Source organism: Paenirhodobacter hankyongi (assembly GCF_003664585.1).
GTDB lineage: Bacteria > Pseudomonadota > Alphaproteobacteria > Rhodobacterales > Rhodobacteraceae > Rhodobacter > Rhodobacter hankyongi.
The window spans coordinates 1-54,733 of sequence record NZ_RCHI01000020.1 but is presented as its reverse complement, the minus strand read 5'-3'; the positions used below and the strand labels follow the sequence as shown (position 1 = coordinate 54,733).

54 protein-coding genes and 1 pseudogene (1 of these 55 cut by a window edge) are annotated in these 54,733 nt (G+C 68.0%); 27 read left to right on the top strand and 28 right to left on the bottom strand.

Annotation, left to right across the window (positions count from 1 at the left end; all coding sequences use genetic code 11):
* On the bottom strand, positions 1-197 hold the 5' portion of the coding sequence (locus DYS74_RS16480) for an FAD-binding oxidoreductase (protein ID WP_121534780.1). The gene continues 1,189 nt to the left of window position 1, outside the view; 197 of the gene's 1,386 nt are visible here — the first part of the coding sequence; its start codon is at positions 195-197; its stop codon lies off the left edge, out of view.
* 230 nt (positions 198-427) lie between these two features.
* Between DYS74_RS16480 and DYS74_RS16475 the strand changes: the two genes are divergently transcribed.
* Both DYS74_RS16475 and DYS74_RS16470 read left to right on the top strand, forming a co-directional pair.
* Positions 428-1,816: a bifunctional enoyl-CoA hydratase/phosphate acetyltransferase gene (locus DYS74_RS16475; protein WP_121534766.1), complete on the top strand. Its 1,389-nt coding sequence runs from the start codon at positions 428-430 to the stop codon at positions 1,814-1,816.
* Positions 1,813-2,988, top strand: a complete 1,176-nt coding sequence (locus DYS74_RS16470) for an acetate/propionate family kinase (RefSeq protein WP_121534765.1) — start codon at positions 1,813-1,815, stop codon at positions 2,986-2,988. The genes DYS74_RS16475 and DYS74_RS16470 overlap by 4 nt, the downstream gene beginning before the upstream one ends.
* Positions 2,989-3,054: 66 nt before the next feature.
* Here the strand turns inward: DYS74_RS16470 and DYS74_RS16465 are convergent, their stop codons facing one another.
* A complete protein-coding gene (locus DYS74_RS16465; RefSeq protein WP_121534764.1) occupies positions 3,055-4,854 on the bottom strand; it encodes an aminopeptidase P family protein in 1,800 nt (599 codons plus the stop codon).
* Complete coding sequence (gene cobT, locus DYS74_RS16460) at positions 4,854-6,728, bottom strand: cobaltochelatase subunit CobT (RefSeq protein WP_121534763.1); 1,875 nt, start codon at positions 6,726-6,728, stop codon at positions 4,854-4,856. The genes DYS74_RS16465 and cobT overlap by 1 nt, the downstream gene beginning before the upstream one ends.
* Before the next feature lie 199 nt (positions 6,729-6,927).
* On the opposite strand from cobT, the gene DYS74_RS16455 reads away from it, so the two are divergent.
* Positions 6,928-7,512, top strand: a complete 585-nt coding sequence (locus DYS74_RS16455; protein WP_121534762.1) for an NADPH-dependent FMN reductase — start codon at positions 6,928-6,930, stop codon at positions 7,510-7,512.
* Positions 7,513-7,589: 77 nt separating this feature from the next.
* Here the strand turns inward: DYS74_RS16455 and DYS74_RS16450 are convergent, their stop codons facing one another.
* On the bottom strand, positions 7,590-7,967 hold the full coding sequence (locus DYS74_RS16450) for a hypothetical protein (protein ID WP_121534761.1): 378 nt from the start codon (positions 7,965-7,967) through the stop codon (positions 7,590-7,592).
* A 47-nt stretch (positions 7,968-8,014) separates the two neighbouring features.
* Positions 8,015-8,989, bottom strand: coding sequence for a cobaltochelatase subunit CobS (gene cobS, locus DYS74_RS16445; protein WP_121534760.1), 975 nt, complete (start codon positions 8,987-8,989; stop codon positions 8,015-8,017).
* Between the two features lie 224 nt (positions 8,990-9,213).
* Here cobS and DYS74_RS18725 point away from each other — a divergent pair, with 224 nt between their 5' ends.
* Entirely contained in the window at positions 9,214-9,375 is a 162-nt protein-coding gene (locus tag DYS74_RS18725) for a hypothetical protein (RefSeq protein WP_183077572.1), read from the top strand.
* A gap of 84 nt (positions 9,376-9,459) precedes the next feature.
* A complete protein-coding gene (locus DYS74_RS16440) occupies positions 9,460-10,428 on the top strand; it encodes a DUF808 domain-containing protein (RefSeq protein WP_121534759.1) in 969 nt (322 codons plus the stop codon).
* Positions 10,429-10,483: 55 nt separating this feature from the next.
* Here the strand turns inward: DYS74_RS16440 and DYS74_RS16435 are convergent, their stop codons facing one another.
* Positions 10,484-11,488 (bottom strand): Hint domain-containing protein, encoded by a 1,005-nt coding sequence (locus DYS74_RS16435; RefSeq protein ID WP_121534758.1) that lies wholly within the window; start codon positions 11,486-11,488, stop codon positions 10,484-10,486.
* Between the two features lie 165 nt (positions 11,489-11,653).
* Here DYS74_RS16435 and DYS74_RS16430 point away from each other — a divergent pair, with 165 nt between their 5' ends.
* Complete coding sequence (locus DYS74_RS16430; protein ID WP_121534757.1) at positions 11,654-12,433, top strand: SDR family oxidoreductase; 780 nt, start codon at positions 11,654-11,656, stop codon at positions 12,431-12,433.
* Between the two features lie 61 nt (positions 12,434-12,494).
* Positions 12,495-13,583 carry an ABC transporter ATP-binding protein gene (locus DYS74_RS16425; protein ID WP_121534756.1) on the top strand — a complete coding sequence of 363 codons (1,089 nt, stop codon included), beginning with the start codon at positions 12,495-12,497 and terminating at the stop codon, positions 13,581-13,583.
* Between the two features lie 166 nt (positions 13,584-13,749).
* Here the strand turns inward: DYS74_RS16425 and DYS74_RS16420 are convergent, their stop codons facing one another.
* The 7 genes from DYS74_RS16420 to gltX all read right to left on the bottom strand — a co-directional run bounded on the left by DYS74_RS16420 (position 13,750) and on the right by gltX (position 20,847).
* Positions 13,750-15,036 carry a M23 family metallopeptidase gene (locus tag DYS74_RS16420; protein WP_245965318.1) on the bottom strand — a complete coding sequence of 429 codons (1,287 nt, stop codon included), beginning with the start codon at positions 15,034-15,036 and terminating at the stop codon, positions 13,750-13,752.
* Positions 15,037-15,085: 49 nt separating this feature from the next.
* A complete protein-coding gene (locus DYS74_RS16415) occupies positions 15,086-15,754 on the bottom strand; it encodes a protein-L-isoaspartate(D-aspartate) O-methyltransferase (RefSeq protein ID WP_121534754.1) in 669 nt (222 codons plus the stop codon).
* Complete coding sequence (gene surE, locus DYS74_RS16410) at positions 15,751-16,539, bottom strand: 5'/3'-nucleotidase SurE (RefSeq protein ID WP_121534753.1); 789 nt, start codon at positions 16,537-16,539, stop codon at positions 15,751-15,753. The genes DYS74_RS16415 and surE overlap by 4 nt, the downstream gene beginning before the upstream one ends.
* A 307-nt stretch (positions 16,540-16,846) precedes the next feature.
* Positions 16,847-17,506: an SDR family NAD(P)-dependent oxidoreductase gene (locus tag DYS74_RS16405; RefSeq protein ID WP_121534752.1), complete on the bottom strand. Its 660-nt coding sequence runs from the start codon at positions 17,504-17,506 to the stop codon at positions 16,847-16,849.
* A 75-nt stretch (positions 17,507-17,581) separates the two neighbouring features.
* Positions 17,582-18,001 carry a DUF1284 domain-containing protein gene (locus tag DYS74_RS16400; protein WP_121534751.1) on the bottom strand — a complete coding sequence of 140 codons (420 nt, stop codon included), beginning with the start codon at positions 17,999-18,001 and terminating at the stop codon, positions 17,582-17,584.
* Positions 18,002-18,075: 74 nt separating this feature from the next.
* A complete protein-coding gene (gene gltA, locus DYS74_RS16395) occupies positions 18,076-19,371 on the bottom strand; it encodes a citrate synthase (RefSeq protein ID WP_121534750.1) in 1,296 nt (431 codons plus the stop codon).
* 75 nt (positions 19,372-19,446) lie between these two features.
* Entirely contained in the window at positions 19,447-20,847 is a 1,401-nt protein-coding gene (gltX, locus tag DYS74_RS16390) for a glutamate--tRNA ligase (protein WP_121534749.1), read from the bottom strand.
* A gap of 121 nt (positions 20,848-20,968) precedes the next feature.
* Between gltX and DYS74_RS16385 the strand changes: the two genes are divergently transcribed.
* Positions 20,969-23,092 carry a ComEC/Rec2 family competence protein gene (locus DYS74_RS16385; protein WP_183077571.1) on the top strand — a complete coding sequence of 708 codons (2,124 nt, stop codon included), beginning with the start codon at positions 20,969-20,971 and terminating at the stop codon, positions 23,090-23,092.
* On the opposite strand, the gene lexA is transcribed toward DYS74_RS16385, so the two are convergent.
* A complete protein-coding gene (gene lexA / locus DYS74_RS16380) occupies positions 23,086-23,778 on the bottom strand; it encodes a transcriptional repressor LexA (protein ID WP_121534748.1) in 693 nt (230 codons plus the stop codon). The genes DYS74_RS16385 and lexA overlap by 7 nt on opposite strands.
* A 135-nt stretch (positions 23,779-23,913) precedes the next feature.
* On the opposite strand from lexA, the gene trmB reads away from it, so the two are divergent.
* The 10 genes from trmB to DYS74_RS16330 all read left to right on the top strand — a co-directional run bounded on the left by trmB (position 23,914) and on the right by DYS74_RS16330 (position 32,666).
* Positions 23,914-24,642, top strand: coding sequence for a tRNA (guanine(46)-N(7))-methyltransferase TrmB (gene trmB, locus DYS74_RS16375; RefSeq protein WP_121534747.1), 729 nt, complete (start codon positions 23,914-23,916; stop codon positions 24,640-24,642).
* A 108-nt stretch (positions 24,643-24,750) separates the two neighbouring features.
* A complete protein-coding gene (gene aroA, locus DYS74_RS16370) occupies positions 24,751-26,097 on the top strand; it encodes a 3-phosphoshikimate 1-carboxyvinyltransferase (RefSeq protein WP_121534746.1) in 1,347 nt (448 codons plus the stop codon).
* A 121-nt stretch (positions 26,098-26,218) separates the two neighbouring features.
* The gene (locus tag DYS74_RS16365) at positions 26,219-26,803 is read left to right on the top strand and encodes a (d)CMP kinase (protein ID WP_121534745.1); all 585 of its coding nucleotides are present in this window, start codon (positions 26,219-26,221) and stop codon (positions 26,801-26,803) included.
* Positions 26,804-26,839: 36 nt separating this feature from the next.
* Complete coding sequence (locus tag DYS74_RS16360) at positions 26,840-27,427, top strand: hypothetical protein (RefSeq protein ID WP_121534744.1); 588 nt, start codon at positions 26,840-26,842, stop codon at positions 27,425-27,427.
* 62 nt (positions 27,428-27,489) lie between these two features.
* Positions 27,490-27,984, top strand: a complete 495-nt coding sequence (locus DYS74_RS16355) for a BLUF domain-containing protein (RefSeq protein ID WP_121534743.1) — start codon at positions 27,490-27,492, stop codon at positions 27,982-27,984.
* A 157-nt stretch (positions 27,985-28,141) separates the two neighbouring features.
* A complete protein-coding gene (gene rpsA, locus DYS74_RS16350; protein WP_121534742.1) occupies positions 28,142-29,821 on the top strand; it encodes a 30S ribosomal protein S1 in 1,680 nt (559 codons plus the stop codon).
* A gap of 210 nt (positions 29,822-30,031) precedes the next feature.
* Complete coding sequence (locus tag DYS74_RS16345; protein WP_121534741.1) at positions 30,032-31,051, top strand: LLM class flavin-dependent oxidoreductase; 1,020 nt, start codon at positions 30,032-30,034, stop codon at positions 31,049-31,051.
* Positions 31,052-31,347: 296 nt separating this feature from the next.
* The gene (ihfB, locus tag DYS74_RS16340) at positions 31,348-31,635 is read left to right on the top strand and encodes an integration host factor subunit beta (RefSeq protein ID WP_113899323.1); all 288 of its coding nucleotides are present in this window, start codon (positions 31,348-31,350) and stop codon (positions 31,633-31,635) included.
* A 1-nt stretch (position 31,636) separates the two neighbouring features.
* On the top strand, positions 31,637-31,993 hold the full coding sequence (locus tag DYS74_RS16335; RefSeq protein WP_245965317.1) for a lipopolysaccharide assembly protein LapA domain-containing protein: 357 nt from the start codon (positions 31,637-31,639) through the stop codon (positions 31,991-31,993).
* Between the two features lies 1 nt (position 31,994).
* On the top strand, positions 31,995-32,666 hold the full coding sequence (locus tag DYS74_RS16330; protein WP_121534740.1) for a phosphoribosylanthranilate isomerase: 672 nt from the start codon (positions 31,995-31,997) through the stop codon (positions 32,664-32,666).
* 22 nt (positions 32,667-32,688) lie between these two features.
* Here the strand turns inward: DYS74_RS16330 and DYS74_RS16325 are convergent, their stop codons facing one another.
* A complete protein-coding gene (locus tag DYS74_RS16325; RefSeq protein ID WP_121534739.1) occupies positions 32,689-33,039 on the bottom strand; it encodes a hypothetical protein in 351 nt (116 codons plus the stop codon).
* Between the two features lie 228 nt (positions 33,040-33,267).
* On the opposite strand from DYS74_RS16325, the gene trpB reads away from it, so the two are divergent.
* The gene (gene trpB, locus DYS74_RS16320; RefSeq protein WP_121534738.1) at positions 33,268-34,500 is read left to right on the top strand and encodes a tryptophan synthase subunit beta; all 1,233 of its coding nucleotides are present in this window, start codon (positions 33,268-33,270) and stop codon (positions 34,498-34,500) included.
* A gap of 57 nt (positions 34,501-34,557) precedes the next feature.
* Here the strand turns inward: trpB and DYS74_RS16315 are convergent, their stop codons facing one another.
* Positions 34,558-35,061, bottom strand: coding sequence for a GbsR/MarR family transcriptional regulator (locus tag DYS74_RS16315; protein WP_121534737.1), 504 nt, complete (start codon positions 35,059-35,061; stop codon positions 34,558-34,560).
* A gap of 83 nt (positions 35,062-35,144) precedes the next feature.
* Complete coding sequence (locus tag DYS74_RS16310; RefSeq protein ID WP_121534736.1) at positions 35,145-36,119, bottom strand: zinc ABC transporter substrate-binding protein; 975 nt, start codon at positions 36,117-36,119, stop codon at positions 35,145-35,147.
* Positions 36,120-36,203: 84 nt separating this feature from the next.
* On the opposite strand from DYS74_RS16310, the gene DYS74_RS16305 reads away from it, so the two are divergent.
* The 4 genes from DYS74_RS16305 to DYS74_RS16290 all read left to right on the top strand — a co-directional run bounded on the left by DYS74_RS16305 (position 36,204) and on the right by DYS74_RS16290 (position 38,711).
* A complete protein-coding gene (locus tag DYS74_RS16305) occupies positions 36,204-36,707 on the top strand; it encodes a Fur family transcriptional regulator (RefSeq protein ID WP_121534735.1) in 504 nt (167 codons plus the stop codon).
* Positions 36,704-37,492: a metal ABC transporter ATP-binding protein gene (locus DYS74_RS16300; protein ID WP_121534734.1), complete on the top strand. Its 789-nt coding sequence runs from the start codon at positions 36,704-36,706 to the stop codon at positions 37,490-37,492. The genes DYS74_RS16305 and DYS74_RS16300 overlap by 4 nt, the downstream gene beginning before the upstream one ends.
* The gene (locus tag DYS74_RS16295) at positions 37,485-38,270 is read left to right on the top strand and encodes a metal ABC transporter permease (protein ID WP_121534733.1); all 786 of its coding nucleotides are present in this window, start codon (positions 37,485-37,487) and stop codon (positions 38,268-38,270) included. Before DYS74_RS16300 ends, DYS74_RS16295 begins: the two co-directional genes overlap by 8 nt.
* 252 nt (positions 38,271-38,522) lie before the next feature.
* Positions 38,523-38,711: a hypothetical protein gene (locus DYS74_RS16290; RefSeq protein ID WP_164879952.1), complete on the top strand. Its 189-nt coding sequence runs from the start codon at positions 38,523-38,525 to the stop codon at positions 38,709-38,711.
* A 170-nt stretch (positions 38,712-38,881) separates the two neighbouring features.
* On the opposite strand, the gene DYS74_RS16285 is transcribed toward DYS74_RS16290, so the two are convergent.
* From DYS74_RS16285 to DYS74_RS16265, 5 genes are all read right to left on the bottom strand, one after another.
* Complete coding sequence (locus tag DYS74_RS16285) at positions 38,882-39,577, bottom strand: YjbF family lipoprotein (protein WP_121534732.1); 696 nt, start codon at positions 39,575-39,577, stop codon at positions 38,882-38,884.
* Positions 39,574-41,742 carry a YjbH domain-containing protein gene (locus DYS74_RS16280; protein WP_394342975.1) on the bottom strand — a complete coding sequence of 723 codons (2,169 nt, stop codon included), beginning with the start codon at positions 41,740-41,742 and terminating at the stop codon, positions 39,574-39,576. The genes DYS74_RS16285 and DYS74_RS16280 overlap by 4 nt, the downstream gene beginning before the upstream one ends.
* Positions 41,743-42,102: 360 nt before the next feature.
* Positions 42,103-43,143, bottom strand: coding sequence for a TRAP transporter substrate-binding protein (locus DYS74_RS16275; RefSeq protein ID WP_121534730.1), 1,041 nt, complete (start codon positions 43,141-43,143; stop codon positions 42,103-42,105).
* 57 nt (positions 43,144-43,200) lie between these two features.
* Positions 43,201-44,526, bottom strand: coding sequence for a TRAP transporter large permease (locus DYS74_RS16270; RefSeq protein WP_121534729.1), 1,326 nt, complete (start codon positions 44,524-44,526; stop codon positions 43,201-43,203).
* Positions 44,526-45,032, bottom strand: coding sequence for a TRAP transporter small permease subunit (locus tag DYS74_RS16265; RefSeq protein ID WP_121534777.1), 507 nt, complete (start codon positions 45,030-45,032; stop codon positions 44,526-44,528). Before DYS74_RS16265 ends, DYS74_RS16270 begins: the two co-directional genes overlap by 1 nt.
* 371 nt (positions 45,033-45,403) lie before the next feature.
* Between DYS74_RS16265 and DYS74_RS16260 the strand changes: the two genes are divergently transcribed.
* Complete coding sequence (locus tag DYS74_RS16260; protein ID WP_121534728.1) at positions 45,404-45,610, top strand: cold-shock protein; 207 nt, start codon at positions 45,404-45,406, stop codon at positions 45,608-45,610.
* A 252-nt stretch (positions 45,611-45,862) separates the two neighbouring features.
* Here DYS74_RS16260 and DYS74_RS16255 read toward each other — a convergent pair whose 3' ends face one another.
* The 4 genes from DYS74_RS16255 to DYS74_RS16240 form a co-directional block, all read right to left on the bottom strand.
* Entirely contained in the window at positions 45,863-46,909 is a 1,047-nt protein-coding gene (locus tag DYS74_RS16255; RefSeq protein WP_121534727.1) for an ABC transporter ATP-binding protein, read from the bottom strand.
* Positions 46,906-47,688: an ABC transporter permease gene (locus tag DYS74_RS16250; RefSeq protein ID WP_121534726.1), complete on the bottom strand. Its 783-nt coding sequence runs from the start codon at positions 47,686-47,688 to the stop codon at positions 46,906-46,908. The genes DYS74_RS16255 and DYS74_RS16250 overlap by 4 nt, the downstream gene beginning before the upstream one ends.
* Positions 47,685-48,557 carry an ABC transporter permease gene (locus tag DYS74_RS16245; protein ID WP_121534725.1) on the bottom strand — a complete coding sequence of 291 codons (873 nt, stop codon included), beginning with the start codon at positions 48,555-48,557 and terminating at the stop codon, positions 47,685-47,687. Before DYS74_RS16245 ends, DYS74_RS16250 begins: the two co-directional genes overlap by 4 nt.
* Before the next feature lie 73 nt (positions 48,558-48,630).
* Positions 48,631-49,734, bottom strand: coding sequence for an ABC transporter substrate-binding protein (locus tag DYS74_RS16240; protein WP_220668869.1), 1,104 nt, complete (start codon positions 49,732-49,734; stop codon positions 48,631-48,633).
* A gap of 273 nt (positions 49,735-50,007) precedes the next feature.
* Here DYS74_RS16240 and DYS74_RS16235 point away from each other — a divergent pair, with 273 nt between their 5' ends.
* Complete coding sequence (locus DYS74_RS16235; RefSeq protein WP_121534724.1) at positions 50,008-50,325, top strand: antibiotic biosynthesis monooxygenase; 318 nt, start codon at positions 50,008-50,010, stop codon at positions 50,323-50,325.
* Positions 50,326-50,432: 107 nt separating this feature from the next.
* On the top strand, positions 50,433-51,062 hold the full coding sequence (gene parA, locus DYS74_RS16230; protein WP_121534723.1) for a ParA family partition ATPase: 630 nt from the start codon (positions 50,433-50,435) through the stop codon (positions 51,060-51,062).
* Between the two features lie 3 nt (positions 51,063-51,065).
* On the opposite strand, the gene uvrB is transcribed toward parA, so the two are convergent.
* On the bottom strand, positions 51,066-53,249 hold the full coding sequence (gene uvrB, locus DYS74_RS16225; protein WP_121534722.1) for an excinuclease ABC subunit UvrB: 2,184 nt from the start codon (positions 53,247-53,249) through the stop codon (positions 51,066-51,068).
* 362 nt (positions 53,250-53,611) lie between these two features.
* On the opposite strand from uvrB, the gene DYS74_RS16220 reads away from it, so the two are divergent.
* Complete coding sequence (locus DYS74_RS16220) at positions 53,612-53,923, top strand: ETC complex I subunit (protein WP_121534721.1); 312 nt, start codon at positions 53,612-53,614, stop codon at positions 53,921-53,923.
* Positions 53,924-54,204: 281 nt separating this feature from the next.
* Here the strand turns inward: DYS74_RS16220 and DYS74_RS16215 are convergent.
* Positions 54,205-54,545 (bottom strand): annotated as a pseudogene (locus tag DYS74_RS16215) (transposase); the annotation flags it as partial.
* Positions 54,546-54,733 lie beyond the last annotated feature (188 nt).

Sequence of the window (54,733 nt, the reverse complement as noted above, 5' to 3'; positions counted from 1 at the left end):
ACCGGCACGCCCTCGGCCGCGCAGATCTTCATCAGCGCCGCGACCTCTTCGGTCGTCTCGGGATAGACCACTGCGTCGGGCGGGGTCAGCGGGAACCAGGCCTCGGAATGGCCATGCGCCTCGCGCTCGGGCCGGGTCTGCGTGAACCGCGTGCCAAACAGCGCCTCAAGCGCCGTGATCGCCGCTGCGAGTGCCATCTTCACCTCCGCGAAATCCAAATCCGGCTCCGTCTTATGACGTTGCGACGCCCGAAGAAAGAGGCGGGGAAAAATCATGCGCGGCAGACCGCTCTTTGTCCCCGATCAAGGTTTGTGTCACCTTCCCGCGCTAGAAGCGGGCGAAAATGCCGCGGCGCAGCGTTGCGGTTGCAGAAACTCCGGTCTCCGCACACAGTCGGGACTGGCGAACAGATCGAAAGGAATGCGCGATGATTCTGGAAAGCCGGATGTGGGACGAGCTGCAACCGGGCACGAGCGCCGAGCTGCGCCGCCTGTGCACCGCCGATGACTTCTATGTCTTTGCTGCCGCCTCGGGCAATTACAACCCGCTGCACCTGGCGGGAGAGGATGGCGACGGCGACGGCAAGCGCGAGGCGGTGGCGCCCGGCATGTTCGTGGCCTCGCTGATCTCGGCGGTTCTGGGCAATTTCCTGCCCGGCCCCGGCACGCTCTACAAGACCCAGACCCTGACCTTCCATTCCCGGGTGATGGAGGGCGAGGAACTGATCTCGCGCGTCACTGTCACCGCGAAGGACCCCGACGGCAGCATCACGCTGCGCACCGAGGTGCGCCGGGTCGGCGATGACGCGCTGGTGGTCGAGGGCGAGGCGACGGTGCAGGCGCCGCCCGCCAAGCTGCGCTTCGAGGAGATCGAGGTGCCCGGCCTGATCGTGCAGCGCCACCGCCATTTCCAGGCGCTGCTCGAGGTCGCCGAGGGGCTGCCCGAGCTTGACACGGCCGTCGTCTGCCCGGTCGAGGAACATGCCCTTGATGGCGCGCTGATCTCGGCCGAGCGCAAGCTGATCCGGCCGATCCTGATCGGCAATGGCGCCAAGATGGCGCGCGCGGCGGCCAGCCTTGGCAAGTCGCTCGACGCCTACGAGGTGATCGACGTGCCGACCGATGCGGCGGCGGCGCGGCTCGCTGTCGATCTGGTGAACCAGGGCCGGGCGAATGCGATCATGAAGGGGCATCTGCACACCGACGACCTGTTGCACCCGATGCTCGACAAGGCGACGGGGCTGCGCATCGGGCGCCGCTTCACCCATGTCTTCGTGATGGACGTCCCCGGCGTGGCCCATCCGCTGCTGGTCACCGATGCGGCGATCAACATCGCGCCCGACCTCGCGACCAAGGTCGACATCGTGCAGAACGCCATCGACCTGGCGATCTCGCTGGGCATCGAGGTGCCGAAGGTCGGCGTACTGTCGGCGGTCGAGACGGTGAACCCGGCGATCCCCTCCTCGATCGATGCGGCGCTGCTGTCGAAGATGGCCGAGCGCGGCCAGATCAAGGGCGGCGTCGTGGACGGGCCGCTCGCCATGGACAATGCCGTCGACATCGGCGCGGCGCGCACCAAGGGGCTGCGCGGCGCGGTTGCGGGCCATGCCGAGGTGCTGGTGGTGCCGGGCATCGACTCGGGCAACATGCTGGCCAAGCAGCTCGCCTATATCAGCCATGCCGAAGGGGCGGGGCTGGTGCTGGGCGCCAAGGTGCCGGTGATCCTGAACTCGCGCTCGGACAGCGCGATGGCGCGGCTGGCCTCGGCGGCGGTCGCGGCCATTCACCACAACCGGGTGAAGGGGGCGGCGAAATGACCACGCGCGCGATCCTGACCGTCAACTCGGGCTCCTCCTCGCTCAAGCTTGGGCTCTTCACCGAGGAGCTCGAGACCCTCGCCATGTGCCACGTCGACCGCATCGGCCGGCGCGAGGCGGCGATGAAGATCCGCGACGCGGCGGGGCGCAATCTGCCGATGCCGGAGCACGCACCGACCGCTTTCCGCACCAACGGCGCCGCGCTGCGCACCGCGCTCGAGGTGTTCCAGGCCGACTTCCCGGGGCTCGAGGTGATCGCCGTCGGCCACCGCGTGGTGCATGGCGGGGTGAAGCACGCCGAGCCGCTGCGCCTGACCGAGGCGACGATGAAGGAGCTGGCCCGTCTGGCCCCCTTCGCACCGCTGCATCAGCCGCACAACCTTGCCGGTGTGCGTGCCGCCGTCGACACCTTCCCCGGCGTGCCGAACATCGCCTGTTTCGACACCGCCTTCCACCGCGAGCATCCCTTCGTCAACGACACCTACGCGCTGCCGCGGCGGTATTACGAGAAGGGCGTGCGGCGCTATGGCTTCCACGGGCTGAGCTATGACTACATCGCCGGCGAGCTGGCCCGGACCGAGCCTGCGCTGCACAAGGGCCGGGTCGTGGTGGCGCATCTGGGCTCCGGTGCCTCGATGTGCGGGATGAAGGGCGGCCATCCGATCGACTCCACGATGGGGTTCTCGGCGCTTGACGGGCTGCCGATGGGCACCCGCACCGGGCAGATCGACCCGGGCGTGCTGCTCTATCTGATGGACACCGACGGGCTCGACAGCCACGGGCTGTCCGAGCTGCTTTACAAGGAATCCGGCCTGCAGGGGCTGTCGGGGGTGTCGAACGACATGCGCACGCTCGAAAGCTCGGACGATCCGCATGCGCAGGAGGCGATCGACTATTTCTGCTTCCGCATCCGGCGTGAACTCGGCGGCATCGCGGCGGCGCTTGGCGGCATCGACGGGCTCGTGTTCTGCGGCGGCATCGGCGAGAATTCGGCCAATGTCCGCGCCCAGGTCTGCGAGGGGATGGAGTGGCTGGGCATCACCCTCGATGCCGAGAAGAACGTCACCCATGCGCGCGAGATCTCGACCGGCAAGACCCGGGTTCTGGTGATCCCGACGAACGAGGAAATCGTCATCGCCCGCGCCGCGGCGCATGTGCTGGAAACGCTCTGAGCTTACGGGCCCGGAAACCGGAAAGGGCGGGTCTCCCCGCCCTTTTTCACATCTTGCTGCCGCGGGTCACAGTGGCGCGCAGGCCGCCTCGAGCCAGGCACGGGTGGGGGCGCTCACCAGCGGTGCGACGCGGGCCAGCACCTCGGCATGATAGCCGTCGAGCCAGGCGCGTTCCTCCGTGCTCAGCATCTCGGCGACGATCAGCCGGCGATCGATCGGAACCCAGGTCAGGGTGCGGAAGCACAGATGGTCGCGCCCGTCGCCAAGCTTCGGCGCCTCCTCGATCAGCAGCAGGTTCTCGATCCGGATGCCGAAGGCGCCCTCGCGGTAATAGCCGGGCTCGTCCGACAGGATCATGCCGGGCGCAAGCGCCACGTCCGAGATCCGCGAGATCCGCGCCGGGCCCTCGTGCACGCAGAGCGCCGCGCCGACGCCATGGCCGGTGCCGTGGTCGTAATCGAGCCCCGCCTCCCACAGCGGTGCCCGCGCCAGCGCATCGAGATCGCGCCCGGCAAGGCCCCGCGGCCAGCGCGCGCGCGCCACCGCGATCATCCCGCGCAGCACGCGGGTGAAGGGGGCGCGGGCGTCGTCACGCACCGGGCCCACGGCCAGGGTGCGGGTGATGTCGGTGGTGCCATCGGGATATTGCGCCCCGGAATCGACCAGCAGCAGCTCGCCCGGGGTGACGGCGCGGTTCGTGCCCTCGGTCACCCGGTAATGCACGATCGCGCCGTTGGGGCCCGCGCCGCAGATCGTGTCGAAGCTGATGTCGAGCAGCACGCCGGTTGCGCGCCGGCAGTCCTCGAGCCGCGTCACCACGTCGATCTCGGTCAGCCCGCCCGTCGGCGCCTCGGCATCGACCCAGGCGAGGAACTCGGTCAGCGCCGCGGCATCGCGCAGATGCGCGGCCTCCATCCCGGCGACCTCGGCCGGGTTCTTGCGCGCCTTCGCGGCGATGCAGGGGTCTTCGCCCGCGATCGCCGGAATGCCCGCGGCCTCGAGCTGTCGCCACACCGCCAGCGGTGCCGTGGCCGGATCCACCTGCACCGGACCCGCCAGATCGGTCAGCGCCTCGCCGAAGGCGTCGAAGGGGGCCAGCCGCACTTCGGGGCCGAGATGGGCCAGAAGGGCCGCGTCGAACTTGTCGGGGTCGGCGAACAGCGCCAGGCCGCCTGTGCTGTCGAGCAGCGCGAAGGCCTGCACCACCGGGTTGCGGGGGATGTCGGCGCCGCGGATGTTCAACAGCCAGGCAATCGAGTCGGGCAGCGTCAGCACCGCGGTGCGTGCGCCGCCGGAGGCGATCGCGGCGCCAAGGCGGCGACGCTTGGTGGCGCTGTCCTCGCCCGCGAATTCGGCCGGGTGGATGCGTGCGGGGGCGCGCGGCGGGGCAGGGCGGTCGGTCCAGATCGCGTTGACGAGGTTGCGGCTCTCGACCAGCGTGATGCCAGATCCGGCCAGCGCCTTCGCCAGCTCCTCGATCTCGCGGCGGGTGTGCAACCAGGGATCGAAGCCGACGGCGCCGCCCTGCGGCATCTGCTCGCGCAGCCAGGGGCCGGGTTTCACCTCGGGCCAGGGCACCGGGGTGAAGGCGCCAAGATCGACCTCGGCGCGGACCTGCACGCGGTAGCGGCCGTCGATGAACACCCCGGCGCGATCGGCCAGCGCGATGCAGAAGCCCGCCGAGCCGGTGAAGCCCGTCAGCCAGCCGAGCCGCGCGTCGCTTTCGGCGACATATTCGCCCTGAAACGCATCGGCGCGCGGCACGATGAAGCCGTCAAGTCCCGCGCGCCCGATCTCGCGGCGCAGCGCGGCCAGACGCACGGGCCCGTTCGCGGGCGAGGATTTCGCGGAAAATTCCTGAAACATCAGCGTGCTGCCCGAGCCATGCCGAAGACGCGGGCGCGCGCCCGCGGGTCGCTGTCGAACAGGCTTGCCAGCTGTTCGGTCATCGCGCCGGCCAGCTGCTCGACATCGGTGATCGTCACCGCGCGCTGGTAATAGCGGGTCACGTCATGGCCGATGCCGATCGCGATCAGCTCGACCGCGCGGCGCTTCTCGACCATCGCGATCACGTCGCGCAGATGCTTCTCGAGGAAGACCGCGGGGTTGACCGAGAGCGTCGAATCGTCGACCGGCGCGCCGTCCGAGATCACCATCAGGATCTTGCGCGCCTCGGGGCGGGCGAGCATCCGCTTGTGCGCCCATTCGAGCGCCTCGCCGTCGATGTTCTCCTTCAGCAGGCCTTCCTTCATCATCAGCCCGAGGTTCGAGCGCACCCGCCGCCAGGGCGCATCGGCCGATTTGTAGATGATGTGGCGCAGGTCGTTCAGGCGGCCGGGCTGCTGCGGGCGGCCCTCGGCCAGCCACTGCTCGCGGCTCTGCCCGCCCTTCCAGGCGCGGGTGGTGAAGCCGAGGATCTCGACCTTGACCGAGCAGCGTTCGAGCGTGCGCGCCAGCACATCGGCGCAGATCGCCGCGATCGAGATCGGCCGGCCGCGCATCGAGCCCGAATTGTCGAGCAGCAGCGTCACCACCGTGTCGCGGAATTCGGTGTCCTTCTCGACCTTGAAGCTGAGCGGCATCGTCGGGTTCGCCACCACGCGGGCCAGCCGGCCGGCGTCGAGGATGCCTTCCTCGCGGTCGAATTCCCAGCTGCGGTTCTGCTGCGCCTGCAGTCGCCGCTGCAGCTTGTTCGCCAGCCGCGACACCGCGCCCTTCAGCGGTTCGAGCTGCTGGTCGAGATAGGCGCGCAGCCGCTCGAGCTCGACCGGCTCGGCCAGATCCTCGGCGCGGATCTCCTCGTCGAAGGCGGTGGTGAAGACGCGATAGTTCGGATCGGCCTGCGAAGCCGCGGGCGGCGCCGGCGGCTCGGGCGGGGCATCGGCGGGCATGTCGATTTCCTCGCCCAGCTCGTCTTCCGAGACCGAGTCGCTGCTCACCGCGCTTTGCTGCTGGTCCTGCGTCTGCTCCTGCGAGCTTTCGGCGCTGGCCTCGCTGTCGTCCTGCTCGCTCTGCTCCTGATCCTGGCTTTCGCCGTTCTCGTTCTCCTCGGCCTCCTCCTCGGGTTCGGCCTCGTCGTTCATCTCCTCGTCGGGATCTTCGCCAAGCTGATCGCCATAGCCGAGATCGGCGATCACCTGGCGGGCAAGCTTCGCGAAGGCCGCCTGATCGGCCAGCAGGTCGCTGGTCTGGGAAAGCGCGTCGCCCGCCGCCTCCTCCATGAACGGCCGCCACAGGTCGAGCACATGCTCGGCCGCCGCCGGCAGCTTGCGCCCGGTCGCCATCTCGCGCACGAGGTATCCCGCCGCCACCGCCAGCGGCGCCTCGGCGCGCGAGCGGATCTGCGCATAGCCCTTGCGCTCGGCCTCATGCGCGATCTTCGCGTCGATATTGGTCAGCGTGCCCGGCATCTCGCGCGCGCCAAGCGCCTCGCAGCGCGCCCCCTCCATTGCCTCGTAAAGCGCCCGCGCCATGTCGCCCGTGGGCAGGTAGCGCGCGCCGAGCGCGTCGTCGTGGTGACGCCGGCGCAGCGCCAGCGCATCGCCGGTGCCGCGTGCCAGCATGATCTCGTCGCGCGTCATCCGCCGGCTGACCTGCGGCAGGCGCATCTGGTCGCCCGAGACCCCCGAAGGGTCGACGGAATAGCTCACCGTCAGCTCGGGCGCGTCGGCGAGCGTCTTGGTCGCCTCGGCGAGGGCTTTCTTGAAGGGATCGGCGGGGTTGTCGATGGGCTTGCTCATGGCTCAGGTAAAGCACCCCGCCGCCCCCTCGGCAAGGGATTTGCGGAGCCGCGGCACACCGCTGCCGGCGGGTTTTCCGCGCTGCACCGGATCGGTGCGGATCTGAACAGAACTATGTCTTTGAGCCTTTGCTCTCTGCGATCATAGTGATCTTGCAAACGGGGCCGGAAAGCGCCCCGTCGGACCACCGGAGACAGACATGAGCACCCCGAAGATTGCCATCATCATCGGCTCGACGCGCGCCACGCGCTTTGCCGACAAGCCCGCCAACTGGTTCCTCGACTTCGCGACGAAGGAACGTCCCGACCTGAGCTTCGAGCTGGTCGACCTGCGCGATTTCAACCTGCCGCTGTTCAACGAGGCGGCCTCGAACGCCTGGATGCCCTCGGCCGCGCCCGAGGCGCAGGCCTGGCAGAAGAAGATCGCCGAATTCGACGGCTACATCTTCGTCACCGCCGAATACAACCACTCGCTGACCGGCTCGCTGAAGAACGCGCTCGATCAGGCCTATGTCGAATGGGGCAAGAAGCCGATGGGCGCCGTGGGCTATGGCGGCGTGGGCGCGGCCCGCGCGATCGAGCATCTGCGCGCGATCGCGGTCGAGCTGCAGATGGTGCCGGTGCGCAACGCCGTGCATATCGGCGGCGGCGACTTCTTCGCGGTCTCGCCGCTCGGCCAGAACGGCGAGATGGCCTCGATCGAGGGTCATATCGCCGGCTCGGCGAAGGCGCTGCTCGAGGATATCGCCTGGTGGGCGAAGGCCACCAAGGCCGCCCGCGGCTGAGCCCGGGCCGTCCGGCCCCCACTCCCGAAACACCACTCGCGAAACGAAACGGCGCGCCCTTGGGCGCGCCGTTTGCATTATCGCAGCATTTTCAGCAGGGGCGCACAGGTCGCCTTGTCGCGCGCGTAGATCGCCGCCTTTGGTTCCGGGGTGCGCGCGTCGATCGGGCTGAAGGCATCTAAATAGATCTGGCCGAATCCGTCGTCTTCGCCGCGAGGGACGGCCAGCGGAAAGCTCGCCTCCCCATCGACCCTGGTGGCCCATTCGAAGGCCGCACCCGCAGCGGCATTGCGCCCGGTCACCGGATTGCTTTCGGCGATCATTTTCAGCGCTTGCACCACGGTCACGAAATCGCGGCAGCGGCTTTGCAGGTAGACAGGATCGGCTGCCTGCGGATCGGCATCCAGCGGGATCAGCGCGGTGCTGATCTCTTCCGCCGCATTGGCCCAAACCATGTGCGGTGCGCAAAGGAGCACCGCACAGATGATAGCCGCGCCGCGCCTCACCGCGTCGCGATCACCGCGGCCGACTCCGGCAGTTCCTCGTCGAAGAGGCGCTGGAAGAACTCGGCCACGGTCGAGCGCTCGAGCTCGTCGCACTTGTTGAGGAAGGTCAGCCGGAACGCATAGCCGACGTTGCGGAAGATCTCGGCGTTCTGCGCCCAGGCGATCACCGTGCGCGGGCTCATCACCGTCGAGAGGTCGCCGTTCATGAAGGCGGTGCGGGTCAGGTTCGCCACATGCACCATCTGCGAGATGATCTTGCGGCCCTTCTCGGTGTTGTAATGCGGCGCCTTCGACAGCACGATCGCGGTTTCCGCGTCATGGCTGAGATAGTTCAGCGTGGCGACCAGCGACCAGCGGTCCATCTGGCCCTGGTTGATCTGCTGGGTGCCGTGGTAAAGGCCCGTGGTGTCGCCCAGACCCACCGTGTTCGCCGTGGCGAAAAGACGGAAATACGGGTTCGGCGTGATCACCTCGTTCTGGTCGAGCAGCGTCAGCTTGCCGTCGGTTTCCAGCACGCGCTGGATCACGAACATCACGTCGGCGCGGCCGGCATCGTATTCGTCGAAGACGATCGCGGTCGGGTTGCGCAGCGCCCAGGGCAGGATGCCCTCGTGGAACACCGTGACCTGCTTGCCGTCGACGAGCTTGATCGCGTCCTTGCCGATCAGGTCGATGCGGCTGACGTGGCTGTCGAGGTTGACGCGCACGCAAGGCCAGTTCAGCCGCGCCGCGACCTGCTCGATATGGGTCGATTTGCCGGTGCCGTGATAGCCCTGGATCATCACGCGGCGGTTGTAGGCAAAGCCCGCCAGGATCGCCATCGTGGTGTCGGGATCGAACTTGTAGGTCGGGTCGAGGTCGGGCACGCGCTCGGTGCGCTCGGCAAAGCCCTTCACCTTGATGTCGCTGTCGAGGCCAAAGACCTCGCGCACGTCGATTTCTTCGGTGGGTTTGGCATTGGTGTCGAGCATGGCGGGCGTCCTTATCCTGCGGTCGGATGGATTTGTGAACCATCGCACGGGGCCGCGCAAGGGGCGGATTGTCCCGGATACAGTTCGCTCCGCAGATGACCGGCAGTCGCTCCGTGCCTCGCCCCTCGCTGCGACGAGAAAGCTGTTGTCAGGCCGGCGGGGGCGAGGGATGATCGAAATGTCGCGGGCGACCGGCGACGGATTTTGATCGACAGGAATTCATCATGCTTATTGCTATCTGGATCGGCTTCGCCGTGGTGACTGCCATTGCCGCGAATGGGCGTGGGCGCAGCGCTATTGGATGGTTGTTTCTTGGCGCTCTCTTCGGCGTCTTTGCATTGATTGCCGTACTCGTCATGCCTCCGGCCGGCGGCTCTGGCGCCTGACCTGCTCCCGTCGGACGATGTTCCCGCCCTTGCATCGCGACGGCCCGCTTCATACCTTGCCGCAAACGGTGGATGGGGTTTTTCATGAGCGGGCTTCTGGCGCTTCTCGACGACGTGGCGGGGATCGCCAAGATCGCGGCGGCGAGTGTGGACGACGTGGCGGGGCAGGCGGCGAAAGCCGGCGCCAAGGCTGCGGGCGCGGTGATCGACGACGCGGCGGTGACGCCGAAATATGTGCACGGTTTTGCCGCGGCGCGCGAGCTGCCGATCGTCGGCAAGATCGCGCTCGGCTCGATCCGCAACAAGCTCGTCTTCCTGCTGCCGCTGGCGCTGCTTCTGTCGGCCTTCGCGCCCTGGGCGATCACGCCGCTGCTGATGCTCGGCGGCAGCTATCTGTGCTTCGAGGGGGCGGAGAAGGTGCTGCACCTCTTCCGTCCCGCCGCGGCCCATGGCGCGACGGAGGAGACCGGCGACCCGGCCCATCTCGAGGCGGCGAAGGTCTCGGGCGCGGTGAAGACCGATTTCATCCTCTCGGCCGAGATCATGACCATCGCGCTGGCCGCACTGCCGGCAGGTCAGTCGGTCTGGATGGAAGCGCTGGCGCTTGCCGTCGTCGCGCTCGGCATCACCGCGGCGGTTTATGGCGGGGTGGCGCTGATCGTGAAGATGGACGACATCGGGCTCTGGCTTGCCCGCAACGCCCGGCTCGCGCCGACCCGCGCCTTCGGCCGCGGCCTTGTCCATGTGATGCCGGGGTTTCTCTCGGGGCTGATGGCGGTGGGGACGGCGGCGATGCTCTGGGTCGGCGGTTCGATCGTGCTGCATGGCGCGGCGGAAACCGTCTGGGCGGCGCCTTACGAGGCGATCCATCACCTCGCCGTGGTGGTTGCCGCTGGCGTCGGAGAGAGCCTTGCCGGCACTGTCGAATGGCTCGTCACCGCGGCCTGTGACGGGATCTTCGGGCTTGCCTTCGGCATGGCGCTGGTGCCGCTGGTGACGCAGGCCATCAATCCGGTCATCGCACGCATCCGCGGCAAGGGCGGCGCGCACTGAAACCGGGTCAGGGGGCGCCGCCCCCTCGGCCCGTCGGGCCTCACCCCCTGCGCCCTCAGTCCTTGTTGCGCGGCCGGAAAATCTTCGCGCGGCCGACACGTTCCACCGTCTCGCGCCCGGCCTCGGTGCCGAAATGCGGCTTGTGCTTCAGATCCGGCAGGCGGGCGCGGATCTCGGCGGTCAGCTGCTCGGGCAGCAGGCCGAGCGTCGCCTCGCTCACCATCAGGCTCTCGACCGGGATGCCCTCGGCATAGATGATCTCGTGCCGGTCGAAGACGAGCGCGTAATAGTCGACATAGCCGCCTTCGCGCCGCCAGACATGTTCGCCGTCGACGAGGTGCTTGGCCTGCACGAGGATTTCCGAGGTATCGCCGATCCGTCGCTCGCCGCGCCGGTAGAGGAAGATCCGGTGATGCGGCGAGACGATCAGGTCGCCCTCGTTGCCAAGCGTGCCGGCCGAGATCACGACGGGGGCAAGCGAGCCGAGCGCGCGCAGCGTGGCGCGGGCGACAAGGCGCACCGGCTGCGGTCCGGAATCGCGCGTCAGCACCCGGTCGCCCGCCTGCAACGTCTCGATCGGGCGCTGTGCGCCGCCGGCCATGGTGATCATCGTGCCGGTGGTGAAGGCGACGCAGACGAGGTCGCTCAGCCGTGCCGAGCCCGGGTCGTCCTGCGCCTCGATCAGCGTGTAATCGGTGCGCGCCGCGATCGGCGAGAGCGGCAGGGCAAAGAGATCGCCGCTCGCCTCGTCGCGCAGCAACAGGATGTCGACGGTGTCGCCCTCGGGCGTCATCATCACATGACGGGCGATGACGGTGATCGTGTTGCCCGGGGTGCCGACCTCGGAGCCCGGAGCGATGCGCTGACAGCCCGTGCCGCTCTCCGCCTCGAGCATCAGCCTGAGCGGCGTGGCGCCGCGCTCGAGCTGATAGACATCGCCCGCGATGCTGTGCGCGGGCACGTCGATCGCATCGCCCTGGTTCGCCCCCGAGGTCACCCAGATCAGCTCCGCGTCGAAGACGTGGACAGTCTGGGGCGGCAGGGCCTGGGCTGAGGTCATGGTGTGCTCCCTGTTCCGGGGCGAAATGCGCTCCGGCAAGGCCTGAGAAGACCTGTGGTCGGTAAAGCAACTGCGGCGGCTTGCGTCAAGGGCGCGTGGCGCATTGCCTTTCCCCCCGTCCCCGGTGTTTCCTGCGCCGACCACGAACGGAAGACGGAGGGGAAAATGGATCTGGGGATCAGGGGCAAGCGCGCGATCGTCTGCGCGGGCTCGAAGGGGCTCGGGCGCGGCTGCGCCGAGGCGCTCGCGGCGGCCGGGGTGGAGATCGTGCTGAACGCGCGCGGCGCCGAGGCGCTGACGGCGACGGCGAATGCGCTCGAGGCGCGCCATGGCGTCACCGTGGTGCCGGTCGCGGCCGATATCACCACGCCCGAGGGGCGCGCCGCGGTGCTCGCGGCCGCGGGCGAGGTCGACATCCTGGTGAACAATGCCGGCGGCCCGCCGCCCGGGCTCTGGAGCGACTGGTCGCGCGAGGATTTCCTGCGCGCGATCGACGCCAACATGCTCAGCCCGATCGCGATGATGCAGGCCTGCCTGCCCGGGATGATCGAGCGCGGCTGGGGCCGGGTCGTCAACATCACCTCGGCCGCGGTGCGCGCGCCGATCGCGCAGCTCGGGCTGTCGAACTCGGCGCGCGCCGGGCTGACGGGCTTCGTCGCCGGCACTTCGCGGCAGGTCGCCCATGCCGGCGTGACGATCAACAACCTGCTGCCCGGCATCCACGCCACCGACCGGATGATCGCGCTCGACAGCCGCACCGCGGCCGAGCAGGGGATCACCCTCGAGGCGGCGGCGGCGCGGCGCGCGGCGGCGATCCCGGCGGGCCGCTTCGGCACCCCGGCCGAGTTCGGCGCGACCTGCGCCTTCCTGTGCTCGGTGCATGCGGGCTTCATCGTCGGGCAGAACATCCTGGTCGACGGCGGCGCGGCGAACCTGACGCTGTGAGCTTGCACGGGCGGGGCGGGGATGCTAGGGCCAATCCCGAGTTTTTCACTCGGGAGCCGCAATGACCCAGACCCACGTTCCGCCCCGGCTGCAGGTCGAGGGCCTGATGCGCAGCTTCGGCGGGCGTCAGGTGCTCGACGACGTCGGCTTCTCGATTCCGGCGGGGCAGGTGACCTGCCTGCTCGGCCCTTCGGGCTGCGGCAAGTCGACGACGCTGCGCATCATCGCCGGCGTCGACATGCAGGACCGCGGGCGCATCCTCGTCGACGGGGCGCTGGTGTGCGACACCGTCTTCCGCGTGCCGCCCGAACGGCGCGCGATCGGGCTGATGTTCCAGGACTTTGCGCTGTTTCCGCATCTGAGCGTGGCCGAGAACGTGGCCTTCGGTCTTTCGGGAAGCAAGGCCGAGAAGCGCGCGCGGGTCAGCGAACTGCTCGAGCGGGTGCATCTGGCGCGCCACATCGACAGCATGCCGCATGCGCTCTCGGGCGGCGAGCAGCAGCGTGTGGCGCTGGCCCGTGCTCTTGCGCCGCGGCCGCGGATCCTGCTGATGGACGAGCCCTTCTCGGGCCTCGACGAGCGGTTGCGCGACGACATCCGCGACGAGACGCTGGCCCTTCTGAAGGAGGAGGGCACGGCGGTGCTGCTGGTCACCCACGAGCCGCACGAGGCGATGCGGATGGCCGACGAGATCTTGCTGATGCGGGACGGCCGGATCGTGCAGCGCGGCGCGCCCTACAACCTCTACAACGCGCCCGTCGACCGCAAGGCGGCAGCCTTCTTCTCGGATATCAACGTGCTCACCGGGCGGGTGCAGGGGGCGCTGACGCCGACGCCGTTCGGCGATTTCCTGACCCCGGGGCTGGCCGATGGCACCGCCGTCGACATCGTGATCCGGCCGCAGCACCTGAAGATCGATTTCGACCGCGCCGGCCGCGGTCCGAACCCGACCGTGCAGGACGGCACGCCTGCCCGCGCCGTGGTCGAGCGCGCCCGCTTCATGGGGCGCGAGAGCCTCGTCGAGTTCCGCATGGAGTTCGACGGCTCGGTGCTGCGCGCGACGGTGCCGAACGTGTTCCTGCCGAAGCCCGGCACGCCGATGTGGCTGATGATCCGCCGCGACCGCTGCTTCGTCTTTCCGTCTGCCTGAGGCCACGAGCGGGCAAGGGGGGCGCTGCCCCCCCGTCCTGCGGACTCCCCCCGGGATATTTGCGGCAATCGGAAGCGGGAAAGGCCCGTGCTTTCTCCTTGCCCGAAATACCTCGGGGGTGAATTTTGCCGGCAGGCAAAAGCGGGGGCAGCGCCCCCGGCTTGCGTCATTGCAGATAGGGCACCGGGTCGACGGAATCGTAGCCCTTGCGGACCTCGAAATGGACGAAGGCCGGTTCGCCCGCGCGGATCTTCGCGATCGCCTGGCCGCGCTTCACCGTGTCGCCCTTCTTCACCGCGATGCCGTCGATATTGGCATAGACCGTGAGCAGGCCGTTCGCGTGGCGCAGCACCAGGATCGGCACCTGCTCGGTGTCCTTGGTGATCGCCGCGACGGTGCCGGCATCGGCGGCCTTGATCGCGGTGCCCGCGGCCGCCGCGATGTCGATACCGTCGTTCTTGCCCTTCACATAGGGCCGGATGATCGAGCCGCCGACCGGCATCACCAGCTGTGACCCCGAGGAGGCCGCGGTGCGGGTGGCGCCGAGGTCCGGCACGCCCGAGGTGTCGACCGGGGTCGAGGCCTTGACCGGGCTTTCGGCGGGCAGCGGTTTCGAGGCCGAGGGCGGCTCGGGCGTGGGCGAGGCGGCGCCGGGCGGCGTCACCGTCGAGGCGCTCGCCGGCGCGGCCCCGGCGGTCGCGACTGGGATCAGCAGATATTGCCCCTCGCGCACGCTCAGATCGGCCGGCAGGCCGTTCCATTCCGCAAGCGCCTTGGCCGAGACGTTGTAATAGCGCGCGATGGTATAGGCGGTCTCGCCGCGGGCGACCTTGTGGCGCACCGGCTCGGCCGAGGCGGGCTGCATCCCCGTCGCGGGCTTTGCGGCAACCGGGGCGGCGGCGGTCTTCGTCGGGGCGGGCGCCGCGGTTGTGGCGCTCGGTGCGGCGGGGGCGGGGCTGCTCGCCGCGGCGCGGTCGATCGCCGAGGAGGCGAGCGAGGTGATGTCGATGCGCTCGGTGCCGGCCCCGGTCGCGGTGGGGGCGGTCGCGGCGGGCAGGGCCGAGGCGGTGGCCACGGGTTCGGCCACGCGCCGCGGCAGCGCCAGCACCTCGCCCTTGTTCAGCGGCGTGTTCGAGGAGATGGCGTTGTAGCGCGCAAGCTCTTCGGCATTGACGCCCGCCCGGGTCGCGACGGTGGCGACGGTGTCACCGCGCCGGGCGACAGCGACCTGGAAATTCGGATAGGAGATCACGCCGCGGCTGTCGGGCTCGGGGCGGGCGGCGGTCGCGCTGCGCGCGGCCGAGCTGGTGTCGAAACCCAGCTTGCCGAAGCCGCGCAGGTCGGCGTCCATGTTGCTGCAGGCGGCAAGCGCGGCAAGCGCACAGCCTGCCAGCAGCAGACGCGGTGCCGCGCGGCGCGGCAGGGAAAGGGGCTGGCGCAGGGAAGCGGTCATCGGCTCGGTCCTCGTCATCTTGGTGGCCCCTGTCGCCGGGGCCTTGAACTCAGTCGCTTGCCATGCCCTCGACAAGCGGCACGAAACGCACGGGGCGCAATTCCTCGTAATCGAAACCCGTCTCGAGACGCCGCACGCGGATCAGGCTTTGGACCGTGTCCGACTGGCCGACGGGAAGCACCATGATACCGCCGATCTTCAGCTGGGACAACAGGGGGCCGGGCGGGTCCTCGGCGGCGGCGGTCACAAGGATGCGGTCGAAGGGCGCCTGATCGGGCAGGCCGCGGGTGCCGTCGCCGGCGATCGCGACGATGTTGGGCAGGGCGAGTGCGGTGAAGATCTCGGAGGCCTCGCGCACCAGGCGCCGATAGCGGTCGACGGTGTAGACGCGGCGCGCGAGCAGGCTCAGCACCGCCGCCTGATAGCCCGAGCCAGTGCCGATCTCGAGCACGGTGTCGCGCGGCCCGACGCCAAGCGCCTGGGTCATCAGCCCGACGACCGAGGGCTGCGAGATCGTCTGGCCACAGGCAATCGGCAGCGGCATGTCCTCATAGGCGCGCTCGGCGAAGAGGCCGCGCACGAAAGGGCCGCGGTCGACCTTCTCCATCGCGGCCAGCACCCGCGCATCCGTCACGCCCTTGGAGCGCAGCGCGAAGAGGAAGCGCATCTTGCGCTCGGCGATCGGTTCGATGCCGTCCTCCTCGGGCGTGTCGGTCATGCGAGGCGCGCCTCCAGCTCGGCCAGAACGTCATGGGCGGTGAGGTCGCAGCGCATCGGCGTGACCGAGATCCAGCCCTCGAGGTTGAGCGCCGCATCGGTGCCGGGGGCGGTCGCGGTGTGCTGCGGGCCGCCCTTGACCCAGAGGAACCGCCGCCCGGTCGGCGAATGATGCGGCTCGACCGAGAAGAAGCTGTCGGTGCGATAGCCCTGCGGCGCCACCTTCCAGCCCTTCACCGCGGCGGCGGGCACCGGCGGGAAGTTGATGCTGTAGAAGACGCGATAGGGGCCATCGTCCCAGATCCCCTTCTGCCACAGCTGGCGCAGCAGCGCGGGGCCGTGCACGCGGGCGGCCTCGAACGGGTCCATGCCGGGGGCCATGCAGTCCGGCCCGAGGAACTGGCTCAGCGCGATCGCGGGCACGCCCTGCAGCGCCGCCTCCATCGCGCCGCCAAGGGTGCCGGAGTAGAGCGCGTTCTCGGCCGAGTTGTTGCCGCGGTTGACGCCCGAGAGGACCAGATCGGGCTTGCCGCCCTCGAAGACGTCGTAAAGCCCGGCGAGCACGCAATCGGCCGGGCTGCCCTCGGCGGCATAGCGGCGCGGGCCGTGCTTGGCGATCATCATCGGCCGGGTGTAGCTGATGCAATGGCCGACGCCCGATTGCTCGAAGGCGGGGGCGACGGTCCAGACCTCGCCCTCGGGTCCGGCCAGCTCGGTGGCGAGATCGAGCAGAACCTCGAGCCCCGGCGCGTGGATGCCGTCGTCATTGGTGATCAGAATGCGCATAAAGTCCCCGTCCGGCTCGTGTTGCCCCTGCTTAGCTCGCAAGGCCCGGCGCGACAAGCGACGGGGCGCATGCGTCGGGATTTCCGCCAGATGTGTGGTCAGAGGGCAGCGCTGCGGCGCGGGCGGCGAGGGGGGCTCTGCCCCCCGCTGCGCTCCCCCCGAGGTATTTGTGCCAAGATGAAAGCAAAAGGGGCCACTTGCGCAGCCCCCGGAACCCGAACCCGGCCCCAGCTTTCTCCTTGCCCGAAATACCTCGGGGGTGAGCGGCGAAGCCGCGAGGGGGCAGCGCCCCCTTGGCCCGCCGGTCTTAGAGCTCGCCGAGGAGGCGTTTTGCCTCGTCGCGGATATCAGAGAGGGGCGCGCGGTCTTCGGAGGGGAAGAAACGCGCGCGCGTCGCCGTGGGCATCGGCCGCGGTTCCGCGATCACCACGCGCGGACCGATCTTGACGTTTTCCGCCTGCCAGCTGCGGGCGAGTGCGATCTGTGCGGCCTTGGTCGCGCCATAGGCGCCGAAGAACTTCTGCCCGCCGCGCGGATCGTCGAAAAAGAGCGCGGTGCCCGCGCCCGCGCGCAGCAGCGGCTCGATCAGCGGGATCAGCATTGCCGTCGCGGTGACGTTCGTGGCGACGGATTTCGAGAAATCCTTGGCGTCGATATGGCCTGCGGGCGCAAGCGGCGCGGCGTGGATCGCGGTGTGCGCCCAAAGCCCGATCCGGCCCCAGCGGCCGGCGATCGCGTTCGCCAGATGCTCCATCTGCGCCGGGTCGGTGACGTCGAGCGGCGCAAGCGAGGCCGATCCGCCGGCCGCCTGGATCCGGTCGTCGAGTTCCTCGAGCCCGCCCACGGTGCGGGCGACGGCCATCACGTGCCAGCCCCGGGCGGCAAGGGTTTCGGCAAGCGCCGCGCCAAGCCCGCGCGAGGCGCCGGTGACGAGGGCGATGTTCTTTTCGGTGGTCTCGGTGCTCATGACGGCTCCTTGCCAGAGGGGGAGGCGGCGCGCAAGCATTTCGCGCGGGCGCGCCTGCGGCATCCTGTTGCGGTCTCAGCTGTCTGATTGCAGTCGGGCGAGGGCGGCGCGGCACATGCCGTAGCGCAGCCACTGGCAGGGCGCGCAGATCTCGCTCAGCGCCTCGGCCGGCAGTGCGCGCATCCGGTCGAGCGCCTCGCCCCAGCTCAGCCGGTCGCCCGTCGTCAGGCCGAGCGCGCGGGCATGTGCGGCATCGAGCTGGTCGATCGTCGCCGCGGTGTCGCAGCCTTCGCCGCGCCGCGCCGGGCAGGGGGCGCAGATGTCGTCGGCCGCCGCCGTCACCTCGATCTCGACCGCCGGGCCCGCCTCGGTGCGCAGCCGGCCCATGACGATCGCCGTCATGTTGGCGGTGAAGGCGTCGGAATAGCCCTTCCCCTCGAAACCCAGGGAGCACAGGAAATGATGCGGGCGGTAGCGCAGCGGGCGGTCGGACATCGCGGGCTCGGAGGTTCGGGCAGATATGCGAAGGGCCGGGGAAATCCCCGGCCCTCGAGTGGCTTGCGTGCCCCTCAGCGCGCGTCGACGTCGACGTAGTCGCGGAAGGTCGCGCCGGTATAGAGCTGCCGCGGACGGCCGATCTTGCCGGTGGGGTCGCCGATCATTTCCTTCCACTGCGAGATCCAGCCGACGGTGCGCGACAGCGCGAAGATCGGCGTGAACATCGAAGTCGGGAAGCCCATGGCCTCAAGGATGATGCCCGAGTAGAAGTCGACGTTCGGATAGAGCTTCTTCTCGATGAAGTAGGGGTCCTGAAGCGCGATCTTCTCGAGCTCCTTGGCGACCTGGAGCGTCGGGTTGTCGTGGATGCCGAGCAGGTCGAGCACCTCGTCGGCCGATTCCTTCATCACCTTCGCGCGCGGGTCGAAGTTCTTGTAGACGCGGTGACCGAAGCCCATCAGCTTGAAGGGATCGTTCTTGTCCTTGGCGCGGGCGATGAATTCCGGGATGCGATCCACGGTGCCGATCTCGCGCAGCATTTCGAGGCAGGCCTGGTTCGCCCCACCATGCGCCGGGCCCCAGAGGCAGGCGATGCCGGCCGCGATGCAGGCAAACGGGTTCGCGCCCGAGGAGCCGGCCAGACGCACGGTCGAGGTCGAGGCGTTCTGCTCGTGGTCCGCATGCAGGGTGAAGATGCGGTCCATCGCCTTCGCCAGCGCCGGTTCCACCTTGTAGGGCTCGGCCGGAACCGAGAAGCACATGTGCAGGAAGTTCTCGGCGTAGCTCAGCTCGTTGCGCGGATAGACGAAGGGCTGGCCGATCGAGTACTTGTAGGCCCAGGCGGCGATCGTCGGCACCTTGGCGATGAGGCGCATCGAGGCCACTTCGCGCTGCCACGGATCGTTGATGTCGAGGCTGTCGTGGTAGAAGGACGAGAGCGCGCCGACGACGCCGACCATCGTCGCCATCGGGTGGGCGTCACGACGGAAGCCGCGGAAGAAATACTGGATCTGCTCGTGCAGCATCGTGTGCCGGGTGATCCGGTACTCGAAGTCCTCCATCTGCTGGCGGGTCGGCAGTTCGCCGTTCAGCAGCAGATAGCAGACTTCGAGGTAATGCGACTTCTCGGCCAGCTGGTCGATCGGATAGCCGCGATAGAGCAGCTCGCCCTTGTCGCCGTCGATATAGGTGATCGCCGACTCGCAGGCGGCGGTCGAGGTGAAACCGGGGTCGTAGGTGAAGACATCGGCCTGGCCATAGAGCTTGCGGATGTCGAGAACATCCGGACCCACGGAGGGCGAGAGAACCGGCAGCTCGTAGGTCTTGCCGTCGAGCGTCAGTGTGGCAGTTCGTTTCGTGTCAGCCATGAGCTTCCCTTTCCTGTCGTCCGGCCGGGCGCGCCGGTCTGTTGGGTCCGGTTTCACCGGAGAGGCGGCCCGCCCTCAGGCCACCTGATCGTTCACCCTGGCCAAGGTCTCCTCCCGGCCCAGGACATACATCATATCGAACACGCCGGGGGTCACCGACCGCCCCGCAAGTGCGGCACGCAGGGGGGAGGCCAGCTTGCCGAGCCCGAGGTCTTTCTCCTCCGCAACCTGCTTCACGATGGCCTCCAGATCGTCGCGCGTCCAGCTAGCATTTTGCAGGCGCGGCGTCAATTCTTTCAGTATACCACGGGATACCGGATCAAGCTGTTTTGCCGCCTTCTCGTCCACGTCGATCGGCCGCTGAACCAAGGCGAAGTGAGCCTTTTCAATGAGTTGCGGGAAGGTCTTCGCGCTCGACTTGATATAGGGCATCGCCGCGCGCAGCCCCTTTGCCTGCATTTCGGTCAGTGCGGGCAGCTCTGCAGCCTCCAGATAGCCTGCGACCTGCGGCATCAGCGCGTCATCATCGGCCACAGCCATGTGCCGGCCGCAGATGTTCTCGAGCTTCTTGAAGTCGAGACGCGCCGGCGAACGGCCGATTCCTTCCAGCTCGAACCAGCTCTTCGCCTGCTCGTCGGTGAAGAATTCATCATCGCCGTGGCTCCAGCCGAGTCGCGCCAGATAGTTGCGCATCCCCGCCGCCGGATAGCCCATGGCCTGATACTGCTCGAGCCCGACCGCGCCGTGGCGCTTCGACAGCTTCTTGCCGTCCGGGCCGTGGATCAGCGGGATATGGGCATAGACCGGCACGTCCCAGCCCATGGCGAGATAGATCTGCATCTGCCGCGCCGCGTTCACCAGATGGTCGTCACCGCGGATCACATGGGTCACGCCCATGTCGTGGTCGTCGACCACCACGGCGAGCATGTAGGTCGGCGTGCCGTCCGAGCGCAGGCAGACCATGTCGTCAAGCTGATCGTTGCGCACGGTCACGTCGCCCTGCACCTTGTCGTGCACCACCGTCGCGCCCTCGCGCGGCGCCTTCAGCCGGATCACATAGGGCGCATCCGGATAAGTCGAGGGATCGGCGTCGCGCCAGGGCGAGCGGAACAGCTGCGAGCTGCCCTCGGCCTTCGCCTTTTCCCGGAACGCCTCGATCTCTTCCTGGGTCGAGAAGCACTTGTAGGCCGCGCCGCGCGCGAGCATCTCGCGCGCCACCTCGGCGTGGCGGGGCACGCGCTCGAACTGGCTCACCACCTCGCCGTCATAGTCGAGGCCGAGCCACTCGAGCCCCTTCAGGATCGCCGCCGTCGCCTCGGGGGTCGAGCGGGCGCGGTCGGTGTCCTCGATGCGCAGCAGGAAGGTGCCGCCATGGCCGCGTGCGAACAGCCAGTTGAACAGCGCCGTGCGGGCCCCGCCGATATGCAGGTAGCCGGTCGGCGAGGGGGCGAAGCGGGTGACGATCTTTTGCGACATCGGGGCCTTTCTCGCCCGGTCCGGCGGGCGCCGGGAGGGGCGTTGTTAACGATCTGTAAACCATGCAGCCACTAGGCTGATCTTCGGCGTCTGTCTAAGCGCGGAGGGGCAGAGAAACAAGGTGTCCGAGCCGGGGAGCGCGATCACGACCGGGCGCGCACCGGCGCGCCTGCCGGCCCCCGCGCTGTGGGCGGGGCTGCTGCGGGCGCTTGGCGCGGGGCTCGAGGATCCGGCGGGGGCGCTGGTGCGGGCGCGGCTCGACCTGCCGCTCTGGGCGCCGGTGGCGCTTGGCGCGGGCATCGGGGCGTGGTTCGCCGCGCCCATTGATCCGCCCGCAGGGGTGATCTGGGGGCTTGGTGCGCTTGCCGTCGTTGCGTTGCTGATCTGGGCGCGCGGGGCGGAGCCCTTGCGCTTTCCGGCGGCCCTTCTGGCGCTGCTGGCGGCCGGGGTGCTTCTGGCCGAGGCCCGCGCCGGGGCCGTCGCCGCCCCCGTGCTGCCCTTTCGCTATGACGGCCCGGTCGAGGGGCGGGTGCTGGCGGTCGACCGCTCGTCGCGCGACCGGATCCGGCTGACTCTCGACGCGGTGCAGCTGACCGACATCGACCCCGACCGCAGCCCCGCGATGGTGCGCGTGACCCTGCGCCCCGAGACCGCGGCGCTGCCCGAACCGGGCGAACGGGTGATGCTGACCGCGAACCTGCAGCCCCCCGCGCCGCCCGTCGAACCCGGCGCCTGGGATTTTCGCCGCACGGCCTGGTTCGAGGGGCTGGGCGCGGTCGGTTTCGCCCGCGGCCCGGTGCTGCGCGTGGCGCCCCCCGATCCGCACGACCGGGCGCTGGCCGGCCACCGGCTGCGGATGCGGCTCTCGGCGGCGATGCAGGCGCGGATGCCGGGGCAGGCGGGGGCCGTCGCCGCGGCGCTGATGACCGGCGACCGGTCGGGGATTTCCGAGGCGACGAATGCGGTGATGCGGGCGGCGAACCTCTATCACATCATCTCGATCTCTGGGCTGCACATGGGAATGCTGGCGGGCTTTGTCTTTGCGGCGCTCCGCTATGGCCTCGCCGCCGTCGGCCCCTTCGCGCTGATCTGGCCGGTGAAGAAGATCGCGGCTCTGGTGGCGCTGGTGGCCTCGACCGTCTACCTGTGGCTTGCCGGGGCCGAGGTGGCGACGACCCGCGCCTGGCTGATGACCGCGGTGATGCTGCTGGCGGTGCTGCTCGACCGGCGCGCGATCTCGCTGCGCACGGTGGCGCTGGCGGCGCTGGTGCTGCTGGTGCTCGAACCCGAAAGCCTGACCGAACCGGGCTTCCAGATGTCCTTCGCGGCGACCGTGGCGCTGGTGCTGGCCTTCGGCCCCTGGGCGCGGATCGCGCCGCTCCTGCCGTGGCTGGTGCGCCCGGTGGCGATGCTGGTGCTGACCTCGCTGGTTGCGGGCACGGCGACGGCGCCGATCGCGGCGCTGCATTTCGGCCGGGTGGCGGAATACGGGCTGCTGGCGAACCTGCTCGCGGTGCCGGTGATGGGCACGCTGGTGATGCCGGCGGGGGTGATCGCGGCGCTGCTGGCGCCCCTTGGCCTGGCCGCGCCGGCGCTGTGGGTGATGGAGCAGGGCACGCGCTGGATGATCTTTGTGGCCGAGCGGGTCGCGGCGCTGGATGGTGCGGTGATCGCCGTGCCGGCGCCGCCCGCCGCGGTGCTGCCGTTGCTGGCGCTTGGCGCGCTGGTGGCGGTTCTGGCGCGCGGGCTGCCGCGCGTTGCGGGGCTTTCCGCGATGGCCGTGGCGGCGGGGCTGTGGGGCACGGCGGTGCGGCCCGCGCTGCTGATCGCGCCCGAGGGGGCGCTGGTCGGGCTGGCGACCGCAGAGGGCCGGGCGCTGTCAAAACCCGGTGCCGCCTTCGTCGCCGAAAGCTGGCTCAAGGCCGATGGCGACGAGAGCACGCCCGAGGCCGCGGCCGCCCGTCCGGGGTTCACCGGCCCGCGCGGCGCCCGCGTCGGCACCTGGAACGGCCGCGCCGTGGTGCATCTGAGCGGCACCGGCGCGCTCGCGGCGCTGAGCGCCGCCTGCCACGGCGATGCCCTTGTCATTCTGGCGGCTTCCGCGCCCGATCCGGCCCCCGCGGGCTGCGAGATCTGGGATCGTGACAGGCTGCGCGCGGGCGGTGTGGCCTTTGCCGTGGATGGCCGGCAGATCGGGCCGGGGCAGGGCGCGCGGCGCTGGACCGGGGGCCCGCGCCGTCAATAGCTGCGGATCAGCCCGACAAGGCGGCCCTGCACCTTCACCTGATCCTCGCGCAGCATCCGGGTCTCGTACTCGGGGTTCGCCGCCTCGAGCGCGATCATCGCGCCGCGGCGCAGATAGCGTTTCAGCGTCGCCTCGTGCCCGTCGACCAGTGCCACCACGATGTCGCCGTTGTCGGCCGTGCCCTGTTCGCGGATCACCACGATGTCGCCGTCGTTGATGCCGATGCCGATCATCGAATCGCCCCGCACTTCGAGCGCGTAATGCTCGCCCCGGCCCGACAGCATCGAGCCCGGCACCGCGATGTGATGCGAGATCTCGGCAATCGCCTCGATCGGCACGCCGGCGGCGATCCGCCCCATCACCGGCAGCTCGAGCGCATGCACCGCCTCGACCGGCTGCGCGGCGCGCGGCGGTGCCACCTTCTCGCCCTCGATCACCCGCGGCGTGAAGCCGGGCCTTGCGGTCTCCATCGCCTCGGGCAGCTTCACGATCTCGATCGCGCGGGCCCGGTGCGCAAGGCGGCGGATGAAGCCGCGTTCCTCGAGCGCGGTGATCAGCCGGTGGATCCCCGACTTCGAGCGCAGCTCGAGCGCGTCCTTCATTTCGTCAAAGGAGGGGGGCACGCCGTCGCGCGCCACCCGCTTCTGGATGAAATCCAGCAATTCCATTTGCTTGCGCGTCAGCATCGGCGGTGCATCCCGGTTTTGTTCGCGGTGAGTTCACATTAAGTTCTAACGCCGTTCCGCGCTGCGGTCAAGATTTGCCCGGCGCCGCTGTCCGCGGGGCTTGACCGGCCCGCGCCGCCGCCCTAGAGGCCGGCCATGAGCGACGAGAGCGAACATCCCGAGGCAGCGGACGGCGACACGAGCCGGCCCGAATGGCGCAATTTCTACGGCCGCATCCGCGGCAAGACGATGCGCGCCTCGCAAAAGACCTATCTGAGCGAGGATCTCGACAGCCTGCGCCCGCGCGGCATCACCCGGGCCGAGAACCCGGCGCGCGAGGTGATCGACCCGGCCACCATCTTCGGCAATGACGCGCCGATCTGGCTCGAGGTCGGTTTCGGCGGCGGCGAGCATCTGGTGCACATGGCGGCGAGCTATCCGCAGGTGAACATCATCGGCGCCGAGCCCTTCATCAACGGCGTCGCGATGTTGCTCGGCAAGATCCGCGCCGCCGATGTGACGAACCTGGCCGTGCATCCGGGCGACGCGCGCGACCTGATGGACGTGCTGCCCGAGGGCTGCATCGCCAAGGCCTTCCTGAACTATCCCGACCCCTGGCCGAAACGGCGCCACCACCGCCGCCGCTTCGTCACCGCCGAGCATCTGGTGCCGCTTGCCCGGGTGATGGCGCCCGGTGCCGAGTTCCGCGTCGCGACCGACATTCCGAGCTACATGGCCCAGGCCCTGCGCGAGGTGCCGAAGGCGGGGTTCGAGCTTGTCGCCCATTCCGGCACGCCCTGGAGCGACTGGATCTCGACCCGCTACGAGCAGAAGGCTCTGCGCGAGGGCCGCACCCCCGATTACGCCACCTTCCGCCGGCTCTGAACGCGCCGCGGGCCCCGGCGGGGCGGCATTTTGCGCCGCGCGCCGGCCGGGGGCTTTCGCGGGCGCGCGCGCTGCGCTAACAGGGGCCGATCTTTCAGGGAGGTTTCCATGTCCGGCCACGGCGATCCGATCCGCATGACCGCGCGCAAGAGCGCCGCGCTTTCCGGCGTGGCCGAGGTGCCCGGCGACAAGTCGATCTCGCATCGCGCGCTGATCCTTGGCGCGCTGTCGGTCGGCACCACGAAAATCACCGGCCTGCTCGAGGGGCAGGATGTGCTCGACACCGCGAAGGCGATGGCGGCCTTCGGCGCCGGCGTGACGCGCGAGGGCGCGGGCGCCTGGACGGTCGAGGGCGTGGGGGTGGGCGGTTTCGCCGAGCCCGCCGACGTGATCGACTGCGGCAATTCGGGCACCGGCGTGCGGCTGATCATGGGCGCGATGGCGACCTCGCCGATCACCGCGACCTTCACCGGTGACGCCTCGCTGCGCAAGCGGCCGATGGGGCGGGTGACCGATCCGCTGGCGCTTTTCGGCGCGCGGGCCTATGGCCGCGCCGGCGGCCGGCTGCCGATGACCGTGGTCGGTGCGGCCGAGCCGGTGCCGGTGACCTATGCGACGCCGATGGCCTCCGCTCAGGTGAAATCTGCGGTGCTGCTCGCCGGCCTCAACGCCCCCGGCCAGACCGTGGTGATCGAGAAGACCGCGACCCGCGATCATACCGAGCGGATGCTGCGCGGCTTCGGTGCCGAGGTCAGCGTCGAGGCGACGCCCGAGGGCAATCGCATCACCCTGACCGGCCAGCCCGAGCTGCGCGGCCAGACCGTCGCGGTGCCGCGCGACCCGTCGTCGGCCGCCTTCCCGGTCTGTGCGGCGCTGATCGTGCCGGGCTCGGACATCCTTGTCCCCGGCGTCAGCCAGAACCCGACGCGCAATGGCCTGTTCCTGACCCTGCGCGAGATGGGCGCCGACATCACCTTCGAGAACGAGCGCGAGGAGGGCGGCGAGCCCGTCGCCGACCTGCGCGTGCGCTTCTCCGAACTCACCGGCATCGAGGTGCCGGTCGAACGCGCCGCAAGCCAGATCGACGAATACCCGGTGCTGGCGGCGGTGGCGGCCTGCGCGCGCGGCACCACGGTGATGCGTGGCGTGCACGAGCTGCGGGTCAAGGAAAGCGACCGCATCGACGCGATGGCGCGCGGGCTCGAGGCCTGCGGCGTCACCGTCGAGGAAGATGACGACACGCTGATCGTGCATGGCCTCGGCCCCGATGGCGTGCCGGGCGGCGCGACCGTCGCCACCCACATCGACCACCGCATCGCGATGAGCTTCCTCGTGCTGGGCCTTGCGTCGCGCGCGCCGATCTCCGTCGACGACGGCTCGCCGATCGCCACCTCCTTCCCGGTGTTCGAGCCGCTGATGCGCGGGCTCGGCGCCGAGATCGTCCGCGAAGGCTGAAAGCAAGGACGCCTCCGGCGGGAGTCTTTGGGCAAGGAAAAGCCGGGGGTCTTTGCACCTTGGCCTTTTCTTGGGTCAAATGCTCGGACGCGACAGCGAGGCCGGAACTGAGGGGAACGCCATGAGATTCACCGTAGCGATCGACGGGCCGGCGGCGGCGGGCAAGGGCACGATCTCGCGCGCCGTGGCGGACCGCTTCGGCTTTGCCCATCTCGACACCGGAGCGCTTTACCGCGCCGTGGGCGTCAAGGGCGGTGACCCGGTCGACGCGGCGCGCGGACTGACGCCCGAGGATCTGGCGCGCGCCGACCTGCGCACGCTGGAAGCCGGGCAGGCGGCCTCGCGCGTCGCGGTGATCCCCGAGGTGCGGCAGGCGCTTCTCGACTTCCAGCGCGGCTTTGCCCGGCGCGAGGGCGGCGCGGTGCTCGACGGGCGCGACATCGGCACGGTGATCTGCCCCGAGGCCGAGGTGAAGCTCTTCGTCACCGCCTCGCCAGAGGTGCGCGCGCATCGGCGCTGGCTCGAGGTCGGTGGCGACGAGCGCCAGGTGCTGGCCGAGGTGAGGGAGCGCGACGCGCGCGACATGAACCGCGCCGATGCGCCCTTGCGGCCCGCAGCGGATGCCATGGTGCTTGACACCTCCGAGATGACGATCGAGGAGGCGGTGGCTGCCGCGGTCGCGCAGATCGAAAGGCTGCGCGGCTGACTTCACAAGCGCGCGGGGCAGGCGCATGATGCGACGATGATGCGCCGCTTGTCCCTTGTGATCGTGCTTCTCCTTCTGGCCCTGCCCGCGGCGGCGATCGAGCGCCCGGCGGGGCTGATGTGGAACCACTCCGGCCTGCCGCTGACCCTGCCGCTGCAGGTGAAGAGCGATCCGGGGGCCGATCTTTACCTGCAGCTCTCCGACCCCGCGACCGGGCAGGCGGTGCTGGCGGCCTATGTCCGCGGCGGCGCTTTCTTCCGCGTGCTGGTGCCGCCCGGTCGCTGGGCGCTGACATTCGCCCGTGGGCGCGACGCGCAGGGGCAGGACTGGCAGGGCGAGGACGGGCTTTTCGGCGCCGCGACCGAGGTCATCGCGCTGCCCGAGCCGCTGGTCTTCCAGACCGAGGGCGCGGCGCGCAAGAGCGGCCATCTGATCGATCTGCGCGGCGCAAGCCCGGTTCTGCGCGACATCGGCCTGTGCCAGCGCCGCGCGCTCGATCCCGACAGCCTCTCGCGCTCCTGGGCGCGACAGCACCCGCATGGCCTTCGCGATCCGCGCGAGCCCGGCCCCTTCACCGCGCCGCGCTATGATCTGCGCAGCCATTTCTGCGACGATGCGGGCTGAGCCCGGTCCTTGCCTTGGCGCCGCGATCGGCTATCACTGGGGCGTGAAAGCAGAGGGACATCATGGGCTTCACGCGCCTGCTCTATCGAAGCATTCCGGCCCGGGCCGATTTCGACCCCTCTGACCTCGACATCCTGCGCGTCGCGCTGCGCCACAACGCGGCGGCGGGGATCACCGGCTATCTGTGGCGCGCGAACGGCCAGTTCTTCCAGGCGCTGCACGGGCCCGCGGGCGAGATCGCCGCGCTGATGGCGCGGATCGCCGCAGACCCGCGCCACCGGGATCTGGACCTGCTGTTCGAGGAGCCCGACGAGGCGGTCTCGCCCTTTCCGGACTGGTCGATGGGCTATGACCATTTCCTCGCCCTCGAACTCGGCGCCGATCTCGACCCGGACGGGGCCCGCCCGCCGCTGTCGGCCGGGGAGAGCCGGGCGGTCTTTGCGCGCATGGTCGAGGCTGCCGAGGAAGTGCGCCGCTACGGCTCGGCCTTCCCGCATGCCCGAAGCCCGGGCGAGGACCAGGCGGCCTGGCTCGCCCGCCTCGACGCGAGCGCCTGAACGGCGCCGAAACTCCTTGCCCCACAGGCGAATTGCGCCTATATGGCCCCGACCGAAGGGGGCAGACGCCTGTCTGCACCCGCCTCGGCGTATCCACAAAAGACCGGCGGAGCCAACCGTCAGGCCAGTGAAACACACGCAAAGGAAACTGAAACGCATGTGCGCTAAAGCTACCATGGAAGAATTCGAGGCCCTTCTCAACGAAAGCCTCGAGATCGACACCCCCCAGGAGGGTTCGGTCGTCAAGGGCAAGGTCATCGCCATCGAGGCGGGCCAGGCCATCATCGACGTCGGCTACAAGATGGAAGGCCGCGTCGACCTGAAAGAATTCGCCAACCCGGGCGAGGCCCCCTCGATCGCCGTCGGCGACGAAGTGGAAGTGTACCTCGACCGCGTTGAGAACGCCCGTGGCGAGGCCGTGATCTCGCGCGAGAAAGCCCGCCGCGAAGAGGCCTGGGACCGTCTCGAGAAGGCCTATGCCAGCGAAGAGCGCGTCGAAGGCGCCATCTTCGGCCGCGTCAAGGGTGGCTTCACCGTCGATCTCGGCGGCGCCGTGGCCTTCCTGCCCGGTTCGCAGGTCGATGTGCGCCCGGTGCGCGACGCCGGCCCGCTCATGGGTCTCAAGCAGCCGTTCCAGATCCTCAAGATGGACCGTCGTCGTGGCAACATCGTTGTCTCGCGTCGTGCGATCCTCGAAGAGTCGCGTGCCGAACAGCGCGCCGAGGTCATCTCGAACCTCACCGAAGGCCAGGTGGTCGACGGCGTGGTCAAGAACATCACCGAATACGGTGCGTTCGTTGACCTCGGCGGTGTCGACGGTCTGCTCCATGTCACCGACATGGCGTGGCGCCGCGTGAACCACCCGTCGGAGATCCTGTCGATCGGCGAGACCGTCAAGGTCCAGGTCGTCAAGATCAACAAGGAAACCCACCGCATCTCGCTCGGCATGAAGCAGCTGCAGAACGATCCGTGGGATTCGGTCGAAGCCAAGTTCCCGATCGGTTCGGTGCACAAGGGCCGCGTCACCAACATCACCGACTACGGCGCGTTCGTCGAGCTGGAAGCCGGTGTCGAGGGTCTCGTTCACGTCTCGGAAATGTCCTGGACCAAGAAGAACGTGCACCCCGGCAAGATCGTCTCGACCTCGCAGGAGGTTGACGTCATGGTGCTGGAGATCGACACCGCGAAGCGTCGCGTGTCGCTCGGCCTCAAGCAGTGCATGCGCAACCCGTGGGAAGTCTTCGCCGAGACCCATCCGGTCGGCTCGATGATCGAAGGCGAAGTCAAGAACATCACCGAATTCGGTCTGTTCATCGGCCTCGACAACGACATCGACGGCATGGTGCACCTCAGCGACCTGTCGTGGGACAAGCGCGGCGAGGAAGCGATCCAGGACTACCGCAAGGGCGACGTGGTCAAGGCCGCGGTCACCGAGGTGGACATCGAGAAAGAGCGTATCTCGCTCTCGATCAAGGCGCTCGACGCCGACACCTTCTCGGATGCGGTTGACGGCGTGAAGCGCGGCTCGGTGATCACCGTTGCCGTGACCGCGATCGAAGACGGCGGCATCGAGGTCGAATACAACGGCATGAAGTCCTTCATCCGCCGTTCGGACCTCGCCCGTGACCGTGCCGATCAGCGCCCCGAGCGGTTCCAGGTTGGCGACCATGTCGACGTGCGCGTCGTCAACGTCGACAGCAAGACCCGCAAGCTCGGCGTGTCGATCAAGGCGCGCGAGATCGCCGAAGAGAAGGAAGCCGTGGAACAGTACGGCTCGTCCGACTCGGGCGCCTCGCTCGGCGACATCCTGGGCGCTGCGCTCAAGAGCCGCGAGTAATCCGCGATACGGGCAGGGGCTTCGGCCCCACCCCGGAAACCCCGCCCGAAAGGGCGGGGTTTTTCTTTTGCCTGCCGGGGCGTGCACAGTGGCTGCGCTTCGGCAAACACTCACCGCGGTTGCGAAGCCGGGGGCGCAGTGACTAGCTATGTGCCGAACGGGACCGGGCAGGGGTCAAGCCCCCGCCTGTGCTGCCCGAGGAGCAATGCGATGAAGAATATCGGTTTCCTGTCCTTCGGACATTGGTCGGCGCAGCGTGGCTCGGCGACCCGGACCGCCGGCGACGCGCTGTTGCAGGCGATCGACCTCGCCGTCGCGGCCGAGGAGCTCGGCCTTGATGGCGCCTATTACCGTGTCCACCACTTCGCCCGTCAGCACGCGAGCCCCTTCCCGCTGCTGTCGGCCGTCGCCGCCCGCACCTCGAAGATCGAGATCGGCACCGGCGTGATCGACATGCGCTACGAGAACCCGCTCTACATGGCCGAGGAGGCGGGCGCCGCCGACCTGATCAGCGGCGGCCGGCTGCAGCTTGGCATCAGCCGGGGCAGCCCCGAGCAGGTGATCGAGGGCTGGCGCTATTTCGGCTATGCGCCCGAGGAGGGCGAGACCGACGCCGACATGGGGCGCCGGCACGCGCAGGCCTTCCTGCAGATGATCGAGGGCCATGGCTTTGCCGAGCCGAACCCGCGGCCGATGTTCCCGAACCCGCCGGGCAAGCTGCGGCTCGAGCCCTATTCGGAGGGGCTGCGCGACCGGATCTGGTGGGGCGCGGGCTCGAACAAGACGGCCGAATGGGCGGCGATGCTGGGGATGAACCTGCAAAGCTCGACCTTGAAGGACGACGAGACCGGCGAGGCCTTCCACGTGCAGCAGGCCAAGCAGATCCGCGCCTATCGCGAGGCCTGGAAGGCCGCGGGCCACAAGCGCAAGCCGCGCGTCTCGGTCAGCCGCTCGATCTTCGCGCTGACGAATGACGAGGACCGGATGTATTTCGGCCGTGGCGGCAGCGAGGATGACCAGGTCGGCTTCATCGAGCGGCAGCGCTCGATCTTCGGCCGCTCCTATGCCGACGAGCCCGACAAGCTGGTCGAGCAGCTGAAGCGCGACGAGGCGATTGCCGAAGCCGACACGCTGCTGCTGACGGTGCCGAACTCGCTCGGCGTCGATTACAACGCCCATGTGATCGAGAGCATCCTGACGCATGTCGCCCCGGCGCTTGGCTGGCGCTGAGCGCGCAGCCTGCCGCATCCCATGACCCGACCGGGGCGCCCATCGGGCGCCCCGTGCCGTTTCCGCCCCGCACCGGGCGATTCGCCCGGATCGACCGCGCCGCCGCCCGTCGTGCCGGATTTCTGCGCCTGCATCCGCCGTCACGGCGGGCAGGGCCGGCGACACCGCGCCGCATCCCGCCGAATCCCACGCCTTTCCAAGCCTTTGCTGTTTGTGCTGGAAAAAATTCTCCGTATAGTCCGGGAAGAATCCAGTGCCGGGGCTGCCACCCGGACACCCTTGGGGGGAACGCACGCATGATCCGGTCCGAGCTGATCGCGAAGATCTCAGAGGAAAATCCGCATCTCTTCCAGCGCGACGTCGAGAAGATCGTCAACACGATCTTCGAGGAGATCATCGAGGCCATGGCGCGCGGTGACCGGGTCGAGCTGCGCGGTTTCGGCGCCTTCTCGGTGAAGAAGCGCGACGCCCGCACCGGCCGCAACCCGCGCACCGGCGATGCCGTCGATGTCGAGGAAAAGCACGTTCCCTTCTTCAAGACCGGCAAGCTGTTGCGGGACCGGCTGAACGGAGAGGCGGACTGAAATGATGAAATACCTGCGCTTCCTGCTGCTCGGCGTGCTCGCCGTGCTGCTGGTGGCCATCGCGCTGGCCAATCGCGCCCCGGTGACGCTGCGGCTGCTGGCGCCCGAGACCGGCGATTTCCTCGGCTTCTCCTGGGCGGTGCAGCTGCCGCTGTTCCTGGTGATCTTCGCCAGCCTGCTGGTCGGGCTGCTGCTGGGCTTCGTCTGGGAATGGATGCGCGAGCATCGCATCCGTTCGGGCGCGGCGAAGACGGCCCGCCATGCCGCCTGGCTCGAGGGCGAGGTGGAGCGGCTGAAGACCACCCACGAAGAGCCGAAGGACGAGGTCCTGGCGCTTCTGGACAAGACCGCGCGCTGAGATGGTGACGATCGCAGTCAATCGGGGCCGTCCGGGCGGCACGCGGGTGAAGATCTGCGGGCTCAGCCGGCCTGCGCATGTCGCCGAGGCGGTGGCGGCGGGCACGGCCTATGTGGGCTTCGTCTTCTTCCCGAAATCGCCACGCAACGTCCCGGCCGAGGTGGCGCGCGACCTCGCGCTCGAGGTGCCCTTCGGGGTGGCGAAGGTCGGGCTGTTCGTCGATCCGAGCGATGCCTTCCTTGACGAGGTTCTGGCGCTGGTGCCGCTCGATCTGGTGCAGCTGCATGGCCATGAAAGCCCCGAGCGGGTGGCCGAGGTGCGCGCGCGCGCCGGGCTGCCGGTGATGAAGGCCGTGGGGGTCTCGACCGCCGAGGACCTGCCGCAGCTTGACGCCTACGAGGCGGTGGCGGACCAGATCCTCGTCGATGCCAAGGCGCCTGCGGGCGCGGCGCTGCCGGGCGGCAACGGGCTGCCCTTCGACTGGCAGCTGATCGCCGGGCGCAGCTGGACGCGGCCCTGGATGCTGGCCGGCGGCCTGACCCCCGAGAACGTCGCCGAGGCGGTGCGCCTGACCGGCGCGACGCAGGTCGATGTCAGCTCGGGCGTCGAGAGCCTGCCGGGCGAGAAGGACGCGGCGCTGATCCGGGCCTTCGTCGCGGCGGCGCAGGGATGATGCCCCCGCGCGCGCTGTCCGGTCACAGGGTCGAACTGCTTTCGAGGTAATTCGGCCCGCCGGTCGTCGCCGCGGTTGCGGGACTGCTGGTCAGATCGGCCGGCATGCCGCCATTCCGCTTCGGGTTGTTCAGGCACAGGAACAGGTGGCTGCTTTCATTGCTGACGCGGTTCGTCAAAGTCGACGCGTATTCCGCATTGAGCCCCTTGTCCCTGCAGATGCGCTGCGCCTCGCGATAGGTGCCGTTGGTCAGGTGGCCGTAGTTCGTCTTCAAGACAACGCTGTCGCGATTGTAGCCGGTTGCAAAGACGTTTTCGGGCGGCGGCGCACAGGCGGCCAGGGAGAGAGCGGCAAGAATGGCAAGGCGTCGCATGATGATCTCCAGCTCGGAATAACTTTATTCAGGAAAAACGGTCGGTTGATGAGACTCCCGGTTCCGTTCCGACCCTAGGGCGGTCGGGGGCTAGAATGCAAGCAACTGTGCCGCCGTGCGGCCCCGTCGTTACGGCAGGGCAATGTATTTTACCCGAGAGGAAACGGGAACTTTACCACCGGGTGCCGGCGCGCTATCTCCGTTGGGAAATTTGCGCGAGGTGAGACGATGGCCGAGGACCTTCCCAACAGCTTCATGACCGGCCCCGACGAGAACGGGCGCTTCGGCATCCATGGCGGGCGCTTCGTGTCCGAGACGCTGATGCCGCTGATCCTGGAGCTCGAGGCGCAATATGAACACGCCAAGACCGACCCGGAATTCTGGGCCGAGATGGAGTATCTGTGGAAATACTACGTCGGCCGGCCCTCGCCGCTCTATTTCGCCGAGCGCCTGACCGAGGAGCTGGGCGGCGCCAAGATCTATCTCAAGCGCGAGGAGCTGAACCACACCGGCGCGCACAAGATCAACAACGTGCTCGGCCAGATCCTGCTCGCCCGCCGCATGGGCAAGACCCGGATCATCGCCGAGACCGGTGCCGGCCAGCATGGTGTGGCGACCGCGACGGTCTGCGCCAAGTTCGGGCTGAAATGCGTCGTCTACATGGGCGCGACCGATGTCGAGCGGCAGGCGCCGAACGTGTTCCGCATGCGGCTTCTGGGCGCCGAGGTGCATCCGGTGACCTCGGGCCGCGGCACGCTGAAGGACGCGATGAACGACGCGCTGCGCGATTGGGTGACGAACGTCCGCGACACCTTCTATTGCATCGGCACGGTGGCGGGCCCGCATCCCTATCCGGCGATGGTGCGCGATTTCCAGTCGATCATCGGCAAGGAAACCCGCTGGCAGCTCGAGGAGCTCGAAGGCGAGGGCCGGCTGCCCGACACGGTGATCGCGGCGATCGGCGGTGGCTCGAACGCGATGGGGCTGTTCTATCCCTTCCTCGACGATCCCTCGGTGAAGATCATCGGCGTCGAGGCGGGCGGCCATGGCGTCGACGAGCGGATGGAGCATTGCGCCTCGCTCACCGGCGGGCGTCCGGGCGTGCTGCATGGCAACCGCACCTATCTGCTGCAGGACGAGGACGGCCAGATCCTCGAAGGGCATTCGATCTCGGCCGGGCTCGACTATCCGGGGATCGGGCCGGAGCACGCCTGGCTGCATGACATCGGCCGCGCGGACTATGTCTCGGTGACCGACATGGAGGCGCTCGACGCCTTCCAGATGCTGTGCCGGACCGAGGGCATCATCCCGGCGCTGGAGCCGAGCCATGCGCTTGCCCATGTGAAGAAGATCGCGCCGACGCTGCCGAAGGACCACATCATCGTGGTCAATCTCTCGGGGCGGGGCGACAAGGACATCTTCACCGTCGCGCGCCACCTTGGCGTCGAGATGCAGGGCTGACAGGACCCGGGCGGGGAAACCCCGCCCGTCTCCGCTCCTGTGGGCCTGTCCGGGCCTTCAGTCGCGGTTCTTCTTCTTTTTCTTCTTCGGCAGATCGCCCGCCTGCATCAGCTGAGCAAGCTCGGCCGCGTCGTGCCGGGCAAGGCGTGCGAACCAGTCATCCGCCGCCTGCACCATCTGCGCGAGCGGCGCGAGCCGCGGATCGTCCGCGGTGGCGGCAAGCGCGGTCAGCCGCTCGGCAAGAGGGGCGAGGTCGCGACGCTGACGCTCGATCAGCAGCGAGCGCAGCAGCGCCCAGGGGTCGGGATCGGCGACGAAGTAATCCTTGCGCGAGCCGAAGCTGCGCGCCGCCTGGATCAGGCCGCGCTCGCGCAGCTCCTTCAGCGCCACCGAGACGTTCGAGCGCGACAGACCGAGGATCGTCACCAGATCTTCGGCCGAGGGTGCCTGTGCGGCGCGCCAGATCGCGGCGAAACAGGCGCCGGCGGGGCGGCTGAGACCGAAGCGGGGGGCCGCTTCGGCGAAGAGTCGGGCAAGGTCCGGGGGCGGGGTGGCGGGCATTCACGGTCTCCTTCGCCCCCGGTTCTAGCAGGGCTTTGCGGGCTTGTCGCCCTCTGCCCTGCACCCTGATGCCGCATTGCGGCTTAGCCGGCGAGGCAGCCCGAGATCGTGCCGGCAAGGCCCTGCATCAGCCGCTCGTAGAGGTCCGCGCCATAGCTCAGCGTGCTGCCCGAGGGATCGAGCGCCCCGCCAAGCCTGACGCCCGTGCCCTCGATCAGCCGCTCGGCCGGGCGGGTGTCGTGCTGGGCCTCGGGGAAGGCGCAGACGACGCCATCCGCGACCAGATCGGCGCGCAGTTCGCTCAGATGCGCCGCGCCGGCATCCGTCGCATCGCCAAGCGCGATCGCGCCGGCGACCTTCAGCCCGTAATGATCGGCGAAATAGCCATAGGCGGCGTGGAAGACGACGAAGGGGCGGTCCTTCACCGGGGCGAGCTCTGCCGTCAGCGTGGCGTCGAGTGCTTCGATCTTCGCCTTTGCGGCCGCGGCATTGGCGGCATAGGTCGCGGCATGCTCGGGGTCGAGGCGGCTGAACTCATCCGCGATCAGGCCCAGCCACAGCTCGGCATTCGCCGGGTCGAGCCAGGCGTGGGGGTCGACGCCCTCGTGGACATGGCCGTCCTCGTCGGCTTCGCCATGCGCATCGGCACCCTCGGCGGCATGGTCATGCGCGTCGGTCGCATGTTCGTCCGCGCCATGGTCATGGGCCGCGGCGAAATTCTGGAGATGTGTCCCTTCGGCATGCAGCAGCGACAGCGCATGCGCGTCGGGGGCGACCGAGGTGATGGCGCGGTCGAGCCAGGGGGTCATCTCGGCTCCGACCCAGAGCACCAGATCCGCCCGTTCAAGCGCGCGCGCCTGCGAGGGTTTCAGCTGATAGCTGTGCGCATTCGCGCCCTGTTCGAGCAGCACGTCGACCGGGCCGAGATCGCCCATCACCTGCAGCGCAAGCGACTGCACCGCGGGCAGGTCGGTCACCACCTTCGGCACCTCGGCCAGGGCGAGGCCGGGCAGGGCGGTGCCCCCCAGCAGGGCGGCAAGCATCAGGGGAGAGCGCATCGGGCACCTCTTCATCTCTTGTGATCGGGGCCTCGGTTATTTATGTTATATCGTAACGCGTCAAGAGAAATGTGATAAGATAACATGAACTCCGAACCGGATTCCGACGCCGCCGCGGCCTTCGCGACGCATGATCACAGTCAGTGCATGGGCGAGACGCTGGCCCGCGCCGAGGCCGAGGCGGCGCGGCGTGGGGCGCGGCTGACCCCGGTGCGGCGCCGCACGCTCGAGATCTTGCTCGAATCGCACCGTGCCATGGGCGCCTATGAGATGCTCGACCGGCTTGCCGCCGAGGGCTTCGGCAATCAGCCGCCCGTGGCCTATCGCGCGCTCGAGTTCCTGGTCGAGAACGGGCTGGCGCATCGGGTGCGGCGGCTCAACGCCTTCGCCGCCTGCATGCACCCGGGCGAGGCGCATGCGCCGGTGTTCCTGATCTGCCGCGAGTGCGACAGCGTCGCCGAGGCGCCCGGCGCGCCGGTGCGCGCGGCGCTCGACGAGGCCGCCGCCGCGCTTGGCTTCACCATCGAGCGCGCGAATATCGAGGCGCTCGGCCTGTGCCCGGTCTGCGCCGCGAAGGAGACGCCATGATCCCGCTCATCACCGCCTCGGGGCTCAGCGTCCGCCACGGCGACGCCGAGGTGCTGTCGCAGGTCGATTTCACCATCGCGCCGGGCGAGATCGTCACCGTGGTCGGGCCGAACGGCTCGGGCAAGTCGACGCTGATCCGGGCGCTGATCGGGCTCGAACCGATGGCAAGCGGCACGGTCAGCCGGCGCGAGGATCTGGTGATCGGCTATGTGCCGCAGAAGCTGCATATCGATCCGAGCCTGCCGATGACGGTGCGCCGCTTCCTGTCGCTGCCGCGACGGGTCGACGATGTCTCGGCCGAGGCGGCGCTGATGCGCACCGGCGTGCCGGGGCTTGGCGGGCGGCAGATCGCGCGGCTGTCGGGCGGGCAGTTCCAGCGCGTGCTGCTGGCGCGCGCGCTGCTCGCGCGCCCCGACATCCTGATCCTCGACGAGCCGACGCAGGGCCTCGACCAGCCCGGCACCGCGGCCTTCTACAAGCTGATCGAGGAGGTGCGCGGCGAGACCGGCTGCGCGGTGCTGATGGTCAGCCACGATCTGCATGTGGTGATGTCGGCCTCGGACCGCGTCATCTGCCTGAACGGTCATGTCTGCTGCGCCGGCACCCCGCGCGTGGTCTCCGAGGCGCCGGAATATCGCGCGCTCTTCGGGCTCGGCACCGGCGGCGCCTTTGCGCTTTACCGCCACGAGCACGATCACGACCACGAGGCGGACGAGGGCCACGGCCACGATCCGAGCGCGCCGCATTGCGCCCATCCCCACAGCCACGAGCACGATCATGCTTGACGATTTCCTGATGCGTGCCGGTCTTGCCGGCATCGGCCTGACGCTCGCCACTGGGCCGCTCGGTTCCTTCGTGGTGTGGCGGCGCATGGCCTATTTCGGCGATGCGACGGCGCATGCCGCGATTCTGGGCGTCGCGCTCAGCTTCGGCTTCGGCCTGTCGATCTATGTCGGCACGCTCGCGGTGGCGCTCGCCATGGCGGTGACGGTGGCGATCCTGTCGGGGCGCGGCCATGCGATGGACACGCTGCTGGGCGTTCTGGCCCATGCGGCGCTCGCCTTCGGGCTTGTCGCCGCCTCCTTCATCTCGGGGCTGCGCGTCGATCTGAGCGCCTATCTCTTCGGCGATATCCTGGCCGTGAGCCGGGCCGATGTCGGCATCATCTGGGCGGGGTCGGCGCTGGTCGCGCTGCTGCTTGCCTGGCGCTGGCAGGGGCTGCTGACCGCCACGGTGAACGAGGAGCTGGCGCAGGCCTCGGGGCTGAACCCGCGGGCCGAGCAGCTGGTGCTGACGCTGGCACTGGCGCTCACCGTCGCGGTGGCGATCAAGATCGTCGGCGCCCTGCTGATTTCGGCGCTGCTGATCCTGCCCGCCGCTGCGGCGCGGCAGATTGCGCGCGGCCCCGAGGTGATGGCGCTTGGCGCGACCGTGGTGGGCAGCCTCTCGGTGCTTGCGGGGCTTGCCGCCTCGCTGAGCTGGGACACCCCGGCCGGCCCGTCGATTGTCGCGGCGGCGGCGGTTCTCTTCGTGATCTCGCTGCTGGTGCGTCGGCGCGGCTGAGTCGCGCCGCGCCTGCAAACACGCCGGCAAGCACCGGGAATCACGCGGGTTTCCCCGGGAAACCCGCGTGATCACGCGACCGTGTATGGTGCGGGGCGAGGGGGCGGGTGAAACTCATGCCAAAGTGCAACAGTCCGGACCGCGCGCGCATCACGCAGCGAGATTCTATCTTTGCAACGCGCATCGGCTGTGCAACTCTCGCCCCGATGCTGCCAGAGAAGGCGGCTCCCAAAGGTAATGACGGAGATTACTATGAAAAAACTCGCCACCATCGCTCTCGCCCTCGGCCTGTCGGCTTCGACCGCTTTCGCCGGCGGCTACACCGCTCCGGTCGTCGAAGCCGAGCCGGTCGTCGTGAAGCAGTCGTCGTCGTCGAACGCCGGCATCCTGATCCCGGCGCTGCTGCTCGTCGGCATCGCGGTCGCCGCGTCGTCGAACTAATTTCGACGATCCTTCGGGATCTCGAAAGGGGCCGGGAAGCATCGCTTCCCGGCCCTGTTCATTTTGCCCGCCCGACGACCGGAGCGCGCGATGCGGCAAGGGCAGGGCCCGACAGGCAAAAGGCGCGCCATGGGCGCGCCTTTGTCGTTTCGGGGGAGGGTGCGTGGCGCTCAGGGGCGCACGGTCTGGATCGTGACATAGCCGAGCTGCGGCGAGATCCATTGCCGCGAGGCGACGATCTGACCCGCGGACGAAACGATGAAGGTGTCGTCCATCTTCATGCCCAGCCCCTCGCAATGCTCGACCACCTGCCGGCCCGACCAGGTCTTCCCGGCGAAGGGATAGCTCGTGTCGGCGCCGACGCTGACCGTGCAGTCGAGCGGGATCGGCCGCTCGAGCCCGAGCCCGTCGAGATAGCGGATCACCTTCTTGCCGGTGCCGGGCGTGCGGGCGCGGATCAGCCGGCCGGTCTGCTCGACCTCGGCCGACATCATGTCGAAGCCGAGCCCGCGCGTGCCCGCCAGCATCCCGCCGCGCAGGATCACCGACTGCATCGAAGGCGTGGCATAGGTGCGCATCGTGCCGTTCTCGCCGATCATCCCGAGGATGGTGACGTTCTTCGGCGTCTCCTGCGACAGCAGGATCAGCGGCCCCTTGTTCAGTTCGAGCGCCGAACGCGCCATCGCCTCGGCATCGGGGGCGGCGGCCACGGTCTTGTCGCGCTTGAAGACGGAGAAGATCTGCTTGAGCGACTCGCCCGCCATGCGGGTGTTCTCGGTCTGGTTGGTGTCCGAGCCACAGGCGGCAAGCCCGCCCAGACCGATCACCGCGGCCAGGGCGAGTGCCCGGTTCCGAAGGCCCGTCATCGCCAGAATCTCCCCCAGCTGTCGTAAAGGTCGCCGGTATGCGCCATGCGCACCGTCTCGTAGAGGCGGCCGTCGATGTCGAGCCGCGCACCGCCGTCACGCATCAGCGGGCGGATCGTGGTCTTCAGCTTGTTGACCGAGGGCCGGCCGGTGGTCCAGGCGACGGGGATCGTCAGGCGGATGCCCTTGTCGAACGAGCCTTCGCCGAAATCCTTCGAGGACATGTCGGTGAAGGTCGCGAAGGCGCCCACGCTCCAGCCGTTCTCGAATTCGCGGTCGATGGCGATCGTCGCGCCCCAGTCCTTGGCCAGATAGCGGCCGACGTCGAGCTCGGCGGTATAGCCCTTGCCGATGTCGTAATAGGCCGAGACATGGCCGGTGACGGTGGAATAGTCCTGCAGGCCGAAATGCTGGTCGAAGTCGCGCTGCTTGGCCCAGTTCGTCTCGACGCCAAGGGCAAGGCGGCTGTCGACCGGCGCCCAGAGCACTTCGCCCGAGACGCCCGCATACATCCGCTCGAGATAGCCGACGCTGACGCGGGTATAGATGTTCTCGCCCAGATGGCCGTATTTCGCCAGCGTCAGGCGCTGGATCGCGAGGTCGCCGTTCTTCTGATACTCGACGAGGTCGGAGCGCACATGCTGCACCACCGAGTTCGAGTCGCGCGTGGTGTCGTCGAGGTTGCCCACGACCTTCTGCCGCACGCTGCCCGAGAGCACGAGGCCCGGCGCCATCTCGTAGCGGCCCGAGAGCTCGGCGCCGACGTCGAGGCGGAACGGGTTGTCGGGGTCGAAGATCGAGGCCTCGGCATAGGGCGTCAGCGCCCATTGGAAGCGCGGATAGAGCGCGTCGCTGCGCACGAGGCCGGGGGCGTTTTGCGGCGCCGCGGTGATCGACACCTGCGGCAGCATGTCATAGGAATTGGTGTTCTCCATCCGCTCGAGATCCGAGCGGCGGAAGGTGACCGAGGACAGCGCCATGCCCTTCTGCACCGGCGTCACCACGATCGTCTCGACCGAGGGCGGCAGCGCGCGCGTCGCCATGCGCGCGACATGGCCGATCGCCTGCGGTTCGGCACCGTAGGTCTCGTTGCGCACCCGCAGCTCGGCCCGGGTCGCGCTGAGCGACATCGACTCGAGGATCTGGCCGTCCTTGGCAAGGCTTGCCGCCAGCGCCTTCTGGATGCCCGGATGCACCTCGGGATCGGCCGCCCAGGCGCCCGACCAGCCCTCGGGATCGGCGGCGGGGGTAGGGCGCGGCCGCACCGGCAGCGGCGCCTTCTCGATCCCCGAGGGGAAGGGCGGTTCGTGCGGGTTGATGTTGCGCACGAACTGGAAGCCGACCTTTTCGCCGTACATGTAGTAAAGCTGCACGCCGAAGAACTCGCTCACCTGATAGTCGGCGGCGAAGTTGATCGAGCTGTTGCGGTTGAACCCGTCGAGCAGCGTTTCCTTGACATAGGCGTCCGAGGAATATTCGGCCTTCAGCGTCAGCCGGTCGGTCGCGGCATAGGAGACGCCGAAGAAGGGGGCGAAATCGCCCTTGAACCAGGAGCCCGAGTTGAACTTGCCGCCGGTGCTGGTGACGTCGTAGTCGGGCCGGGTGCCGGTCGAGCCGATCGAGCCGAAGGAGCCGAGCCGGCCCCAGCCGAGGCCGCCGCTCACCCGCAGTTTCGACCCGATGCTCTTCGTCGCGACGATGTATTCCGAGGAATAGACGCCGGTGCCGATGAAGTCCTGCAACCCGATCGCCATCGCCGGGGTCCAGCCCCATTTGCCCTCGTCGAGGAACTGGAAGCGGATGTCGAAGGAGCGGTCGTACAGCGCCTCGTAACGGCCGGTGCCGTCGTCCTTCGGCATCAGCCCGGGCACCTTCGAATAGCGGAAGGCGCCGGTCAGGCGCGGCGCGATCTGGAAGGTCAGCGTGTTGCGCATGGTGCCGTCGTTCAGCCCCGTCAGCGACAGGCCGAGCTCGCCGTCGGGGCGCATCTCGGCCGAGGGCATGTCGATCAGGCCGGGCATGCCGAAGGTGTTGCGGCTCTGCCCGACGAGAGGCTCTGCGTGACCCGCCGGGGCGGCAATGCCGGCCGCAACGGAGAAGACGCCCAGCGCCCCCGCAACCTTTGCCCTGCGTCTGCGTTTGCGCTGAATGCTCGAGACCGTCACGCTTCCCTCCGCCGTCTTTGCGCCAGTTATACCGGCTTTTCTCACGGGAGCGAGAGGAAAGCCGTGGGCGGTGGCAAAACCCTGCCGTCTCTGGCGCGGCTGCATCACCTTGCGGCAGTTTCGCAATCGCCGGGCGGGGTTGCGGCAATCCGTCCCAATGAAGCATCAAAAATACATGATATCATGAGCGCCGTTCCCGCGGGAGAATCGGATGCCCGCCCGACCCTCGGCTTGCCAGCGCTGCCGGCCAGGGCGGACAGATGCCGGCGCGGCGGTCTTGCGTCCCTTGCCGCCGCGCCAGTGTCTTTTACCTTCCCGTCCCTGCGGGATCGGCCCGCGCCGGGGCGGGCCGCCCCGGGCTCAGCCGTAGCGGTAGGGCTGGCCGGCCTTCGCCATGGTCTCGTTGTATTTCTTGATGATCTCGACGACCTTCGCCTTGAGCGGGCTTTCGGCGGCGATCTCGTCCCAGAAGGTGTGCGCGGCCGCTTCCATCTTGGCGTAATCCTCGGCCGGGATCGAGGTCAGCTTCATGTCCGCCCCCTCGACGCGCAGCTTCGCCTCGCCGGCCCAGTACCACCATTGCCGATGGTAATGCGACTGGTCGAAACAGGTCTGCATCAGCTGCTTGAGGTGATCGGGCACCTCGTTCCATCGGTCCATGTTGGCGAAGAAATGGCCGATCCAGGCGCCCGAGATGTTGTTGGTCAGGAAATAGGGCGCCACCTTCGACCAGCCCGAGGTGTAATCCTCGGTGATGCCCGACCAGGCGAGGCCGTCGAGCTCGCCGGTCTGCAGCGCGACCTCGACGTCTTCCCAGGGCAGGGTGACCGGCACCACGCCGAACTGCGCCAGGAACCGGCCCGCGGTCGGGAAGGTGAAGACGCGCTTGCCGTTCAGGTCGGCGATGCTGTTGATCGGCTCCTTCATGTTGAAGTTGCACGGGTCCCACGAGCCCGCCGAGATGTGCTTGATGCCCACCTTGGCATATTCCTCTTCCCAGATCTGCTTCAGCCCCCAGGAGTTGAAGAGCGCCGGCACGTCGAGTGAATAGCGCAGCGCGAAGGGGAAATAGCCGCCGAAGACGGTGACCTCGGTGGGCGAGGCCATCGAATCGTCATCCGACTGCACCGCGTCGATCGTGCCGTTCTGCATCGCGCGGAACAGCTCGGCGGTCGGCACCAGCTGGTCCGAGGTGTAAAGCTCGATCTCCATCTGGCCATTGGCGATGGTGTTGAAGGCCTCGATCGCGGGCTTCACCACCTCCTCGGCCAGCGCCGGACCGGCATAGGTCTGCAGCCGCCACTTGATCGCCTTTTCCTGCGCCACTGCGGGTGCGGCGAGCCCCGCCGCCGCGGCCCCCACGGCGCCGGTGGCGAGGAATTTCCGTCTGGTCGTCGTCATCTGTCTCTCCTTGTTGGTCGAATGCCCCGTTCCGGGGTCGTTTGGAATTGGGGGGGCTCAGCGGCCCAGCACCTCGCGCGGCAGCCACAGGGCGAGCTCGGGAAAGACCATCACCAGCACCAGTGTCAGGATCATTACGAGGACGAAGGGAAAGACCGAGCGATAGATCACCGGCAGGGTGAACTCGGGCGGCGCCATCGCCTTCATCAGGAACAGGTTGTAGCCGAAGGGCGGCGTCAGATAGGCGATCTGGCAGGTGATGGTGTACAGCACGCCATACCAGACCAGATCGAAGCCCAGGCTTTTCGCCAGGCTGACGAAGACCGGCGCCACGATCACCAGCATCGCGGTGTCGTCGAGGAACATCCCCATCACCAGGAAACTCGCCTGCATCAGCACCAGCACCTGCCAGGGCGCAAGGCCGAGGCTGTCGAGGAAGAAGTCGTTGATCGCCCGGCCCGCACCGAGCCCGTCGAAGACCGCACCGAAAGAGAGTGCCGCGGTGATGATCATCATGAACATCACGGTGATCATCAGTGTCTGCCGGGTTGCTGTCTCGAACACCGCCCAGGTGAAGCGGCCCTTCACCAGCGCCGCCGCGACCGAGGCGAGCGCGCCGATCACCGAGGCCTCGGTCAGGCTCGCCCAGCCGTTCAGGAAGGGCACCATCATCGCGACGAAGATGAAGACCGGCAAGAGGCCCGCGCGCAACAGCCGCAACCGCTCGGGCCAGGTGATTCGGGCGCGCTCCTCGGCCGGCATCGCCGGGGCAAGCGCGGGGTTCAGCGTGCAGCGGATGACGATGTAGAGAACGAACAGCGCCGCCATCAGCAGCCCCGGCACCACGCCCGCAAGCCACAGGTTCGACACCGGCTGCCGCGCGATCAGCGAGAACAGCACCAGCACCACCGAGGGCGGGATCAGGATGCCGAGGCTCGAGCCCGCCTGGATCACGCCCGAGATCATCAGCCGGTCATAGCCGCGCCGCACGAGTTCCGGCAGCGCGATGGTGGCGCCGATCGCCATGCCCGCGACCGAGAGCCCGTTCATCACCGAGATCATCACCATCAGCAGGATCGTGCCGATCGCAAGCCCGCCGGGCAGGGGGCCGAACCAGACGTGGAACATCCGGTAGAGGTCTTCGGCGAGCCGGCTCTCGCTCATCACATAGCCCATGAAGACGAACATCGGCAGTGTCAGCAGCGGCGTCCATTTCATCAGCTTCATCACCGCGGAAAAGCCCATGTCGGTGCCGCCCGGCCCCCAAAGGGCCAGCGCAGCGACCACGGCGACGACCCCGATCGCGCCGAACACCCGCTGCCCGGTGATCATCATCAGGAGCATCGTCGAGAACATCAGGATCGCGATGGTGTTGTGGTCCATCAGATCTTCTCCCCGCGCAGGGTGGCCACGTCGCGGATCAGGATCGACACCGCCTGCAGCAGCATCAGCGCGAAGGACAGGCTGATGATCACCTTGATCGGCCAGAGCACCGGGCGCCAGGCGCTCGGGTTCCGCTCGCCGACCTCGAAGGAATAGACGGTCGAGTCGAAGGCCCCCCAGAGCATCACGCCCAGATAGAACATCAGGCAGAAGACGGTGAACACGTCCCAGGCCGCCTGTCCCTTCGTCGAGAAGCGGGAGTAGAGCAGGTCCATGCGCACGTTGGCATCGGTCTGCAACGCCCAGGGCGCACCCAGCATGTAATAGGCGACGAGGGTGAATTGTGCCATCTCGAGCGTCCAGATCGCCGGGATGTGCAGGATCTTGGTGAAGGACGACCATATCAGGATCGCCATCATCGCGTAGAGCAGATACATCGCGACGCGCCCGAGCCTGCGGTTCAGCGTGTCGACCAGATGCACATAGGATTTCAGGACGGCGGGCATCAGTGCCTCTGCCGCCGGGCGGACAAGCCGGTCATTCATCATCCCCTGTCGGTGGTCTGTTTTTCTTGTGTTGTGCGAAGGCTCGGCCTGCGCTCACGGTGCTGTCAACGCCCGAAGGATTTTGACCGGCTGTTATAATCCGTGCCCGCTGCGCTTTGCGCGAACTCCGGCCGCCCTGCCTGTTTTGGTGGCAGGTGGGAAAGCCTGCGACAGATAAACCCCTTGCAATATGGGAAACCGGCCTTATGTTGTTCATCGCTACGTTAATCTGACCGCACCTGTCTCCTTTATCGGCTTCAGTCTGCTTCTCGATCTGACCAAGCCGGGCTGCCGCAATTTCGTGGGCAGCAAACATAAAAGGAGATCTCACGATGGCCAAGGGCACCGTGAAATGGTTCAACGCCACCAAGGGCTTCGGCTTCATCCAGCCGGAAAGCGGCGACAAGGACATCTTCGTGCACATCTCGGCCGTTGAACGCGCCGGCATCCCGCACCTGGCCGACGGCCAGAAGGTGACCTTCGAGATCGAGACCGGCCGTGACGGCCGTCAGTCGGCGCGCGATCTGGCTCTGGCCTGATCCCCGGCTTCGGGCCCCGCTCAGGGGCCCGACGATCCGCTGAAATCCGGGCCCCCGACGACAGCCGGGGCCCCCTCGCGCAGAGGTTCGGCCAATCGATGGCCCTTCCCGCGCCCCTTTCTCCCGCACATCGCAAATTCCGCCCGCCGCGACAGGCCTCCCTGTCCGCGTGTTCACGGCTCCGGGCTTCCAATTGCCCCAAATATCCCGGGGGTGAGGCCCGAAGGGCCGAGGGGGCAGCGCCCCCTCTCTTCAGGCGCCGATCACCATCAGATCCGCGGCATTCAGGCCAAGCACCACGGTCTCGCCGACCCGCGGCGGCACCGAATGGGCGGCGTTGAACGTGTCGAAGGCCAGGCTCTGGCCGCCGAGATCGGCGCGCAGACGGATCACCGAGCCGAGGAAATCGACCTCGGTGATCTTGCCCGACAGGCCCAGTTCGCACGCCCCCTGACCCAGGCGCACCGCCTCGGGGCGCAGCCCCAGCGTGACGCGGTCCCCGCTCAGCGGCCGGTGCAAAACCACCTCGGTGCCGGCCAGCGCCACGCGCCCGGTCGCGCCATCCTTCACCTCGGCTTCGATCGTGTTCAGCGTGCCGACGAAGCCCGCCACGAAGCGGGTGGCGGGGGTGTTGTAGATCTCGAACGGTGTTCCGACCTGATCGGCCACGCCCTGATGCATGACGACGATCCGGTCCGACATCGACAGCGCCTCTTCCTGATCGTGCGTCACGAAGATCGTGGTGATGCCGAGCCGGCGCTGGATCGCGCGGATCTCGTTGCGCAGCGACACCCGGATCTTCGCATCGAGCGCCGAGAGCGGTTCGTCAAGCAAGAGCACCCGCGGCCGCGGTGCCAGCGCGCGGGCAAGCGCCACGCGCTGCTGCTGCCCGCCCGAGAGCTGGAACGGATAGCGCCCGCCGAGATCGGGCAGGCCGATCAGGTCGAGCATCTCCTCGACCCGGCCGGCGATCTCCTTCGCGGGCGTGCCCTTCACCTTCAGGCCGAAGCCGACGTTCTGCGCCACGGTCAGGTTCGGGAACAGCGCATAGGCCTGGAACACCATGCCGATGTTGCGCGCGTTCGGCCGCAGCCGCACCATGTCGGCGCCGTCGATCGCGATCACGCCCGAACTCGGCGTCTCGAACCCCGCGACCATGCGCAGCACCGTGGTCTTGCCGCAGCCCGAGGGACCCAGCAGCGAGATGAACTCGCCCTGCTCGACGGTGAGGTTGAAATCCTTCACCACGCGCGTCGGCCCGAAGCTCTTTTCGAGGTGAGAGAGGGTGAGGAAGGTCATCGCGCAGCCTTGTCGTGTTTCGAGAATCGGGTGACGAGCTGGATCAGCCCCATGCAGGCCCAGGTGATGACGAAGGCGATGGTCGCCAGCGCGAAGGGCTCGTAGGCGCGGTTGGCGCCCATCAGCTGCAGATAGGGACCGAAGGCCGGCCGGTTGAGCAGGGCCGCCATGGTGAACTCGCCCATCACGATGGCGAAGGTCACGAAGGCGCCCGAGAGGACGGAGACGAGCACGTTGGGCAGGATCACCCGGGCCAGGATCGTGACCCAGCCCGCGCCGAGCGACTGCGCCGCCTCGGTCAGGGTGGCGACGTCGATGGTGCGCAGCCCGGTATCGACGGCGCGATACATGTAGGGCAGCGACAGGGTGACATAGCCGAAGACCAGCAGCAGGTTGGTGCCGAAGATCGTGCCGGTCAGCGGCAGCGCGCTCGAGGTGTTGTAAAGCCGGATATAGCCGAAGACGATGACGATCGCCGGAATGACGAGCGGCAGCAGGGTGACGAACTCGACATAGGGCCGCAGCCCCGGCATCTTCAGCCGCACCCAGAAGGCGGTGGGCACCACGATCGCCATGCCGACGACGATGGTCAGCAGCGCCATCACCACCGAGAAGGTGAAGGTCTCGCGGAAGCGCGGATCGGCCAGCACGACGCGATAGGCCTCGAGGCTGTAGATCCCGCGCTTCATCGACAGCGAGAATTCGACCATGCCGATCAGCGGCAGAATGAAATAGGCCATCCCGAGAAGCAGGATCGCCCAGGCGGCAGCGCGTTTCATTTCAGCCACCTCTCGGAGCGCATGCGCAGCACAATATAGAGCACGTTGGCGATGCCGGTAATCAGGATCATGCCGAAGGCCATGGCATAGCCCAGATGCGGGTTGCCAAGCACGTCGCCGCGGATCTGTGCAAACAGCATGATCGGCACGATGTTCAGGCTCGAGCCGGTCAGCGCGATCGCCGTCGCCACCGCGCCGAAGGCATTGGCGAAGAGCAGCGCGAAGGTGCCGAGGATCGAGGGGAAGAGGATCGGCAGCGCCACCATTCGCCAGTATTGCGCGCCCGAGGCACCGAGGCAGGAGGCCGCCTCGCGCCACTCGCGCTTGAGCCCGTCAAGCGCCGGGGTGATGATCAGGATCATCAGCGGGATCTGGAAGAACAGATAGGTGATCGTCAGGCCCCAGAAGCTGAGGATGTTGAAGCCGTAGACGCGCAGGTTGATGCCCAGATGCGTCTTCAGCGCCAGCGTCACCAGGCCAAGCGGCCCGAGCGTGGCGAGGAAGGCGAAGGCGAGCGGCACGCCGGCGAAGTTCGAGGCGACGCCCGAGAAGGTCAGCAGCGGCGAGCGGATCGCCCGCGGCAGCCCGCCGAGCACCATCGCCGCCGCCATCAGGAAGCCCACCAGACAGCCAAGCGCCGCCGAGGCGACCGAGATCTTGATCGAGATCCAGTAGCTCGACAGGATCGAGTCGGTGAACAGCCCGGCGACGTTCTCGAAGGTGAAGCTGCCATCGGCACGCTGGAAGGCGCCGAGCACGATCTTCATCGTCGGCGCGATCAGGAACAGCGCGACGAACAGCGCGAAGGGCAGCAGGCCGAGCCAGGTCAGCGGCAGGCGCCGGCGCACGGGGGGAGGGGTGTCGCTCACGGGGCGGTCCGGTCTGAATGGAGAAGGCCGCCCCCGGGGATCGGGGGCGGCACGAGGGGCGAGGGGCCCCGGTTTACTGGACGTTCGCGCCGACGACCTTGTCCCAGCCGGCGACGACCGCTTCCTTGTTCGCGGCCTGCTCGTCGAGCGAGGGGAAATAGGCCTTGGCATAGCTTTCGGCCGGCGGCAGGGCGTCGATCAGCTCCTGCGGGACCTTGCCGTTGGCGGCCATCGCGTTGAAGCGCGCCGGGTGGCAATAGCCCTTCAGCCAGAGGTTCTGGCCCTCGTCCGAGTAGATGTATTCCATCCACAGCTTCGCGGCGTTCGGATGCGGCGCATGGGCCGAGATCGCCTGCACGTAGACACCGGCAAGCACGCCCGAGGCCGGCACCACGACCTCGACCGGCGGGTTGCCGGCGAGCGTGTCGCGGGCCGCGAGCGCGTTGTAGTCCCACATCACCACGATCGGCGTCGCGCCCTGCGCAAGCGTGCCGGCCTTGCCGATCACCGGAACGAAGTTCTTCTCGTCGTTCAGCTTCTTGAAGAAGCCGAGGCCCTTCTCGCCAGCGTCCTTGCCGGCCTTGCCGCCCTCGGACATGCCGGCGGCGAGAACCGCGAGAATCGCCTGGTTCGAGGCACGCGGATCACCCGCGAGCGCCACCTGGCCCGCATAGTCGGATTTCAGCAGATCGGACCAGTCGCCCGGCACGGTGTCGACGAGGTCCTTGTTCACCATGAACGACATCACGCCGTAATAGTCGCCGTACCAGTAGCCGTCGGCGTCCTTGATGGTGTCCGGGATCTCGTCCCAGGTCGAGACCTTGTAGGGCTGGATCAGCCCTTCTTCCTTGGCCTGGGGGCCGAAGCTCAGACCGACGTCGATCACGTCGGGGGCCTGCGGGCCGGTGTTGCCCTTGTTGGCGCGGATCGCCTCGAGCTCGTCGGCCGAGCCCGCGTCGGGGTTCAGCTCGTTCACCTTGATGTCGGGATACTTGGCCTTGAAGCCGTCGATCACCGCGCCATAGCCGCACCAGTCGTGCGGCAGCGCGATCGTGGTCAGCATGCCCTCGGCCTTCGCCGCCGCCTCGAGTGCGGACATGTCTTCGGCGTGGACGAGCGCGGTGGTGGCGAGCAGCGCGGCGGCGCCGGCGAGCCAGTGCATCGGTTTCATCGTCATTCGGTCTCTCCCCGTGTATCGGAAGCCTGGGCCCGGGATGGGCTGCAGGATGCACCTAGGCGCCTTCTGTGACAGTCACGCGACACGGGCGCCTTCGGGCCGTCAAGTTTTGACCAGCGGGGCAAGACTTGCCCGATTCCGGGCGCGTTGCAACAAATCTGTTGCGCGGCTGTCATCTTCCGGTGTCGCCTGCCGTCACGTCGTCACCCGGCACGGCAGCGTGCGTGATTTTTTGTCGCAGCCATGGCAGGATGGCCGAGGGAGGACCGACACATGACCGAAATCACGACGGATTTTGACGGGCAGACGGTGATCTGCACGTTCGAGATGACCCCCGCCACCGCGGCCGAGCTGATGGCCGCGCTCGAGGATGCCTATGAGAACTGCATCCGCCTCCAGCCCGGATTCCTTGGCGCGGGGCTGCACATGAACGACGCGCAGACACGGATCGCGAATTACTCGAAATGGGAAAAGCGCGGCGATTATCAGGCGATGCTGCGCACCCCCGAGATGATCACGCGCAACCGCCACATCGCCACGCTGTGCCGCAGTTTCGAGCCGGTGATGTACGAGGTCGGCGCCGTTTTCTGACTTCGCGCCGGCCGAAAACGCCGTATTCTCCCCGCAACGGGCGCCGCCTACCTTGCGCGGCGCCCGGGATTGTGCTGCGGTGCGGCAAAGACAGTGGGGGGACGGACATGGCAGGCACGGTGATCACGGTCGCACAGCAGAAGGGCGGTGCGGGCAAGACCACGCTCGCGGTCAACCTCGCTGTGGCGCTGACGAAGCGCGGTGCACGCGTCGCGCTGCTCGACACCGACCCGCAAGGCTCGCTCGGCCGCTGGTTCATGACCCGGCGCGAGACGCTGGGCGAGGCGGGGCTCGAGTTTTCCACCTCCTCTGCCTGGGGAGTGAGCTATGAGGTCGAAAAGCTGAAGAAGCTGGTCGACGTGGTGATCATCGACACGCCGCCCAAGGTCGACAGCGACCTGCGCCCGGCGCTGCGCGAGGCGGACATGGTGCTGGTGCCGATCTCGGCCAGCCTTGTCGATCTGTGGGCCACCGAAGGCGTGCTCGACCTGGCCCGGCGCGAGGGCAAGCAGCCGAAACTGGTGCTGAACCGGGTGAAACGCGGCACGCGTCTGGATGGCGAGGTGCGGGCGGCGGCCGAGAAGCTCGAGGGCGAGCTGCTGGAGCCGGTGCTGGCGCATCGCGTCGTCTATGCCGAGACGCTGGGGCAGGGGCTTGGCGTGGTCGAGGCGGTGCGCCGCGGCCCCGCCCATGACGAGGTCGAGGCACTGCTCAACGAGGTGCTGGGCGGCGAATGAGCCTCAGCGCTTCTTCGGCCGCTTGACCCCGCCGCGCTGGCCCGGCCGCCCGGCGGTCGAGCGGCCGCGCACGTTCACCGCCGCCTCGACGGCCTCGTCGACCGCCTCCTGGCGCGCCAGCGGATCGTCGGCGATGGCCAGTTCCACCGCCTCGAGCCGCTTCACCTCGTCGCGCAGCCGCGCCGCCTCCTCGAATTCGAGGTTCTCGGCCGCCTTGCGCATCCGCGACCGCAGATCGGCCAGATGCGCCTCGAGATTCGCGCCGACCTTCGGGGCGTCGATCTTCGCCGTGACCCGCGCCATGTCGGTGTCGCCCTGATAGAGCCCCGCCAGCACATCCTCGACGTTCTTGCGCACCGTCTGCGGCGTGATCCCGTGTTCGAGGTTATAGGCCATCTGCTTCGCCCGGCGCCGGTTGGTCTCGCCGATCGCGCGTTCCATCGAGCCGGTGATCTTGTCGGCATACATGATGACCCGGCCGTCGGCGTTGCGCGCGGCGCGGCCGATGGTCTGGATCAGCGAGGTTTCCGAGCGCAGGAAGCCTTCCTTGTCGGCGTCGAGAATTGCGACCAGCCCGCATTCCGGGATGTCGAGCCCCTCGCGCAGCAGGTTGATGCCGATCAGAACGTCGAAGGCGCCAAGCCGCAGGTCGCGCAGGATCTCGATGCGCTCGATCGTGTCGATGTCGGAATGCATGTAGCGCACCCGGATGCCCTGTTCGTGCAGGTATTCGGTCAGGTCCTCGGCCATGCGCTTGGTCAGCGTGGTGCACAGCACCCGCAGCCCCTTCGCCGCGACGATGCGGATCTCGTCGAGCAGGTCGTCGACCTGGGTCTCGACCGGGCGGATCTCGATCTCGGGGTCGAGAAGACCCGTGGGGCGGATCACCTGCTCGGCAAAGACGCCGCCGGCCTGTTCCATCTCCCATTTCGCCGGGGTGGCCGAGACGAAGACCGACTGCGGCCGCATCGCGTCCCATTCCTCGAACTTCAGCGGGCGGTTGTCCATGCACGAGGGCAGGCGGAAGCCGTGCTCGGCCAGGGTGAACTTGCGCCGGTAGTCGCCCCGGTACATGCCGCCGATCTGCGGCACGGTGACGTGGGATTCGTCGGCGAAGACCAGCGCGTTGTCGGGGATGAATTCGAACAGCGTCGGCGGCGGCTCGCCCGGACCGCGGCCGGTCAGATAGCGCGAATAGTTCTCGATGCCGGCGCACATCCCGGTCGCCTCGAGCATCTCGAGATCGAAATTCGTGCGCTGTTCGAGCCGCTGCGCCTCGAGCAGCTTCCCCTCGTCGTGGAACTGCTTGAGCCGCTGCGCAAGCTCGACCCGGATCTGCTTCGTCGCCTGCTGCAGCGTCGGGCGCGGCGTCACGTAGTGGCTGTTGGCATAGATCCGGATCTGCTTGAAACTATCCGTCTTCTGCCCGGTCAGAGGGTCGAATTCCGTAATGCTCTCAAGCTCTTCCCCGAAGAAGCTGAAGCGCCAGGCGCGGTCTTCGAGGTGCGCCGGCCACAGGTCGATGGTGTCGCCCTTGACCCGGAAGGCGCCGCGCTGGAAGGCGGCGTCGAGGCGCTTGTATTGCTGCGCAATGAGCTCTGCCAGGAACTTGCGCTGGTCATAGAGCTGCCCCACCGCCATGTCCTGGGTCATCGCCGAATAGGTCTCGACCGAGCCGATGCCGTAGATGCAGCTGACCGAGGCGACGATGATCACGTCGTCGCGTTCGAGCAGCGCCCGGGTCGCCGCGTGGCGCATCCGGTCGATCTGCTCGTTGATCATCGATTCCTTCTCGATGTAGGTGTCGGTGCGCGCGACATAGGCCTCGGGCTGGTAGTAATCGTAGTAGGACACGAAATACTCGACCGAGTTCTCGGGGAAGAAGCCCTTGAATTCGCCATACAATTGCGCGGCAAGCGTCTTGTTCGGGGCAAGGATGATCGCCGGGCGCTGCGTCTGCTCGATCACCTTCGCCATGGTGAAGGTCTTGCCGGTGCCGGTGGCGCCCAGCAGAACCTGATCGCGGTCCCCCGCCTCGACGCCCGCCGAAAGCTCGGCGATGGCGGTGGGCTGGTCGCCCGCCGGGGAGAATTCGCTGTGCATGACGAAGCGCCGCCCGCCCTCGAGCTTCGGACGGGTGAGCACGTCGAAGCGTTCGCTGGGCTGGTTGGTGGTGTTGTGCGGCATGGGCAGGCTCCTCGCGCGGGCGCGGCAATCCCGCCATACTTGATCTCTTTTCGTTCTCTTTCAAGGCCTTGCCGGTGCGGGTTAAGCAAGGGTGAATGGGTTTCGGCAATTTTAGAAATGAAATCAGAATATTGGCGCAAAAATTCCGTTGCTTTTCCGGCGCGTTGTTCGCAGATTGTTCGTGCAGGCGCGTCTGCCTGCCGGCCGGGCAGTCCCTTTGACGCTTCGTTCCCGCGACCTGGCCGGCAGTGCGCCTGCGCGTTTCGCCCTCCGTTTCGTCCCATGCGCAGGCGGTGGCGGTGAAGGCTTGCGCTTTCGCGTGGATCGACTAGAAAAAGGCGAGTTCCGAGAAGGGGAAGACCATGCGCGCGCGTATCTATCAGCCGGCCCGCAATGCGATGCAATCCGGTCAGGCCAAGACCAGGGTCTGGTATCTCGATTTCGAGCCCGCCGATGCGCGGGAGATTGACCCGCTGATGGGCTGGACGAGTTCCGACGACACGCAGTCGCAGGTGCGCCTGAAGTTCGAGACGCGCGAGGCCGCCGAGGCCTATGCCAAGGAAAACGGCATCGACTATGCCGTGACCGAGCCGCACAAGCGCACCGCCAACATCCGCGCCCGCGGCTATGGCGAGAACTTCGCCTCGGATCGCCGCGCGAACTGGACCCACTGAGGGTGTAAAACGGGGCAAAGTTGTCTCGAAATCGGGGCAAGAATCCCGCGAAGCTAAGCTTGGAGCAAGATATAGGGCGCCCCATGGGCGCCTTCTCCATATGTTGATGTCGCACCCTCTCGTATCGATCGGGGTCAAATTTCGGATGACGAGACCACATGGGGTAGCCAAGGTCTGTTTCGAAGGGCAGGGATGCATCCCACCTTCACTCGGCTTTTCTGTCATTCCTCTAGGTAGCCGATCCAGTGAGGGGCTTCGACCGGCCATAAGATCTCGGATGTCCGACAGGCCAGCGCGATGCTGACACCTTTCATTGCCACTGCCTTTACGGCCAGCTCCCGGCGTTGAGGTGGCCGCGTCACTTTTTCCCCAAAGCCTCTTTGAGCAGGTCGTTCTGCATACTGACGTCCGCAAACATACGCTTCAGGCGTCGGTTCTCCTCGGCCATCGCTTTCATCTCACTGATGAGGCTTGCATCCATGCCGCCATACCTCGCCCGCCACTTGTAAAGCGTGGCGCTGCTCATGCCATGTTCGCGGCACAGCTCGGCAGCAGGCACACCGCCTTCCATCTGGCGCAGCAGATCCATGATCTGCGCTTCTGTGAATCGTGTCTTCTTCATCGAAATCTCCTCGTTCATCCTGCCGAGAAAATTCTACTTCCGCATTCCCCTAAGATCGGGGGGATTGCCGATGGCCGAGAAAGCCTCAGAGGCCATGACCTGCTCCCCTGAAACGTCCTCGTTTTGAGGTTAGCCTGTTCTCCAACCAAGGAGACAGACGATGAAGAGAAGCCGTTTCAGCGAAGAGC

Coding starts and splice junctions, on each gene's coding strand:
- DYS74_RS16305 (WP_121534735.1), top strand. CDS start 36,204: ATGAACTCCGAACCGGATTCCGACGCCGCCGCGGCCTTCGCGACGCAT.
- DYS74_RS16240 (WP_220668869.1), bottom strand. CDS start 49,734: ATGACGATGAAACCGATGCACTGGCTCGCCGGCGCCGCCGCGCTGCTC.
- DYS74_RS16415 (WP_121534754.1), bottom strand. CDS start 15,754: ATGACCGACACGCCCGAGGAGGACGGCATCGAACCGATCGCCGAGCGC.
- gltA (WP_121534750.1), bottom strand. CDS start 19,371: ATGGCTGACACGAAACGAACTGCCACACTGACGCTCGACGGCAAGACC.
- DYS74_RS16315 (WP_121534737.1), bottom strand. CDS start 35,061: ATGCCCGCCACCCCGCCCCCGGACCTTGCCCGACTCTTCGCCGAAGCG.
- DYS74_RS16355 (WP_121534743.1), top strand. CDS start 27,490: ATGGGCTTCACGCGCCTGCTCTATCGAAGCATTCCGGCCCGGGCCGAT.
- DYS74_RS16465 (WP_121534764.1), bottom strand. CDS start 4,854: ATGTTTCAGGAATTTTCCGCGAAATCCTCGCCCGCGAACGGGCCCGTG.
- DYS74_RS16260 (WP_121534728.1), top strand. CDS start 45,404: ATGGCCAAGGGCACCGTGAAATGGTTCAACGCCACCAAGGGCTTCGGC.
- DYS74_RS16335 (WP_245965317.1), top strand. CDS start 31,637: ATGATGAAATACCTGCGCTTCCTGCTGCTCGGCGTGCTCGCCGTGCTG.
- DYS74_RS16430 (WP_121534757.1), top strand. CDS start 11,654: ATGGATCTGGGGATCAGGGGCAAGCGCGCGATCGTCTGCGCGGGCTCG.
- DYS74_RS18725 (WP_183077572.1), top strand. CDS start 9,214: ATGCTTATTGCTATCTGGATCGGCTTCGCCGTGGTGACTGCCATTGCC.
- ihfB (WP_113899323.1), top strand. CDS start 31,348: ATGATCCGGTCCGAGCTGATCGCGAAGATCTCAGAGGAAAATCCGCAT.
- DYS74_RS16255 (WP_121534727.1), bottom strand. CDS start 46,909: ATGACCTTCCTCACCCTCTCTCACCTCGAAAAGAGCTTCGGGCCGACG.
- DYS74_RS16365 (WP_121534745.1), top strand. CDS start 26,219: ATGAGATTCACCGTAGCGATCGACGGGCCGGCGGCGGCGGGCAAGGGC.
- DYS74_RS16270 (WP_121534729.1), bottom strand. CDS start 44,526: ATGGACCACAACACCATCGCGATCCTGATGTTCTCGACGATGCTCCTG.
- parA (WP_121534723.1), top strand. CDS start 50,433: ATGGCAGGCACGGTGATCACGGTCGCACAGCAGAAGGGCGGTGCGGGC.
- trmB (WP_121534747.1), top strand. CDS start 23,914: ATGAGCGACGAGAGCGAACATCCCGAGGCAGCGGACGGCGACACGAGC.
- aroA (WP_121534746.1), top strand. CDS start 24,751: ATGTCCGGCCACGGCGATCCGATCCGCATGACCGCGCGCAAGAGCGCC.
- DYS74_RS16285 (WP_121534732.1), bottom strand. CDS start 39,577: ATGACGGGCCTTCGGAACCGGGCACTCGCCCTGGCCGCGGTGATCGGT.
- lexA (WP_121534748.1), bottom strand. CDS start 23,778: ATGCTGACGCGCAAGCAAATGGAATTGCTGGATTTCATCCAGAAGCGG.
- DYS74_RS16440 (WP_121534759.1), top strand. CDS start 9,460: ATGAGCGGGCTTCTGGCGCTTCTCGACGACGTGGCGGGGATCGCCAAG.
- gltX (WP_121534749.1), bottom strand. CDS start 20,847: ATGTCGCAAAAGATCGTCACCCGCTTCGCCCCCTCGCCGACCGGCTAC.
- DYS74_RS16420 (WP_245965318.1), bottom strand. CDS start 15,036: ATGACCGCTTCCCTGCGCCAGCCCCTTTCCCTGCCGCGCCGCGCGGCA.
- DYS74_RS16400 (WP_121534751.1), bottom strand. CDS start 18,001: ATGTCCGACCGCCCGCTGCGCTACCGCCCGCATCATTTCCTGTGCTCC.
- uvrB (WP_121534722.1), bottom strand. CDS start 53,249: ATGCCGCACAACACCACCAACCAGCCCAGCGAACGCTTCGACGTGCTC.
- DYS74_RS16235 (WP_121534724.1), top strand. CDS start 50,008: ATGACCGAAATCACGACGGATTTTGACGGGCAGACGGTGATCTGCACG.
- DYS74_RS16295 (WP_121534733.1), top strand. CDS start 37,485: ATGCTTGACGATTTCCTGATGCGTGCCGGTCTTGCCGGCATCGGCCTG.
- DYS74_RS16220 (WP_121534721.1), top strand. CDS start 53,612: ATGCGCGCGCGTATCTATCAGCCGGCCCGCAATGCGATGCAATCCGGT.
- DYS74_RS16250 (WP_121534726.1), bottom strand. CDS start 47,688: ATGAAACGCGCTGCCGCCTGGGCGATCCTGCTTCTCGGGATGGCCTAT.
- DYS74_RS16275 (WP_121534730.1), bottom strand. CDS start 43,143: ATGACGACGACCAGACGGAAATTCCTCGCCACCGGCGCCGTGGGGGCC.
- rpsA (WP_121534742.1), top strand. CDS start 28,142: ATGTGCGCTAAAGCTACCATGGAAGAATTCGAGGCCCTTCTCAACGAA.
- cobS (WP_121534760.1), bottom strand. CDS start 8,989: ATGCTCGACACCAATGCCAAACCCACCGAAGAAATCGACGTGCGCGAG.
- DYS74_RS16330 (WP_121534740.1), top strand. CDS start 31,995: ATGGTGACGATCGCAGTCAATCGGGGCCGTCCGGGCGGCACGCGGGTG.
- DYS74_RS16450 (WP_121534761.1), bottom strand. CDS start 7,967: ATGGTTTGGGCCAATGCGGCGGAAGAGATCAGCACCGCGCTGATCCCG.
- trpB (WP_121534738.1), top strand. CDS start 33,268: ATGGCCGAGGACCTTCCCAACAGCTTCATGACCGGCCCCGACGAGAAC.
- DYS74_RS16470 (WP_121534765.1), top strand. CDS start 1,813: ATGACCACGCGCGCGATCCTGACCGTCAACTCGGGCTCCTCCTCGCTC.
- DYS74_RS16435 (WP_121534758.1), bottom strand. CDS start 11,488: ATGACCTCAGCCCAGGCCCTGCCGCCCCAGACTGTCCACGTCTTCGAC.
- DYS74_RS16405 (WP_121534752.1), bottom strand. CDS start 17,506: ATGAGCACCGAGACCACCGAAAAGAACATCGCCCTCGTCACCGGCGCC.
- DYS74_RS16310 (WP_121534736.1), bottom strand. CDS start 36,119: ATGCGCTCTCCCCTGATGCTTGCCGCCCTGCTGGGGGGCACCGCCCTG.
- DYS74_RS16425 (WP_121534756.1), top strand. CDS start 12,495: ATGACCCAGACCCACGTTCCGCCCCGGCTGCAGGTCGAGGGCCTGATG.
- DYS74_RS16360 (WP_121534744.1), top strand. CDS start 26,840: ATGATGCGCCGCTTGTCCCTTGTGATCGTGCTTCTCCTTCTGGCCCTG.
- DYS74_RS16325 (WP_121534739.1), bottom strand. CDS start 33,039: ATGCGACGCCTTGCCATTCTTGCCGCTCTCTCCCTGGCCGCCTGTGCG.
- DYS74_RS16475 (WP_121534766.1), top strand. CDS start 428: ATGATTCTGGAAAGCCGGATGTGGGACGAGCTGCAACCGGGCACGAGC.
- surE (WP_121534753.1), bottom strand. CDS start 16,539: ATGCGCATTCTGATCACCAATGACGACGGCATCCACGCGCCGGGGCTC.
- DYS74_RS16345 (WP_121534741.1), top strand. CDS start 30,032: ATGAAGAATATCGGTTTCCTGTCCTTCGGACATTGGTCGGCGCAGCGT.
- DYS74_RS16265 (WP_121534777.1), bottom strand. CDS start 45,032: ATGCCCGCCGTCCTGAAATCCTATGTGCATCTGGTCGACACGCTGAAC.
- cobT (WP_121534763.1), bottom strand. CDS start 6,728: ATGAGCAAGCCCATCGACAACCCCGCCGATCCCTTCAAGAAAGCCCTC.
- DYS74_RS16300 (WP_121534734.1), top strand. CDS start 36,704: ATGATCCCGCTCATCACCGCCTCGGGGCTCAGCGTCCGCCACGGCGAC.
- DYS74_RS16290 (WP_164879952.1), top strand. CDS start 38,523: ATGAAAAAACTCGCCACCATCGCTCTCGCCCTCGGCCTGTCGGCTTCG.
- DYS74_RS16455 (WP_121534762.1), top strand. CDS start 6,928: ATGAGCACCCCGAAGATTGCCATCATCATCGGCTCGACGCGCGCCACG.